We start from the raw sequence: 57,671 nt of genomic DNA, 5'->3' as shown, positions 1-57,671 counted from the left end.
GCACCAAGCACCTAAAAGTCATAACTCAATTTCCAACATTAATGCGAATAGCATGCAAGAATTAAGCGTTAACGAAATCGAAGCTATAGCAGCTGGAAATATTCCTGAATCTTCAGTTGGCGGAACGACAGGTTGGAATTAATATTCTCCAGCATGCGAAATGACTTACCGCACGCATCATTCCATATGAAAAGCAACTTCATCAGCAAGGAAACAACATGCAAGAATTAAACACACACGAAATCGAAGAAGTATCCGGTGGAAACATGCCTGAAAGCTCGGTCGGCGATTCATTGGGTTTGGGTTGATATTATCCAGTGCGAGTAATTTCCCATATACATCATTCCACATAAAAACAACGTAATCAGCGAGGCTAAAATATGCAAGAATTAGAAATCCATGAAATCGAAGTAGTATCCGGTGGGAACATGCCGGAAAGCTCAGTTGGCGGAAGCACCACCATGTAAAGTGGCTCCAGCAAGGCAGCACTTTGCTGCCGCAAGCTAGACCTCTATCCAGAGCCGCTCCGATATTTACCGGCGTGGCTCTTGTTTTATCACCTGGCAACAATGGCGATAAGCTGCATCAGCGGCTGGAAGGAAACTCTTGCACTAGCACCTGCCACAATAAATCTATGCCTTTTTTAACAATTGCTTTACGATGTTGTTGTTTCGAAAACGTAAATTTTATGACATTATTAAGGAGCAGACCATACAAGAATTAAACACGAACGAAATCGACGCAGTGGCAGGCGGCCTGCTGCCGGAAAGCTCTGTTGGCGGCGATATCAACTGGTAAGCCAGAGGCCCAAGCCATACCCTTGCAGATAACTGCGCTGGCGAACTGCAAGCCTGCCAATACCACGGCTGACGTTATTACAGCCCTCATTACCTGAAAAGTCCATCATCTTGCGTGATCAACCCAGCGTCCCTGCTGCCACCACCAGCCCCGCCCCGCCCGTCCAGCCCCTGTTCCGCCAGCAAGCCATCGAGCATCTGGGCAATAAACAATACGGCACGGTGCTGCTGGCGCGGCCCGTCAGCCATCTGTTCCTGACCTGGCTGTTCCTGGCCATCGCGCTGGCCATCGTCGCTTTCTTCATCTTCTTCAGCACCACGCGCAAGGCGCAATCGCAAGGCGTGCTGTTGCCGACCAGCGGCGTGATCCGCGTCATGCCGGGCCAAGCGGGCGTCATCGCCGGGGTGCGCGTCAAGGAGGGGCAGGCGGTACGGGCGGGCGAGGTGCTGTTTGTGCTGTCGGGCGAACGCAGCAGCACCAATGCGGGCGCACCCCAGCAGGTCGTCTCGAACCTGCTGAAAAGCCGGCGCGACAGCTATGACGCGGAATTGCAGCAGTCGCGCCTGCAATCGCGCCAGCGCATGGTGGCGGGCCAGCGCCGCGCCGGCGACCTGGCTGCGGAGATCGCCCGCATGGATGGCCAGATCGCGCTGCAGCAGCGCCGCATTACCCTGGCCGAACAATCCTACCAGCGCTACAGCGATCTGCACGCCACCAATTACATTTCATCCGCGCAACTGCAGGATAAGCAGGCCGAGCTGCTGGACCAGCACCAGCGCCTGGCGGAATTACAGCGCATCAAGTCGGCCAGCCAGCGCGACCTGGCCACTACGGAAGCCGACGTGCGCGACTTGCAGGTGCAGGCGCAGCGCGACACGGAAGGCTTGCAGCGCAATGTCTCCGCCATCGAGCAAGACCTCACTGAGAACGAGGCGCGCCGCGAAATCCTGGTGCGCGCAGCGCAGGATGGCATGGTCACGGCCATCACCACCGAACTGGGCCAGACCGTGGCGGCCAACAGCGTGCTCGCCTCCGTGCTGCCGGCAGGCGCCCAGCTGGAGGCGGAAATCTACGCGCCGTCGCGCTCGGTCGGCTTCATCAAGCCGGGCATGACGGTACTGCTGCGCTACCAGGCGTACCCCTACCAGAAATTTGGCCAGTATCCGGCGCTGGTGCGCGAAGTGGCCAGCACCTCATTGCGGCCCGAAGAACTGGCGGTGCCGGGCGCCGTCAGCGGTACGAATGGCGAACCCTTGTATCGCATCCGCCTGAGCTTGCAGCGCCAGAGCGTGCAGGCGTATGGCGAAACCCTGCCCCTGAAGTCGGGCATGCTGGTCGACGCCAGCGTGCTGCTGGAGCAGCGGCGCTTGTATGAATGGGTGCTCGAACCCCTGTTCAGCATTTCCGGGCGCTTGTAAGCCAACCCGCTCTCTTTTCACTTTTTACGTCTGCGCCGCATGCACCTCCCTGATCTCGCCCACCTGTCTTTCTGGCGCAGCCAGCGCCTGCCCGTCCTGCTGCAAACGGAAGCGGCCGAATGCGGCCTGGCATGCCTGTCGATGGTGGCCAGCTATTGGGGCCACCAGACCGACATTTCCAGCATGCGCCGGCGCTTTTCCGTCTCCCTCAAGGGCGTCACTTTAAAAGGGTTGATGGCGATGGCGCAGGGGCTGGCCCTGCATACGCGGCCCTTGAAACTCGACATGCAGCATTTGCCCGAGCTGAAGCTGCCCGCCATCCTGCATTGGGACTTGAACCATTTTGTCGTCCTCAAGTCCGTCTCCGGCAGCCATGCCGTGATCCACGATCCGGCCGTGGGCGAGCGCCGCCTGCCGCTGGCCGAAGTGGCGAAACATTTTACTGGCGTGGCGCTGGAGCTGACGCCCACCGCCGAGTTCAAGAAGGCTGAGGAAAAGCAGCAGTTTTCCCTGCTCTCGCTGATGGGGCGCGTGGTGGGCCTGAAACGCGGCCTGCTGCAATTGCTGGTGCTGGGCCTGGCCTTGCAGGTGTGCGCGCTGGTAGCGCCGTTCTACATGCAGTGGCTGGTCGACGAGGCGCTGCTGGCCGCCGACCGCGACCTGATCACCGTGCTTGGCTGCGGCTTCTTGCTGCTGGTGCTGATACAGACGGCGATTGGCGCCGTGCGCTCGTGGATCACCACGGTGCTGGCCACTAATTTGAATTTGCAATGGCTGGGCAATGCCTTCGCTCACCTTTTAAAGTTGCCGCTGCCGTATTTCGAGAAGCGCCATACCGGCGACATCGTCTCGCGCTTCAATTCCATCCAGACCATGCAGCGCAGCCTGACGACGCAATTCGTCGAAGGCGCCATCGATGGCGTGCTGGTGCTGGCCACCCTGGGCATGATGCTGGTCTACAGCCCGTTGCTGGCGGGCGTGGCCTGCATCGCGGTGCTGCTGTATGTGTTGCTGCGCTGGGCCCTGTTCAATGCCATGCGCGAAGCGACGGCCGAACAGATCATTCATGCCGCCAAGCAGCAGACGCATTTTCTCGAATCGGTGCGCGGCATCCAGAGCATCCGACTGTTCGGCCGCGCCGCAGAGCGCCGCGCCAGCTGGACCAACGCGCTGGCCGACCAGTTCAATGCCGACCTGCGCATCGCCAAATTATCTGTGTCCTACCAGACGGCCAATACCCTGCTGTTCAGCGCCGAACGGGTGATCGTCATCTGGATGGCGGCGCTGGCCGTGCTGGACAACCGCTTTTCGGTGGGCATGCTGTTCGCCTTCATCAGCTACAAGGACCAGTTCAGCCAGCGCATGGCCAGCCTGGTCGACAAACTGTTCGAGCTGCGCATGCTGCGCCTGCATGGCGAGCGCGTGGCCGACATCGTCCTGACGGATGCGGAAGAAGACGGCAGCGACGTCGAGGTCGACATGGACGATATCTCGCCATCGATCGAAATCCGCAACCTCACCTTCCGCTATGCCGCCAGCGAACCAAATGTGCTCAATGGCCTCAATCTGAGCATTCCTGCCGGTCAATGCATCGCCGTCACCGGCCCTTCCGGCTGTGGCAAGACGACTCTCATGAAATTGCTGCTGGGCTTGCTGGAACCGACGGAAGGCGAAATCCTCATCGGCGGCATCAAGCTGGGCAGCCTGGGCTTGACGAACTACCGGCAATTGCTGGGCACGGTCATGCAGGAAGATACGCTGTTTGCAGGCTCCATCGCCGACAACATAAGCTTCTTTGCCCCCTCCCCCAATTATCAGCAAGTGCAAGCCTGCGCGCATCTGGCGGCCGTGCATGCGGAAATCGCCGCCATGCCGATGGCTTTCAATACCCTGGTGGGCGACATCGGCAGCGGCCTGTCCGGCGGCCAGAAACAGCGCATCCTGCTGGCGCGCGCCTTGTATAAAAACCCGAAACTTCTGGTGCTCGACGAAGCGACCAGCCACCTCGATACGCGCAACGAGCAAGCCGTGAACGCGGCGATCCGGAAAATCCAGCTCACGCGCGTGATCGTCGCGCACCGCCCGGAAACCATCGCCATGGCGCAAAGGGTGGTGGTACTGCAGCAGGGGAAAATCGTGGAGGATGTGATGCAGGAAACGCAGGCAGCCGCTTAAGGCTTGGCATGCGGCAAGAATTGTTTTACGATGGATTAGATTTGCAATTTCGCAAGTCTTAATTGTGAGGTGACAGCGATGCAAGAATTAAACGGCAGTGAAATCGAGGAAGTATCGGGCGGCTTGCTGCCGGAAGCGTCGGTGGGCGGCAAGGTCGATACCTGATCCGTACAGCTACCGACGGGCGCCGCATTGCACGCCATGCAGCCACGTTGGACACCGTGCCCCTATAGCTACAACTTGTGCATCTTAATACTGAAAATTGAGGTAAATACCATGCAAGAATTAAACGTTAACGAAATCGATGTAGTCTCTGGCGGACTGCTGCCGGAAGGCTCGGTCGGCGGCGCCACCGACCTGGGTGCGATGTAATCCAAAGGCAGCAACGCCGTCAGCCCAGCATTACTGTTTCACCAACGAGCAATATCCAGGCCGCGCCACCTCCACCGGCGCGGCTTTTTCACATCCGCACGCAATACGCCGCCCCGCCTGCCGAAAGCGGTAAAATGACGGCCTTGGACTCACGCATCGCCTAACAGCGCGGCCTTGAACGCACACAGCACCACACACAGCCCGGCAGGCACGCATTTTCCTGCCGCCGGACCAACGACAAAGAACACATGACCACCGTCCCAAAAGAAATCAACGCCGCTGCGGCAAAGAAGAATTCCGCTGAAAAGCTTACGCCGATGATGCAACAATATCTTGGCATTAAGGAAAATCACCCAACGATGCTGGTCTTCTACCGCATGGGCGATTTCTACGAGCTGTTTTTCGAGGACGCGGAAAAAGCCTCGCGCCTGCTGGGCATTACCCTGACGGCGCGCGGCGTGGCCAGTGGCAACCCGATTAAAATGTGCGGCGTGCCGTTTCATTCGCTCGATGGCTATCTGGCCAAGCTGGTCAAGCTGGGCGAGTCGGTGGCCATTTGCGAACAGATCGGCGACCCGGCCACCAGCAAGGGTCCTGTCGAGCGCAAGGTCATGCGCGTGGTCACGCCGGGCACCCTGACGGATGCAGACTTGCTGCCCGAGAAGGCAGAGCGCCCGCTGCTGGCCATGTGCAGCATCACGCAGCGCAAGACGGTCACCACGGGCCTGGCCTGGCTGTCGCTGGCCAGCGGTGCACTGAAACTGATGGAGTTTTCCGGCGACAGCAGCACCGTGGCCGCGCGCTTGCAGCAGGAGCTGGAGCGCATCGTGCCGGCCGAAATCTTGAGCGGTGACAATGGCAACCTGTTCGACGACTACGCGGGCACGCACATCAACCGCGTGCCGGACTGGCATTTTGACGTGGTGGGCGGCCACAAGGCCCTGCTCGACCAGCTGGGCGTGGCGACCTTGACCGGTTTTGGCGCCGATGGTCTCGGCGCCGCGTTCGGCGCGGCCGGCGCACTGCTGCGCTATGCGCAATCGACGCAGGGTCGCGGCTTGCAGCACGTGCGCTCCCTGACGACGGAAACGGAAAGCGAATTCATCGGCCTGGACGCGGCCACGCGGCGCAACCTGGAGCTGACGGAAACCATCCGCGGCCAGGAATCGCCTACGTTGTTCTCTTTGCTGGATCATTGCCGCACCGCCATGGGTTCGCGCATGCTGCGCCACTGGCTGCACCATGCGCGGCGCGACCAGAACGTGGCGCGCGCGCGCCATGAAGCGATTGCCGCGCTGGCGCAAAGCGAAGCGGCGGGGCCATTGGCCGCCACCCTGGCGCAAGTGCCCGATATCGAACGCATCACCACGCGCATCGCCTTGCTGTCGGCGCGTCCACGCGACCTGGCCGCCCTGCGCGACGGTTTATTACAACTGCCGGCCCTGCGCGGCGACGTGGTCCGTTGTTATGGTCCCGGCCAGGGCGGCGAAACCGGTTTGCTGGCCGCCATCCACACGGCACTGGCGACACCGGCCGCCTGCCTGGACTTGCTGGTGCGCGCCGTGGCGCAAGAACCAGCTGCCATGGTGCGCGACGGCGGCGTCTTCGCCACGGGTTTTGACGCGGAACTGGACGAACTGCGCGCGCTGTCGGAAAACGCGGGCCAGTTCCTGCTCGACCTGGAAACGCGCGAACGCGCACGCACGGGCATCGCCAATCTGCGCGTCGAATACAACAAGGTGCACGGCTTCTATATTGAAGTCACGCACGGCCAGACGGACAAGGTGCCGGACGACTACCGCCGCCGCCAGACCCTGAAAAACGCCGAGCGCTACATCACGCCGGAACTCAAGGTGTTCGAAGACAAGGCCCTGTCGGCGCAAGACAAGGCCCTGGTGCGCGAAAAACTGCTGTACGACTTGCTGCTGGCCGAGCTGGCGCCGCACATCGGCACCTTGCAGACGATTTCGCAGGGCCTGGCCCAGCTCGACACCCTGAATGCGCTGACGGAACACGCGCAGCAGCACAACTGGGCCGCGCCGCAACTGGTCGACGAGCCGTGCATCAACATCGTCGAGGGCCGCCACCCGGTGGTGGAAAAGCAGATCGAACGCTTCATCGCCAACGATTGCCGCCTCGTCAACGAGCGCCGCCTGCTGCTGATTACCGGCCCGAACATGGGCGGTAAATCGACCTTCATGCGCCAGGTGGCACTCATCACCCTGCTGGCCTACGTGGGCAGCTATGTGCCGGCCGCGTCCGCCACCATCGGCCCCATCGACCGCATCTTCACGCGCATCGGCGCCACCGACGACCTGGCGGGCGGACGCTCGACCTTCATGGTGGAAATGACGGAATCGGCCGCCATCCTGAACGGCGCCACAGAACACTCGCTGGTGCTGATGGATGAAGTCGGCCGCGGCACCTCGACCTTCGACGGCCTGGCCCTGGCGTGGGCCATCGCGCGCCATCTGATCGACAGCAGCCGCAGCTTCACCCTGTTTGCCACACACTACTTTGAGCTGACGCAACTGCCGGACAGCCACCCGAGCGCCGCCAACGTGCATCTGTCCGCCGTCGAACACAAGGACAGCATCGTCTTCCTGCACGCCGTGCAAGCCGGTCCCGCCTCGCAAAGCTATGGCTTGCAGGTGGCGCAACTGGCGGGCGTGCCGCAACCCGTGATCAAGGCCGCGCGCAAGCACCTGGCGCGCCTGGAAGCGCAAGCGCTGGACGCCACGCCGCAGCGCGACCTGTTCGCCGCGCCGGCAGCCGATCCGTATGCGCAAGCGGAAGAAGAGGAAGCGGCGCCGCTGGCCGCGCTGAATGCGGCGCAGCAAGCCTTGCTCGACGCCATCGCCGACCTCGATCCTGACGCGCTCACGCCGCGCGACGCACTGGAACAGTTGTACCAGTTGAAACGGCTGGCCGCCGCATGACCATACGGCGCAGCATCGCTGGCTTACGCCTGCTGGCTGCCGGCTTGCTGGTCGCCAGCCTGCCATGGCAAGTGGCGCTGGCCGCGCCAAGCGACCAGGCCGGCTTCGAGTTTGCCGTGCTGGGCCATTCCTTCAATGCCGGACCGGACGATGGCCCGTTAAAAAAAGCCATCGCGGAAACGAGCGCCTTCAATGCCTCCTTCGTAGTGGCTACCGGCATCAAGGCCGCCAGCGAGTCCTGCAGCGACAAGCTGTACAGCCAGCGCAAGGAGGTGCTGGACGCCAGCGGGCCGCCGCTGATCGTCTCGCTGTCGGCCAGCGACTGGGCCAACTGCCGCAATTCGCGCGGCAGGGTCAACGCCATCGAACGCCTGAACCGCTTGCGCGACGTGTATTTTGCCGACGACCAGAGCCTGGGCCAGCGCAAGCTGACCCTGTCGCGGCTGTCATCGACGGCGAAGTTCCGCAGCTATGCGGAAAACGCCCACTGGGAATACGGTGGCGTGCTGTTTGCCACCGTCAACCTGCCCGCGAATAACAACCATTTCCTGCCAGAAGCGGGACGCAACAGCGAATTCGAAGACCGCCTGGTGGCCAACCGCTCCTGGCTGCAGCGCCTGTTCGCCATGGCACAGCGCAAGAAACTCGACGGCATCGTGCTGTTTTCCGATGGGGATGTGGGCGTACTGGACGAAGACGACAATTCGCTGCTGCCCAGCTTCAGTTCGAAACAGGATGGCTTTGCCGGACCGCGCAAGCAGATCCGCACCCTGGCGAAGAAGTTCAGCGGCAAGGTGTTATTGGTCGATACGCAGCGCGATGGCGACGCGGACGGCAAGGATGGCAAGAGTAAAAAGGCCGCGGCCAGGGCTGGCGGGCCGAAAATCAGCTGGAAAGGCAACCTGGGCCACGTCAGCATCGACAACGACTGGTCCGCCATCGCCGTACGGCCAGGCAAGACACCATTCTTTGAGGTGCGTCAACGGGCCGTCAGGCCAACGGCGCAGGCAAGAGCCAAGGCGTCGACTGTGCGCCGCTAGCGCATAAGCAAACAGGCCGGCATGTAGCCGGCCTGGAACAAGCGATATTAATGGATAGGATGAGTGCGGAAGTGATCGCCCTCGTCGCCTTCATCATCGCCATCTTCATCGCCATGGTCATGGCCGTGTGCGCCATGCACGTGGCCATGGGCGATTTCTTCGTCGGTGGCTTCGCGCACGTCAGCGACGGTCAGCGAGAAGCGCAGCGCGATGCCGGCCAGTGGATGGTTGCCGTCCAGCACGACTTTGTCGTCGGCGATATCGGTCACCGTGAAAATCATCGCTTCTTCGTCCGGCGAATCGCTTTCCGGCATGCCTTCGAACTGCATGCCCACTTCCAGCGGCTCAGGCAGGCGATTGCGCGGCTCGACCTTCACCAGGGCTGGATCGTATTCACCGAAAGCATCATCCGGTTCGATCTGGATCGTGTTGGAATAGCCAACTTCCTTGCCGTCGAGCTCTTCTTCGATCTTCGGCAGGGTGTTTTCATAATCACCGTGCAGGTAGACCATCGGCTGACGGCCGTCTTCGATCAGATTGTCTTGCGCGTCTGACAGTTTGTAGTTGACAGTCACGACCGTATTTTTGGCAATCTTCATTATGCTTCCTTTCATTGTATAAGCTGGCAAATTATACCTTCACGCCGCCAACGGCAGGCGCATTCCTGCATTTCCGGTTGTTATAATGGGCGCATGAAAAAATTAACTCTCCTCGGCGATATCACGCCGGCGCAATTCCTGCGCGACTACTGGCATAAAAAGCCCTTGTTGATCCGTCAAGCCGTGCCTGGCTTCAAGGCCCTGTTCGATTTCAAGGCCCTGGCCGAGCTGGCTACCCTCGACCACGTCGAATCGCGCCTGGTCAGCCATGCGGATGGCCACTGGAACATGCAGCAAGGTCCGTTGGCCAGCCTGCCCTCGCTGAAACAGAAGGAATGGACCTTGCTGGTGCAGGGCGCCAATCTGCACAGCGCCAAGGCTGACGCCCTGCTGCGCCAGTTCCGCTTCCTGCCGGACGCGCGCCTGGACGACCTGATGGTCAGCTTCGCCACCGATGGCGGCGGCGTGGGCCCGCATTTCGATTCCTACGACGTGTTCCTGCTGCAAGGCCAGGGCAAGCGCCACTGGCGCATCGGCGCGCAGAAGGATCTGAGCCTGATCGACGGCTTGCCGCTGAAAATCCTCAGCAACTTCACGCCCAACGAAGAATTCACGCTGGAACCGGGCGACATGCTGTACCTGCCACCCCACTACGCCCACGACGGCGTGGCCATCGGCGACTGCCAGACGTATTCGATCGGCTTCCGCTCACCCACGTTCCAGGAACTGGGCGAAGCTTTCCTGCAATTCATGGCCGACTCGATCGACTTGCCGGGCATCTACAGCGATCCCGACTTGAAAGCGTCTGGCAAGCCGGCGGAAATCCCCCGTGAAATGCTCAGCACCATCACGGAAGAAATCAACAAGGTGCGCTTCACGGAAGAAGACGTGACCATCTTCCTGGGCGAACACCTGTCGGAACCGAAACACAATGTGTTTTTCACGCCGCTGTCCAAGCCGCTGACGGTGGGCCGTTTCGCGGATGCCGCACAGAAAAAGGGCGTCGTGTTGTCGCGCAAGACGCTGATGCTGTATCGTGGCAAGAATGTCTTCATCAATGGCGAATCGTTTGCCATTGGCAAGGCCGATAAAACGGCCCTGGAAACCCTGGCCAACGAACGCGCGCTCGATGGCGCCGCCGTGGCCCAGGCTTCCGATGACGTGATGGATGCCTTATATACCTGGTACCAGGATGGCTGGATCGAACTGGCCTGAATGATCGTGGCGTAGCAAAGTGGTATGACAGCAGGTAAAAAGACAACATCTGCGCCAGCACAATGAAACATATTATTTTTATATCGTTTTGTCGTGCTTTCGCAAATCGCTTACACTTGCTTGCAATTTGCTTCGGCAAATATTGCGATATCACAAAATAGTTGCGAATTTGCCTCTTGCTCCTATTGCGACGCACCAAAAATCGCTATAATATTCGGTTAGGAAGTTTCCGTTGTCTGGCAGGCACCACCTGGTACGAAAAGCCTTCGAAGACGACCTAACGAGCGATAATTACCGGTAATTATTCATCGCAACAATATTGATTTATTTTTTGAAATAATTAAGGAAAACAAATGAAAAAATCCCTGCTGATCGCCTCCCTGATGGTTGTTGCTCTGGCTGCTTGCAGCAAAAAAGAAGAAGCTCCTGCACCAGCACCAGTAGTTGAAACCCCAGCAGCCGCACCAGTAGTTGAAGCTGCTCCAGCTGCTGCTGCTGACGCTGCTGCTTCGGCCGCTACCGACGCTGCTGCTGCTGCTTCGGCTGCCGCTTCGGCCGCTACCGACGCTGCTTCGGCTGCTTCGGCTGCTGCATCGGCTGCTAAGTAATTTAGCACCCAGCACTAGGAAAAGCCGGCCCTCGGGTCGGCTTTTTTGCGTCCGCAGTTTTATCCGCAGGATAAAACGCTGACTATCGGCAATAAAAAAGGCTGCCCCGGTTTCCCGGGCCAGCCTTTTTAATGCGCGGCAGGTTTTCAAACCTGCCGCTGCCACACCATTTATTTCAACTGCTCGTTCAACAAACCCAGGATCTTCTCGGCCACTGGCGAGGTATCGGGCTGGCCTTCGTTGCTGAGGATGCTGACCAGGCTGTTCGAGCCATTGCCGGCCTTGACCAGGACGCGGTAACGCTGCGCTTCCTTGTCCTTGTCGGACGACGAGCCCCAGCTGAACAGTTTCGAGAAGAAACCATCTTTCTTGACGACATCAGGATCGACGTAACGCACGAAATACGTGCCTTGCGTGCGGTCGCGGTCTTCCACCGTAAAGCCGACACGGTCCAGCGCCAGGCCGACACGGCGCCAGGCGCGGTCGAAGCCTTCATCGACTTCGATGGCGCGCGCCGGCGTGGCGGCTTGGCCCACCAGCTTGGCGTGCTGCGGCTGCACGATGGCGGCGTCGACAGCCGTCTTCGCCTGCGCATCGTCGCTGGCCGCGCCCAGGCGCGTCATCAGCTTGGCCAGGAATTGCGCTTCCAGGCCCGGATCGTTCGGACGCGCGGTCCAGGTGGTGGTTTCCTTGTCGCGGCCCGTAACGACCTCTTCCACGCCACGGTGACTGATGTAGATTTCGGTCGAGCCGTCGGCCAGACGCTCCACGCGAGTACGGTATTTGTCTTTTTCGCCGCTCGAATACAGGCCGTCGAAAGCCTTGCCGATCGTGCTGCGAATGATATCTTGCGGGATCTTGGCGCGGTTTTCGTTCCACTCGGTTTCCATGATGCCAGCCGTCGGCTGATCGAGGGCGACGGTAAAGCCGGAATCTTCCCAGAACTGCTTGAGCTGCGGCCACAGTACTTCAGGCGACTGCTTGACGACCAGCCAGCGCTGGTTGCCCGCGCGCTCGACCTTCACACCACCGGCAGTGACAGGCACGACGCCCACCACGCCGTCGGCGCCCACGACGACGGGCGTACCGGCCGTGGCGCTGCGCTGCGCGTTGTAGCCGGAAGCCGTGGCCACGCCGTTTTTCGCATCCGGCAGGGAGTAGCGGTTGTCCTGCTGCAATTGCGTCAGGTCAGGCGGCACGTCCAGGGTGCTGGCTTTCTTGACCGACTTGTAGTCGACCTTGTCGCCACCGACTACCGAACTGATCATGCCACAGCCCGCAAGGCTGGCTGCGACGGCGCCGATGATAATGCCGCGGACGGCGATGGTGGCAGGCGCCGGTATGGTTTTCTTGCAATTAGTCATGTCGTAACTGGATAAGAAGCTAAGTAGCAGCTGGAATCAGGGAAGGTCCGGACTGGTCAAGCCCGGGCTTGAAGTTCGGCTTAAGACAGGATGCCAGCGTCGCGCAAGGCCTCGCGCACGGTGGCATGGCAATTTTCAGCCAGCGGCACCAGTGGCAAGCGTATGCCGGCTGGCATCATGCCCATTTCGGCCAGCGCCCATTTGACGGGCACCGGATTGGGCTCGACAAACAATTTCTGGTGCAGGGGAAAAACTTTGTTATTGATGGCGATCGCCGTGGCGCGCTCACCGGCCATGGCTGCGACGCACAGTTCGTGCATGGCGCGCGGCGCCACGTTGGCCGTCACGGAGATGTTGCCGTGGCCGCCGCAGAACATCAGCGCCATGGCCGTCGGATCATCGCCCGAGTACACGGCGAAGCCCGCGGGGACCAAACGCAGCAGGTCGATGCCACGGCCGATATTGCCGGTCGCATCTTTCACGCCGACAATATTCGGGATGGCGGACAGGCGCACGATGGTTTCGTTGCTCATGTCGGCAACGGTGCGGCCAGGTACGTTGTACAGGATGACGGGAATGTCGACGGCTTCGGCGATGGCCTTGAAGTGCTGGTACATGCCTTCCTGCGTAGGACGGTTGTAGTACGGCACCACTTGCAAGACAGCATCGGCGCCCGCTTCTTTGGCATAGCGCGTCAGTTTGATGGCCTCGGCCGTGGAGTTGCCACCGGCGCCGGCGATGATAGGAATGCGTCCCTTGGCATGTTCGACGGTCAACTTGATCAGTTCGCAGTGTTCTTCCACGCTCACTGTTGCCGATTCGCCCGTGGTGCCAACGATGACGATGCTGTCCGTACCCTCGGCGATATGCCAGTCGATCAGCTTGCGCAGACCTGGAAAGTCCAGACTGCCGTCAGCGTGCATCGGGGTGACGATTGCTACAATGCTGCCCTTGATCATAGTAAGTTTATAGCGCCGATAAATAAAACAACGATTGTAGCGGATAGCCCGCGCCTGTGGTGCATTCTGACATAGTATGGCCGCTCAAAACGTCGGCAGCAAGGCTGCCAACCGTGGAAAATCCGGCCGGACGGCACAAATTCGTTGCACCAGAGCAGCTTTTGGCTGTTCCACGCGCCCATCCTCGTACGCTACCACACGCAAGCCGTGCTGCACCGCCCAGGTCAGCATTTCGCCTTCGTTCAGCAAAAATTTCGGATTCGACGGCTTGCCGAACTGCTCGTTACCCTCGGCGAAGGTTTCGTACAGCAGCACGCCATCGGGCGCCAGGCTGGTCACCATCGCTTCGAGCAAAGGCCGGTGCAGATAATTGGTGACGACGATGCCGGCAAAGCGGCCAGGCGCGAACGGCCATACGGCGCCCGGTGCCTCCAGGTCCACCAGCGAGGTGGTGATGCCCGTGCCGGCCGCCTTTTCCAGCATTTCCGGATCATGGTCGAGCGCGATCACGGGGTGGCCCAGGCTGACCAGGTGGCGCGCATGGCGGCCGGCGCCACAGGCCAGGTCCAGCACTTCGCCGCCCGGAATCAGGGGTGCCCAGCGGCGCACCCAGCCCGAAATCGCTTCAGTTTCTATTGTTGGTTCAGTTACTTGCATCGGTACTTCCATCAATTATTTACGACCATCCAGTTGCTTGTTTCAAGTCAATATGGCCGTCAGGGGTGTGACCAGGGTGACAAAAATGCCAATCACAAATTCGATCGCCGCCAGCAGGGCGCGGTTCAAGATGCCCGTGTACATCAGCAGCACCAGGGCGCCGAAGACATACAGGCTGTAGCGCTCGATGCTGGCGTAAGGACGCGCCAGCTGCATCGGCAGCAAGCCCGTCATGATGCGCCCGCCATCGAGCGGTGGCACGGGAATCAGGTTAAAGACAAACATGGCCGCATTCACGCTGACGCCGGCGCCGGCCATCTTGCGGAAAAACATGCCCATTTCCGTCGGCGGCAGGACACTCAGGACAACAAAAGTGATCATCCAGCCGAAGCCCATGACGAAATTGGCGCCAGGACCGGCAAACGCCACCCACGCCATCTGCTTCTTCGGATTGCGCAGGCGGCTGAAATCGACGGGCACCGGCTTGGCATAGCCGAACGGTACCTGGATCGTGAAATACAGTATCAAGGGCAGCAAGATCGTGCCGAAAGGATCGATATGCCGGATGGGATTGAGGCTCAGCCTGCCCTCGTTCGAGGCCGTGGGGTCGCCGAAGTATTTGGCGGCATAGCCGTGCGCCGCCTCGTGCAGGGAAATGGCAAACAGCACCGGCACCAGGTACACCGCAACGGTCTGGACTATCGTATTGAAATCGCTCATGACCGCGATTCTACCAGAGGCGTCCCAGGCACTTTCTTATGTTGCCATTAAAGATAGGTAAATCCCGCGCCCTGCGCCAGCGACTACAAGCCCAGCACGGCCGGGTCGCCCCGTCCCACGCGCACCACTTCCGGCTCCGCTCCCGTCAGGTCGATCACGGTGCTGGGGCCATGCGCGCAGACGCCGCCATCGATGATCAGGTCGACCAGCTTTTCCAGCCGTTCGCGGATGGTGTCGGCATCCGTCAGGCTGTCTTCGTCGCCAGGCAGGGTCAGGGTCGCACCCAGCAGGGGCTGGCCCAGTTCTTCCAGCAGGCTTTGCACGATGCGGTGCTGCGGCACGCGCAGGCCGATGGTCTTGCGCGAAGGATGGCTGAGGCGGCGCGGCACTTCCTTGGTCGCCTCCAGGATGAAGGTATAGGCGCCCGGCGTGCCCGCCTTGAGCAGGCGGAACTGGCGGTTGTCCACGCGGGCATACAAGCCCAGCTCGCTCAAGTCGCGGCACAGCAGGGTCAGATGATGCTTTTCATCCACGCCACGGATGCGGCGCAGGCGCTCAACGGCGCCCTTGTCGTCGAGCTGGCACACCAGCGCGTAGCAGGAATCCGTGGGCAAGGCCACGACGCCGCCGGACTGGATGATCTGCGCCGCCTGTTTGATCAGGCGCAATTGCGGATTCTCGGGGTGAATCTGGAAAAATTGACTCATGGTCTACGTAGTCTTAGTTATTGGCATTAATTATCATTATTGCACGCCGCGCAGGGCGGCGATGCGTTGCTCGATCGGTGGATGGGTGGCGAACAGCGCGCCCCAGCCGCCATTGCCGCCGCTGATGCCCAGCGCCTGCATCGATTGCGGCAGTTCGCCCGGCGGCACGCCGCCCAGGCGGGCCAGCGCATGCATCATCGGCGTGGGGCTGCCCAGCAGCTTGGCGGAACCGGCGTCGGCGCGAAATTCGCGCTGGCGCGAGAACCAGGCCACGATGATGGAAGCGAGCAAGCCGAAGATGACTTCGCACACCATCACGGTAACAAAGTAACCGATGCCGCGTCCGCCGCCTTCGCGGTTGTTATTTTTCAGCAGCACATTGTCGACAAAGAAACCCACCACGCGGGCCATGAAGACGACGAAGGTATTCACCACGCCCTGGATCAGGGTGAGCGTCACCATGTCGCCATTGGCGACGTGGGCGATTTCGTGGCCCAGCACGGCTTCGACCTCATCGCGGTTCATGCTTTGCAGCAAGCCTGTGGAAACGGCCACCAGCGCCGAGTTTTTGAAGGCGCCCGTGGCAAACGCATTCGCGTCGCCTTCGTACACGGCTACCTCCGGCATGCCGATACCGGCCCGCTCGGACAGTGCGCGCACGGTATTGACCAGCCACAACTCGGTCGACGAGGTGGGGTTGTCGATGACGCGCGCGCCCGTGCTCCACTTGGCCATCGGTTTGCTGATCAACAGGGAAAAGATCGACCCTGTAAAACCCACCACCAGCGAAAACACCAGCAGGCTGCCCAGGTTCAAGGTGCTGCCGCGCGCCGGATTGCCCACGCCCAACAAGCTGAGGACGAGCGACAGCACCAGCATCACGGCCAGGTTGGTTGCAATAAAAAGGACAATACGTTTCATGGGCGATGGCTCCAGAATGAGAGTAATAGCTAAAAGATAAGCATGCAGTGGCGAATTTCAAGCCTGCGCGGCAGGCGCAGGCCAGCCGCGCCCTAGAACCAGTCGTGCCAGATGGGCGTGACGTTGGTGGGCAGCGGCGGCAGCTTGGCAAAATCCACGCGCGATTCGCCCGGCGCATGGAAATCCGTGCCGCGCGAGGCGAGGAAGCCGTAGGCGTTGGCCAGCTGCGCGTATTCCGGATACTGGTCCGGACTGTGACTGCCCGTGACGACTTCGATGGCCACGCCGCCGAGTTGCTTGAATTCATCGAACAGCACGCCTTGCGCCATGTCGCTGAAACGGTAGCGGCCCGGATGGGCGATGACGGCCACGCCGCCCGCGCCACGTATCCAGCCCACCGCCTCGGCCAGGGTGGCCCAGCGGTGCTCGACATAGCCCGGCTTGCCTTCCGACAGGTATTTCTTGAACACGTCAGGGATGTTCGCGCATTTCCCCGTTTCCACGATGTAGCGGGCAAAGTGCGTGCGCGACATCAGATCCGGGTTGCCGACAAATTTCAAGGCCCCTTCATAGGCGTCGGGGATGCCGGCCAGGTCCAGCTGGCGGGCGATTTCGCGGCCGCGCGCGTCGCGCCCCGAACGTGTCTGGTGCAAGCCCTGTACCAGGCCCGGATTGTTTTCATCGACTTGCAAGCCCACGATGTGCACGGTCTGGCCGGCCCAGGTGATGGAAATTTCCACGCCGGCCACGAAACGCATGCCCAGGTCCAGCGCGGCCGTGCGCGCGGCGGCAACGCCGGACACTTCATCGTGGTCCGTCAGTGCCCATACATCGACGCCAGCCTTGCGCGCGTACGCAGCCACGGCAGCGGGCGCGAGCACGCCGTCGGAAATATTCGAATGACAATGCAGGTCGACTTTAAGCATGTGAAAACAATACCCTGCACGGGCTCAGCATGGAAGAAGTTTTCATTGTACGCTGCTTGCCCGATAAGGAAGTCGCGTTAGCGACACAGTTGTGCCAGCGCATTACTGCGCCAGGAAAGTTTCCACCAGACGCGCCAGTTCCGCCGGCTGGTCATGGTGCAGCATGTGGCCGGCGTCCGCCAACATCTCGCAGCGCACATCCTTGATGCAGGCCAAACGCCGGTCGATTTCAATGCGCGCCTCTTCCTTCGGCCCCATCCATTGCCACATATTCGTATCATCGGCTTCCACCCACAGCACGGGCGCCGTGATGCGGCGCCAGCACGCCATTACTTCTTCCACCTGGTACAGGATGGGATTGACCCGCTTGTGCTGCGGGTCGCCCAGGATGTCCCACTCGCCCGCCTCGTTCTGCGCCGACCAGTGCTCGGCCAGGAAGGCGGCGCGCGCGTCCGGCAGGCGCGGATTGGTCTTTTGCAGGCGCTCGGCCACGGCCTGTTGGCTCGGATAGCTGCGCATGGCGGGCGGCTCGCGCAATTCATCGAGCCACTTGGCGTAGCGGCCCGGCGCCTGCTCCGGCTTGGTTGCCATCATGCCGAAGCCTTCCAGATTGATGAAACGGCTGATGCGCTCGGGCCGCACGCCCGCGTACAGGCCGGCCACGTTGGCGCCCATGCTGTGGCCGAGCAGCTTGACGGGTGCATCCGGCGAATAGTGCAGCAGCATGGCGTCCAGGTCGGCCAGGTAGTCGGGGAACCAGTAGGTGTCCGATTGCGTGTAATCGCTCAGGCCAAAGCCGCGCCAGTCGGGCGCGATCACGTGCCAGTCACCTTGCAATTCGTCGACGACGAACTGGAACGAGGCGGCCACGTCCATCCAGCCGTGCACCATGAACAGGATGGGCGCGCCTTCGCGACCCCAGTGGCGCACATGCGTGCGGGCGCCGCGGATGTTGATGAATTCGGAACGGGAAAGTTTCATGGGTTTCATCTGATTGCCTGCCTTGAAAGTGGCGCGGATGGCGCCACATGCTGTGTCTGTAGATAGGGTACGCATAAAAGTACGACCGTTCGATTATTATACCGGATTAGCGCCGGGCGCCAGGACTTGTCCTGCAACAGCGTAAAATAGCGTACGCAGCACAGTAAAACTTCAGCGTCCGGCCATGCCCGTCGCTTCCACCACCGCCACAGGCTAATGATGACACTCTACCAATTGGGCGCCGATGCGCCACAGATTGACGCTTCCGCTTTTGTTGCCGACACGGCCAACGTGATCGGCAAGGTGACCCTGGAAGCGAACACCTCCGTATGGTTCGGCGCGACGCTTCGCGGCGACAATGAACGCATCACCGTGGGCGCCAACAGCAATGTGCAGGAAGGCGCCGTGCTGCACACGGACCCGGGCTACCCGCTCGACATCGGCCAGAACGTGACCATCGGCCACCAGGCCATGTTGCATGGGTGCACGATTGGCGATGGCGCCCTGATCGGCATCCAGGCCGTGATCCTGAATGGCGCGAAGATCGGCAAAGGGTGTCTGGTCGGCGCAGGCGCGCTGGTCACGGAAGGCAAGGAATTTCCCGACAATATGCTGATCATCGGCTCGCCGGCAAAAGCCGTGCGGCCCCTGACGGCAGACGATATCACCAGGCTACAAGGCAACGCCGTGAACTATGTGCAACGCGGCCAGCTATTTAATACGCAACTCAAGAAGATTGGATAAAAGAATGACGACTGAAACCACCGGCGCAGTCAGCGCAGCCGTTAGCGGCCAGGATACCCTGCAAAAATTTATTTTCGACAACGCCGCCGTGCGCGGCCAGTTCATCGACGTTTCCCACACCTGGCAGGAAGTGGTGGCGCGCCACGCCTATCCGACGGCCGTGAAAAAAGTGCTGGGCGAAATGGTGGCTGCCGCCGCCCTGCTGTCGGCCAACCTGAAATTCAACGGCTCCATCATCATGCAGATCCACGGTGACGGTCCCGTGCGCCTGATGGTCGTCGAGTGCGACTCCGACCTGCGCCTGCGCGCCACGGCCAAGCTGGACCCGGACGCCACCATCCCCGACGTCGCCACCGTGCCGCAATTGCTCAACGCCACGGGCAAGGGCCGCTTCATCATCACCCTGGACCCAGCCGACAAGGTGCCGGGCCAGCAACCGTACCAGGGCATCGTGCCGCTGGACGGCGACGACATGGCGACCGTGATCGAAAACTACATGTTGCGTTCGGAACAGCTCGATACGCGTCTGTGGCTGGCCACGGACGACAGCGTCTCGCGCGGCCTGCTGCTGCAAAAGCTGCCCCACCATGGCGGCAAGGCCGAAGCGACGCCTGTCTCGGAAGAAGTTGCGCTGGACACATGGCACCGCGCCGTGATGCTGGCGTCGACCCTGAAAGAGGAAGAAATCCTCGCCACCGACATCGAGACCCTGATGCAGCGCTTGTTCTGGGAAGAAACGATCCGCGTCTTCGACCCGCTGCACCCGAGCTTCCATTGCAGCTGCACGCGCGAAAAAGTGGGCAATATGCTCAAGATGCTGGGAGAAGAAGAAGTCAACGGCACCCTCGACGAAGTAGGAAAAGTGGGCGTGAACTGCGATTTCTGCGGCCAGCACTACGAATTCGACAAGGTCGATTGCGCGCAGCTGTTCATCACGGATGCGCCAGCGGAAGTTTTAATACCTCCAGCCGCCAGCATCAACTAAGCTCAAGCAAGCATTACAGTTTCGCCATCATCCTTCCGCGCCGCCCCTCAGGCGGCGCCATTGTTTCCACTGTCATCGTTCCGTCATCAGTTCGTCATCAGCCCGTCACGCGCCGCCGTTACGCTGCGCAGCTTGTATTACTTCCCACTTTCCACAGGCTGATGATGACCACCCACTTGACGCTGGCGCTGCGCCGCCATTCCTTCCATGTTTTGCTGGGCGCTTGCGCCGCGGGCCTCTCCCTGCCGGCGTTGGCCCAAACGGCTGTGGCCGCCGCCGTGGCGTCCGCCGCCACCGACATGGCCGCTGCCCCGGCTGCCGCTGACGAGAATGCCCCGATGACCACCGTGGAGATTTCCTCGCGCAAGACGCGTTCTTCGGTCGCCCTGAGCAAGAATGAAATCCAGAAAATCCTGCCCGGCACGAATCCCCTGAAAGCCTTGCAAACCTTGCCTGGCGTCAGCTTCCAGACGGCCGATCCATGGGGCAACAACGAACAAAACCTGTCGCTGTTCGTGCATGGCTTTTCCGGCCAGCAACTCGGCTACACCATGGATGGCGTGCCGCTCGGTGACCAGCAGTACGGCAACTACAACGGCCTGTCGCCGCAGCGCGCCGTGATCAGCGAAAACGTGCGCAGCGTCGTGCTGTCCTCCGGCGCGGGCGACCTGGCGACGGCCTCGACCAGCAACCTGGGCGGCACCATCGAAACCTATTCCAGCGACCCGCTGGCCACGCAAGGCGCCAGCGTGCAGCAAACGGTGGGCAGCCACCGCACCTCGCGCACGTTTGCCCGCTATGACACGGGCGCCTTCGGCGACGGCAGCAGCGCCTATTTTTCCATCCTGCACCACGAAGCGCGCGCCTGGGACTTCGATGCGCGCCAGGGCGGCGACCAGTTCAACGCCAAATACGTCAACCGCAGCGAGGCGGGCAAACTGACCCTGTTCTTCAATTACTCGGACAAGATCGAGCCGAACGAAGACAGCACCGTGCACGTGAAGGGCGAGACGAGCGCGCCGTACACGCGCCCCTTCCTGTACCCGGACTTCAAGGCGGCCCTCAATTACCTGTCGCCGACGGGCGCCACGCCGCCTGCCGACGGCAACAATTACCGCAATTACTACAGCGATGCGCAGCGCACCGATTACCTGGCCTACGCCAAGTTCGACGCCAACTTGTCCGAAGGCATGACGTGGTCGAACCAGGTGTATTACCACAAGGATGACGGCGCGGGCGTGGTAGCCGGTCCCATCGGCGTGGCCGGCTTGCCTGGCCTGTTCAGCGTGTACTACCCGAAACAGAACCTGAAACAGGTGTTCGGCAACTCGGGCTACGCCGTGCGCACGACGGAATACGACATCAAGCGCGGCGGCTTCATTTCCACCCTGCGCAAGGAAATCGGCAATCACCAGCTGGAAGCGGGCCTGTGGCTGGAACAGAACCGCTCGTCCGCCTACCGCCGCTGGTATGCGCTGGACGTCAATAACCCGACTTCGCCCTACGACCGCCCCAGCAATCCTCTGATCACGCAGTACGGCAGCGAGATCGACAACAAGGTGGTGCAGCTGCACTTGCAGGATGAATGGCGCATCCGTCCCGATATCGCCCTGCAGGCGGGCTTCAAGTCCAGCCTGCAGTTTGCCGATGGCCAATTCCCCGTGCAACCGGCCCTGGGCGCCATTTCCGGTGGTTCGACGGCCTTGCCGGTCGGCACCATCAACACGAAAAAATGGTTCTTGCCACAAGTGGGCGCGCGCTGGGACTTCACACCGCAAGACCAGCTGTACTTCAATATCCAGAAAAACATGCGCCAGTTCGTCACTTACGGCGGCGGCGGCGCCTCGCCATGGAGCTTGTCGAGCCAGGCCGCGTTCGACCTGTTCAAGCGCGATGCCAAGCCGGAAACGGCCCTCACCTATGAAGTGGGCGTGCGCGGCAGCCATGCCCTGAACCTGGGCGCCATCACGGCCATCGATGGCCAGGTCAATGTCTACCACGTCGATTTCAGCAACCGTTTGCTGCAGATCAGCCCGACGCCCGTGATTTCCTCCATCATCGGTGGCAACCCCGTGCTGGCCAACGTGGGCAGCGTGCGCACGGACGGCATCGATATCGCCGGTACCGTGCACTTCGGCAACAACTTCTCGTTCTACAATGCCCTGTCGTACAACCGCTCGCAATACGCGGACAACTACAACAACGGCGCCGCGCTGGTATTGACGGCCGGCAAGAACGTGCCGGGCTCGCCGGAGTGGCTGAACAAGTTCGTGGCTTCGGCTACGTTTGGCGATATTGAAGTGCAACTGACGGGTGACTATGTGGGCAAGCGCTACGCGACGTACACCAACGATTTGTCCGTGCCCAGCTATTTCCTGATGGGCCTGGGCGTGTCGGGCAAGCTGCCGGCCATGGCCAGCTGGCTGAAAAACCCGCGCTGGCGCCTGAACGTCAGCAACCTGGCCAACCGCGAAGGCTCGCTGAACGTGGTGGTGGGGGCGGCCGACAAGACGTACAACACCTTCCCCATCGCCCCGCGCCAGGGCTTCCTGACCTTGACGGCGGATTTCTGATGCGCACGCCCGCTCTGCCCCAGCGTCACTTTTCGCGCCGCAGCTTCGTCCAGGCGGCCGTGGGCGGCCTGGCGCTGGCCGCCGCCCCCGGCTTTGCCGCCGGCTTGCTGGAGACAAAACCGGCGCGTCCGCTGGTGTTCGCCCACCGGGGCGCCAGCGCCCTGCGCCCCGAGCATACGCTGGCGTCGTATGCCAAGGCCATCCTCGACGGCGCCGACTACGTCGAGCCCGACCTGGTCGCCACGCGCGACGGCATTCTCGTGGCGCGCCATGAAAGCAACCTGATCGACACCACCGACGTGGCCCGTCGTCCCGAGTTCGCCAGCCGGCGCGGCAAGAAGCTGGTCGACGGCGAATGGCACGAAGGCTGGTTCGTCGACGACTTCACGCTGGCCGAGCTGAAAACCCTGCGCGCCATCGAACGGCTGCCGAAAGTACGCACCGGCAACACCTTGTACGATGGTCAATTCCAGATCCCCACATGGGAAGAAATCATCGATTTTGTTGCAGCGCAATCTGCCGCCAGCGGGCGCGTCATCGGCCTCGTACCGGAGCTGAAAAGTTCGACGTATTTCCGCGATGCGGGCCTGGCGCTGGAAGACCGTTTCCTGTCGACCATGCTGGCGCACGAATACACGCGCCGCGCGCCGATCGAAATCCAGTCCTTCGAAGTGGCCAATTTGAAGTACCTGCGCGAGAAGCTGGGACGGCGCGCCAACGTGCGCCTGATGCAGCTGGTGGTGGGCGGCGAAGTGCGCCCCATGGATGTCGTCAAGGCCGGTGGCAAGCTGACCTTCGGGCAAATGATCACGCCGGCCGGCTTGCGCGACATCGCCGCCTATGCAGACGTGGTGGCGCCGCCCACGCGAGGCGTCATCCCGCTGGGCGCGGATCAGCGCCTGGCTGCGCCCACGACCATCGTCGACGATGCGCACCAGGCAGGCTTGCTGTTGCACACGTGGACCTTCCGCCCGGAAAACCGTTTCCTGGCGGCCGACTTCCGCGATGGCAATGGCGAGAACGCGCGCAACGAAGCGGGATCCGTGGCGGAAATGCGGCGCTATATCGAAACAGGACTGGACGGCTTTTTCAGCGACGATCCGGGCCTGGGACGCATCGCCGCCGGATAAACATTTCGTAACAATTTTAATTTCAGGGCGTGGCCAGCGGCTACGCCCTTATTATTCGTTTCTTGAATTTCTGAAATTGGAATTTGAAATTGGACGCATATCGCAAACTCCATTATTGTGCAATGCAACAACAGACCATTCATGGAGGGCATATGTCCACTTTTACCAACACCTACAGCAACGACAACGACAACTACTTCAGCAACCTGGGCCGCGCCACGCGCGCCTTCCTGGGCGCCCTGCTCGCTTCCAAGCCGTACAGCGAACTGGCGCAGAAGGAAGTCATCGCCACGAACACCAGCACCACCAGCGCAGAAGAACAGCGCTATGTGCGCCCAAGCAAGCGCGACATCGCCCTGCTGAACTCGGAAGCGGCCCGTTACGAGCACCTGATGCCGAATCTGGCCTCGGAACTGCGTTTCCTGGCGTCGCGCGGTTAACTCAATACACGAAAGGATTTTTATATGATGATTCTCGAAACCGCACTAATCGCCGTAGCCGTCGTCGTTACCGGCATCCATTTTTATCTGATCTCGACCGGCAAAGCCCGTTTCTGATCAGCAAGCAGCAAGGTAGTAGCAGTCATAAAGTGATATGTCAGCCTGGCAATCGGTCCAGGCTGGCAAGCGGGAAGTCGTACTATCTTAATGTGGCGCAGCAGCGTCCACCGGCGTTTCCAGCAGTGGCGGGGTTTGTCCCTTGCGCACGATCTGCACGAAAATCTCATTCTGTTTGACCATGCCCAGCTCATAGCGGGCACGCTCCTCGACGGCGCCCGTACCATCTTTCAGGTCGCGCACTTCGGATTCGAGCTTGGCGTTTCTCGCCTTCAATTCCACATTCTTCTTGTTGGCCAGCGCCACTTGGGCTTCCATGTCGGCAACACGCAGCCAGCCGCCTTTACCCAGCCAGAGGGGAAATTGGATCAGCAGCAGCAGGGCTGCCAGGGCGAGCGTAATCAGGCGCATGGGGCATTCAGTTAAAAAACCGGCCGGATATCTCCGGCCGGCCAGTGGGTTTTACATCAGCTTACTTCAGATTATAGAACGCATCGCGGCCAGGGTAGCTGGCGATGTCGCCCAGGTCTTCCTCGATACGCAGCAGCTGGTTGTACTTGGCCATGCGGTCCGAACGCGACATCGAGCCGGTCTTGATCTGCAGGGCGTTGGTGGCAACGGCGATATCGGCGATGGTCGAGTCTTCCGTTTCGCCCGAGCGGTGCGAAATGACGGCCGTGTAGCCGGCGCGCTTGGCCATTTCGATGGCGGCGAAGGTTTCCGTCAGGGTGCCGATCTGGTTGATCTTGATCAGGATCGAATTGGCGATGCCCTTCTGGATGCCTTCTTTCAGGATCTTGGTGTTGGTGACATACAGATCGTCGCCGACCAGTTGCACTTTCTTGCCCAGTTCAGCCGTCAGGATCGCCCAGCCGTCCCAGTCGCCTTCATGCATCGCGTCTTCGATCGAGATGATCGGGTACTTGTCGCACCAGGTCGCCAGCAGGTTGGTGAACTCGGTGGCCGTCAGGCTCAGGCCTTCGCCTTCCATTTCGTACTTGCCGTTCTTGTAGAACTCGGACGCGGCGCAATCGAGGCCGATGGCGATCTGCGTGCCTGGCTCGTAACCCGCTTCTTCGATGGCCTGGATGATCAGCTTGATGGCTTCTTCATGGTTGGCCAGCGATGGCGCGAAACCGCCTTCGTCGCCCACGTTGGTGTTCAGGCCCTTCTTGTGCAGGATCTTTTTCAGCGTGTGGAACACTTCCGCGCCGTAGCGGACGGCTTCCTTGAACGACGGGGCGCCCACGGGAATGATCATGAATTCCTGGATGTCCAGGTTGTTGTCGGCGTGTGCGCCGCCGTTGATGACGTTCATCATCGGCACTGGCATCTGCATGGCGCCCGAACCGCCGAAATAGCGGTACAGCGGCAAGCCCGCTTCTTCGGCGGCAGCCTTGGCGACGGCCATGGAGACGGCCAGGATGGCGTTGGCGCCCAGGCGCGATTTGTTTTCCGTGCCGTCCAGGTCGATCAGGGTACGGTCCAGGAAAGCCTGTTCATTGGCGTCCAGGCCCATGATGGCTTCGGAGATTTCGGTGTTGATGTTTTCGCATGCTTGCAGCACGCCCTTGCCGAAGTAGCGCTTGGCGTCGCCATCGCGCAATTCCACGGCTTCGCGCGAACCGGTCGAGGCACCCGACGGTACGGCCGCACGGCCCATCACGCCCGATTCCAGCAACACATCGCATTCGACGGTCGGATTGCCGCGCGAGTCCAGGATTTCGCGACCGATAATATCAACAATAGCACTCATGTCATTCTCCAAAGTTAAGCGTAACAGGGGCTGCACACTGCGTTCTGATGCGCAATTGCACAAAGGGGGCAAAGAAACTCCCGGCGGGAACCATCTGGCCGGGAGCTGTCTTACGGGTAATACTGTCGCAATCGACCCGCGTTATTCCGCAGCGGCGTTGGCTTCTTTGTGCGCCAGCGCTGCCTTGATGAACGAGGTAAACAACGGATGGCCAGTGCGTGGCGTCGACTTGAACTCGGGATGATATTGCACGCCCATATACCATGGGTGGGAATTTTCACCCGTGCGTGGCAATTCCATGATTTCGCACAAATCTTCGCTCGGCGTGCGGGCCGAGACGATCATGCCAGCCGCTTCGACACGGGCCAGGTAATGATTGTTGGCTTCGTAGCGATGGCGGTGACGCTCGGTCACCACGCTGCCGTAGATCTCGGCAGCCAGGGTGCCCGGATTGACGGCGCAGGTCTGCGCGCCCAGGCGCATGGTACCGCCCAGGTCCGAGTTTTCATCGCGCAACTCGACTTTACCATCGTGGTTTTGCCACTCATTGATCAGTGCAACGACAGGTTGATCCGTATCAAGGTCGAACTCGGTCGAATTCGCGTTCGGCATGCCTGCCTTGTTGCGCGCGTATTCGATCAGGGCCACTTGCATGCCCAGGCAGATGCCCAGGTAAGGGATCTTGTGTTCACGGGCGAACTGGGCCGCCTTGATCTTGCCTTCCACGCCGCGCTTGCCGAAGCCGCCCGGTACCAGGATGGCATCGTACTTGGCCAGGTTCTCGCAACCCGTCGTTTCGATTTCTTCCGAATCGATGTACTCGATGTTGACGCGGCTTTCCGTGTGGATGCCGGCGTGGCGCAACGCTTCGATCAGCGACTTGTACGACTCGGTCAGCTCGACATACTTGCCGACCATGCCGACGGTCACTTCTGCCTTCGGGTGCTCCATCGTGTAGATCAGCTTGCTCCAGATCGACAGGTCGGCCGGTGCCGGATCGAGGTCCAGCGCTTCGCAGATGATCTTGTCGAGGCCCTGGTCGTGCAGCATTTGCGGCACTTTGTAGATGGTGTCGACGTCCCATACGGAAATGACGGCATGCTCTTCGATATTCGAGAACAGCGAGATTTTCGCGCGCTCGTCTTCCGGGATGGCACGGTCGGCGCGGCACAGCAGCGCGTTCGGCATGATGCCGATTTCGCGCAGCTTTTGCACCGAGTGCTGCGTCGGTTTGGTCTTCAGTTCACCGGCCGAGGCGATGTAAGGCACCAGGGTCAGGTGGACGAAAGCCGTGTTCTTGCGGCCGGCGCGCAGGCTCAACTGGCGTGCCGCTTCCAGGAAGGGCAACGATTCGATATCGCCGACAGTGCCGCCGATTTCGCACAGGGCCACGTCGTAGCCTTCGGCGCCACGGCGGATGTAATCCTGGATTTCATTGGTGATATGCGGAATCACCTGCACGGTCTTGCCCAGATACTCGCCCCGGCGTTCCTTGCGGATCACCGATTCATAGATCTGGCCAGTGGTGAAGTTATTCACCTTTTTCATGCGGGTGGAAATGAAGCGCTCGTAGTGACCGAGGTCGAGGTCGGTTTCGGCCCCGTCGTCGGTGACGAATACTTCACCGTGCTGCATAGGGCTCATCGTGCCAGGATCGACGTTGATATACGGGTCGAGCTTGAGCATGGTGACTTTAAGGCCGCGCGATTCGAGGATCGCGGCGAGGGAGGCGGCGGCAATCCCTTTTCCAAGGGAAGACACAACGCCACCAGTGACGAAGACAAATTTGGTCATTGCAGATGGTGCCGAACGGCACGTGCGGGAAATTGAAATTATACACTAAAGCCCGCCTGCGGCGCTCTCCACGCGCGGAAATTTGCGCCAAATGTCGACGATCGCCCCCGCTCCTGCGGTCTACACACAACAAAATTACTCAATAGCAATAATTAAAATATTTTCAATTCCTTAATTTGTGTGGGCGAGCGAACAGACCCTGCCGCGCCCTGTCGGCAGACTGGGATTTTTCAACGGAGGTACATCATGAGCTACGAAGAACGCGACGCCTACGGCATGTATGTCAACCGCGGCCACAAAGGTCCCGGTCCTGAACTGATGGGTGCCGACACCCTGATCGGCGACCATGTGCACAACGCCAAGGATGAACACCTGGGCGAAATCAAGGAAATCATGATCGACATGCGCAGCGGCAAGATCGCCTACGCCGTCATGTCGCATGGCGGTGTCTTCACCATCGGCGAAAAGCTGTTCGCCGTACCCTGGGAAGCGCTGCTGCTCGACACTGTCAACAAGCGCTTCACGCTCAACGTCGACAAGGAACGCATCGAAAACGCGCCCGGCTTCGACACGGATAACTGGCCGAACATGGCCGATACCACGTGGGCCCAGTCCATCCACAGCTACTACGGCACCACGCCACGTTGATAACACCTGACAAAACTTACTGCGCGGTGCGCTTTGCGGCCACAAATCACATCCGCTCGCTACAGTTTTGTCAGGCGTCGCAGCTTTAGTAAAAAAACTAGAACCGGTACTCCAGCCCCGCCACATACGTCCTGCCCCGCGCCGTGCTCAGCGGCGTGTTGTCCTGCGACTGCGACGGCATCGAGTTCAGCCGGTTCAGCGCTTCCGAGAAGTCCTTGTTCATGGCGTTCTGCACCGACAGGCGCAAGAACAGGTTTTTCGACACCTGATAACTCGCATACAAGTCGATCACGGCCGGGATCTTCGGATTCTCGGCCTTGAGCACTTCGCCCGTCGCTTCGTCGGCTTCATTGTCCGGCGACAGGCGGCGGTTCGAGCCCGTGTGCTTGAGGATGGCGCCCACTTCCAGCTTGTTGTCCAGCAGGCGCGTGCCCACGTCGAGGTTGTAGTACACGCTGGGCAGCTCGCTGATGTCGGCCGCGCCGAACCAGGCGCTGGCGATCGAGGTGGGCTGGCGCGTCGTTTCGCGCGTGTACGACAGGCGCGCATAGGCCGGCCCCAGCTGATATTGCGCTTCCAGCTCCCATCCGCGCGAGTACACGGGCGTGGCCGAGTTGATGTAGATATACATGTTGGTCATGTAGTCATCCACATTGCGCCAGTCATTGGCGAGCACTTCCGCGATATTGCACTTGCGGCCGCTGTCGCACACGAGGAAGGACTGGCTGGTGATATAGCCGTCGATCTTGCTCTTGAAATACAGGGCCTTGAAATTCAGCACGTCATTCTTGCTCAGCAAACCATGCAGGCTGGAATTGAAGCCCAACTGGTAAGTCGTCGCCTTCTCCCCTTTCAGGAAGGGATTCATCGAGGCCCCGCCGTCATTCGAGAAAAACACTTCCTGCGGATTCGGGCCGCGCATGGTGCGCTCGGCGCTGGCAAACGGCTGGAACCACGGCGCGACCTGGGCCGACAGCATCAGCGAAGGATTCACGCCGTGTTCTTTCAGCGCGATGTGCGACGCGCCTTGCGGGAAGCACTGCACGCGCAGATCGCAGGCTGGCTTGTAACCCGTCAGCTCGAAGCTCGTATAGTTGAGGCCTGCATTGACTTGAACAATGCCACGGTTGTATTGCAGGCCGGCATACAGGCTATCGATCTTTTGCCGTCCTTCCGGCCCGAAAGTATTGTTTTCAATCGATTGCTGGTTCGCCTCGGGGTTGTCGGGATCGTCAACCAGGCTTTCCACGTGCTTGCTGTACTTGTTGCGCATCAGCTTGCCACCCACTGTCACCAGGGCGTCGCCACCGGCCAGCTTGAAGCTGCTGGTGTTGTTGATATCGAAGGCATCGGCGCGGTTGGCCACATTCGTGTTGATGAAATTGGTCAGCGCTTCGGGCATGTATTTCTGGTTGCCACGGCTGCTGCTGGCCACCACATTGAGGTCGATCAATTCCGAAAACGGCGTGTAGTGATATTTGACGTAGTAGTCATCACTCTGGATATCGCGACGCGTAAAGGTGCTGCGGTAATCGCGCGCCGACAGTTCCAGCGCGTGGAAGTCGCTCAATTTGAGGTCCAGCTTGAGCAGTTGCGACTTGGGCTTTTGCTTGTAATAGCGGTTGTAGCCGAACCCGAATTCCTCGCTGTTGACGCCCTTGGCATTCTTGTAGTTATTGCCGATCACACTCGCGCTGGTGGCAGCCATGAAGCCCACGCTGCCGCCATCGAAGGCCGGGTTTTTCATGGCTACGGCCAGCATGGCGCTGCGTCCCACACCATTATTTCCGGTCGACATCTTCGTGCGCGCCCCGGCTTTTTCACCGGCGAAGACGACATCATCGACACCGATGGTGCGGAAATTGGCGCTGCCGGCCAGCGCATTGACGCCATCGCCACCGACGACATTGCCACGCGACACGTCCACGCCGATGATGAAATTCGGGTCGATCAGGGCGCCGAATTGGCTGCTGGGCACGCCGCCGTGCGACACGGACGAGGGCGCGCTGCCATAATAATTCTGGCTCACGCCATCGACCATCATGTTGACGCGCCCCAGACCCGACAAGCCGCGAATATTGACGCTGACGGCGCCCTGTACCGGATCGATCTGGGTAAACGTGCCAGGCATGCTGCGTACGATCTGGTCGACCGGTTGCAAGCGCGTGTCAGGCCCGCGCGCACTGACGGCGCCCGGCTTTTCCAGCGCCTGCTGCTCCGCAGGGACCGCCTCGCCCGATACATTCAGCGGCGAAAGCTCGACCTTGCCGCCGGTATTTTCTTGCGCCCACGCCTGTTGCGCGAGCACGGCCATGCATACGCCCACGGCATGCGCCATTATCTTGATATTCATACACCCTCGATTTGTTATGTGATTGGAAAAACTGCTAAAGCGATTCAGGTGGCGCCGTGGCTGCCATCCGTTTCCAGCTTGAACGACACGGGCAAGGTGACCGTCACCGTGCCCTGGCGCAGCAAGGTGACTGGCGGCGCCGGCAACGGTTGCGCGCGCTCAAGCACTTGCAGCGCTTCGCGGTCGAGCAGCACCGTGCCCGATGACGTGATCAATTCGCTGGCCAGCAGCTTGCCGTCGCGGTCCACCTGGAAGCGCACCCAGGCGGCGCCGGCCCGCTTGCGCTGGCGCGCATCACCGGGATAGCGCTTGAAGTGGGCCAGGTGGCTGAGCACACGGCTTTGCCAGCTGGCCGGCGCCGCGCTGGCAGGCGGCGTATCGCTGTCGAACGGCGCCGCCTGCGGACCGCGTACGGGGCTTGGCGCCGGTGTGGCGCTGCTGCTGGCCTGCGCGGGCAAGGACGCTTCCTTGGCGGCATCCTTGCCGGGATCTGGCGACGGACCGGTTTCTGCCTTCGCCTCTTTTTCTGCGGCGATGATCTGCGGCGCGACGGCACGCGCCAGCACGGGCAGCGCTTCCTGCCTGATGGCACTCTTTGGCGGCCGGGCGGCACTGGCGGCGACCGACTGGCGCGCCCCGGCTGCTGCCGCCTGTTGTGTCTCCGGCGACATCGCTTGCGCGACAAACACCAGCATCACGCTGGCGGCCGGATTGGCGGGCGCGACGCTGACGGGCTGCCAGGCCGCCCACAACAGCAGCGCCAGCGCCGTCGCCACCACCAACGACGTGGCGATGCCCCAGTTCAATACCGGACGCGGACTCACCCGCCCTCCCGGCCCACCAGGCCCACTTTCAGATAGCCGGCCTGGCGCAGGGCATCCATCACGCCCAGCACGTCTTCATACGCGGCTTGCTTGTCGGCCTGGAAAAACAGCGTGCGCTGGCGGTCGCCGCCCGTTTCGGCATCGAGCAGGCGGCCCAGTTGCTCGCGCGCCACGGGCGATTCCTCCAGATACAGGCTGTGATCGGCTTTCAGGGAAACGAACAGGGGCTTGTCGGGACGCGGCTCGGGCTTGGCCGTGGCGGCCGGCAAGTCGATTTTCAGGTCGACGGTGGCCAGCGGCGAGACCACCATGAAGATGATCAGCAGCACCAGCATCACGTCGATGAAGGGTGTGACATTGATCTCGCAGAGCTCCGGCATGTCGGCCGTGTCGTCGTCCGGTGACGGAAACAGGGACGCCATGGCTCAGGCCTGCTTGCGCGTGTCGAGGTCGCGGCTCAGCATCAGCAGCACTTGCGCGGAAGCGGCGCGCAGCTGCGCCTTGTACTGGTTGATGCCACGGCTGAGCACGTTATAGATGACGACGGCGGGAATCGCCGCCACCAGGCCCAGGGCCGTCGCCAGCAAGGCTTCCGCGATGCCCGGCGCCACTGTCGCCAGGTTCGTGCTCTGGCTGACGGCGATGCCGATAAAACTGTTCATGATGCCCCACACGGTACCGAACAGGCCGACGAAGGGCGCCACGGCGCCGATGCTGGCGAGCAGGCCGATGCCTTGCGTCATGGCGCGCACCTGGTGGGCGATCCACTGTTCCTGGCGAAAGCCGGCCCGCTCTTTCAGGGCTGCCGCCGGTGCATTCGCGTGCGACAAGCTCAGTTCCTGCTGCACCTCGGCCAGCAACTGCTGCGCCAGCGAAGTGCTGCCTGCGCCCTCCACTTTGACGGCCGCGTCGGATAGCGAGGTCGCCGTCTTCAGCATGGCGACGGCTTGCGCCGCCGCGCGCCGGGCCGTCAGCAAGCTGGCGCCCTTCACCAGCATGACCACCCAGGTGGCCAGCGCAGCGACCAGCAAGCCGATGAGCACGCTTTTCACGACCTGGTCGGCGGCGAAAAACATGCCCAGCGGCGACATGTCGTGCGGCAAGGCGGACGCTTGCGCGCCGGAATGAAAGATGAAAAGAAACACGCCGCCGGCAGCGGCTTTGATACAGGAAATACGCATGGAAGCTTCAACAGGTAAGAAAAAATCGGACGGACTACCTGGCTGCTGCTAAGAAGCTTGCTGGGGAAGAGTGCCGAGCAGAACGCCCGGCGGAGATGCAATGAATTATTTGGCGCTGGCAACGGCAGGCATTGCCGGCGTGAACCAGACAAAGTCCGCCTGCGGCGCCAGCACCGTGGCGCCGCGCTGCGCCAGCACCAGCACCAGCGGCGCCGGTCCGCCCGTCAAGTCCTGCACGTGCAGCGGCACCCCCAGGTCCTTGTGCGCATGGTAGGCGCCGGCGATCAGCATGGCCGGCGCGGGCGCGGCCAGCAGACGCTCGGCCATGCGGCGGTCGCGCTGCTGCTGCACCGACAGCATGGCGGCCAGGCGCGGTGCGTCAATCTGGTTGTCGTGCATGACGCGGATGATGTCTTTCAGTTTGTCATGCACCTTGCCATCGTTGGCCAGGTTCGAATGCTTGCCCTGCACGGCTGGCTGGTCGACGAACAGTTGCTTGATCTCGCTGCGGTCCAGGTTGGCCGACCAGACGGGATACGGCGCGCGCATCACGGTCATGACCAGGTCGCCATATTGCGCCCACTTCCAGCTCGGTTGCCAGGCCAGCAGTTCGGCCACGTGTTCGGGACGTACGACGGGGTCCGTCTGCAGCCACGGCTTGACCTTGTCCACCTTGGCTTGCTGGTCCGGATTCAGCATTTCCAGCAGCACGCTGCCTTGCGGACGCTGGCCCTGCAATTGCTGCAGCAGCCATTGCTCGATCCGGTGATGGCTGAGCTGGTCATGCTGTTCGCCGACGATCACGCGCGGCGCGGCGGCCAGCTGGGCCAGCAATTGATCGGCGCTCAGGCGCTGGCCGCTGCGCAGGTCGACGATCTCGCCCAGCTGGCGCACGTCTTGCGCAGAAGCGGGCGCGGCGGTCGTGGTGGCCGCCGTGCCAGTGGCGGGTGCGACACTGCTGCAGGCGCTCAGCGCCAGCACGCAGGCGGGCAGGACGGCGGCGAGGAACAGGGGGAATTTCATGGGCATGGCCTTTCGGGTAAAGCGCGCATTGCAAAATAACTACTGGCGGGCATTTTAATAGAAATGATTCTCATTTACAACCAGTGCAAGACAAACCCTGCGGATTTTTTTACAACTGGCAAAAAATCAATATGCTGCTTCGGTGAAATCCCCGGGCGCGGAGTAGAATAAAAAAAACGGAGGACTCGCGTGAATCAAACTGACCAGTTGGCGGTACTGAAAAAACCGCTGCCAGAATCTCTTGCTGCCGTACTTTCCCTGATCTTTGCCGACCGCTTTTCCATGACGCAAGCCATGCGCGCACACCATGGCCGCGACGAGTCGAGCTATCCCCCCATGCTGCCCGATGCCGTCATCTTCGCCCATTCCACCGAGGAAGTGGCGGCCGCCGTGAAGCTGTGCAGCGCACACGACGTGCCCGTCATCGCCTATGGCAGCGGCACCTCGCTCGAAGGCCATGTGCTGGCCCTGCATGGCGGCGTGACGATTGATCTGTCGCAAATGAACCAGATGGTAGCAGTGCATGCTGAAGACTTGACGGCCACCGTGCAGGCGGGCGTGACGCGCAAGCAACTGAACGAGGAAATCCGCGACACGGGCCTGTTCTTCCCCATCGACCCGGGCGCCAATGCGTCGCTGGGTGGCATGGCGGCCACGCGCGCCTCGGGCACGAACGCCGTGCGCTACGGCACCATGCGCGAAAACGTGCTGGCCCTGACGGTGGTGACGGCCGATGGCCGCATCATCAAGACGGGAACCAGGGCGAAAAAATCGTCGGCCGGCTACGACCTGACGCGCTTGTTTGTTGGCAGCGAAGGAACCTTGGGCATCATCACGGAAGTGACGGTGAAACTGTACCCGCTGCCGGAAGCGATCTCGGCCGCCGTGTGCTCGTTCCCCGGCACGGGCGAAGCCGTCAGCGCCGTGATCCAGACCATCCAGATGGGTATTCCTGTGGCGCGGGTCGAGTTTCTCGATGAAAACGGCGTGAAAGCCATCAACGCCTACGACAAGATGGCGCTGCCGCAAAAGCCGCTGTTGCTGTTTGAATTCCACGGCACGCCGGCCAGCGTGGCCGAGCAGGCGCAGTTGGTGCAAGCCATCACGGCGGAACACGGCGCCAGCGATTTCGAATGGGCCAGCCGCCCCGAAGACCGCTCGCGCCTGTGGGCCGCGCGCCATAACGCGTATTTCGCCCTGCTGCAAATGCGTCCTGGCAGCCGCGCCATTTCCACCGACTGCTGCGTGCCCATTTCGCGCCTGGCCGAATGCATCCTCGCCACCAAGGCCGATTGCGAAGCGCAGGGTCTGGTCTACGCCATCATCGGCCATGTGGGCGACGGCAATTTCCACGTGCTGATGCTGGTCGATCCCGATGACCCGGCCGACATCGCCCGCGCGGAAAAGGTCAACAGCGACATGGTCACGCGCGCCATCGGCATGGACGGCACCTGCACGGGAGAACATGGCGTGGGCATGCACAAGATGGTTTTCCTGGTGGAAGAACATGGTGTCGGCGCCATCGACACCATGCGCGCCGTGAAACACGCGCTGGATCCGAAGAACCTCATGAATCCAGGGAAGATTGTCAGATGGTAGGTCGGTCCCTTCGGGATCGGCATTTTCCCCACTGGGAAAAATGCCCCCTCAGGGTACGACCCCAGTCCTTGCCGTTGGGTTATTTTTACAACGCCATGCGCATCGGCACAAACGCGATGCCGCCCGTCTCCACCTTCGGTCCCGTGGCGACAAAGCCCAGGCTTTCATACAGGGGCAAGGCGTAGGCCGAGGAGTTGACGGTAAATGCCGTCACGCCGCCCCTGGCCAGCGACGCATCGCGGGCAGCCTGCCACAAACGGCGCGCCATGCCGCGCCGGTGCAGGGCACGCGGCACGAACATGTGGAACAGATGCGTATTGTCACGCATGGCCACCACGCCGGCCAGTTCGCCGTCGATATGCGCGAGCTGGTAGGCGTAATTGGGCAGCGACAGATAGTTTTCGATGGCGGGCTGGCGGCAATGTTCGATGAACTTTTCCGCCCCCGCGCCATCGGGGTGCAGGGTCAGAAAAGGCATGAGGTCGTCGATCAGCGCAACGATGGCGGGCGCGTCGGCGACCAGGGCGGGACGCAATGTCGGTTCGGGTAAAGTAGGCATGATGATAATCATGCCATCGTCTGGACGATGTTGACAAGCCTCAACAAAAATCCCGGCTGCTGGTCCGCAAGCGCCCCAGCAAATGCGACATGTCGACCAGGCGCTTGGCCACCAGATTGCGCACGATGCCCTCCCTTTGCCACACGCCATACACGCCCAGCAGCGGCGCGCTCAGCACTTCGCGCCGCTGACTTTCCACCAGGTCCGGCCAGACGATGACGTTGACCGTGCCCGTCTCGTCTTCCAGTGTCATGAAGATCACGCCCTTGGCCGTGCCCGGCCGCTGGCGCACGGTGACGATGCCGCAGGCGCGCGCCAGCTGGCCATGCGTGTAGCTGGCCAGCGTCGCGGCGGGCAGAAAACGTTCCTCCAGCAACTGTGCGCGCAGCAGCGCCAGCGGGTGGCGGCCCAGGGTCAGGCCTTGCGAACGGTAATCGCTGACGATGCCCTCGCCTTCCGTCGGCGCGGCCAGCATGGGCAAGTCTTCCTCCGGCGTGGTGGAACGCAATAAATCCCTGTCGGGCACGGCGCCGGCCGCCTGCCATAGCGCTGCGCGCCGGTGGCCAGCCAGCGCGTGCAGCGCATTGCCGGCAGCGAGCACCTGCAAATCATGACGGTCCAGGCCGCCACGCCGGGCCAGGTCGGCCACGTCAAGAAAAGCGGCGATGGCGCGCGCATCCTCGATGCGCCGGGCCGCCTCGGCGCGCATGCCGAACAGGCTGTTCAAGCCCAGGCGCACGGCGGGCGCGGCACCCATCTCTTCTTCCAATGCCGCTTCCCAGCCGCTGACGGCCACGTCGACGGGCAGCACTTGCACGCCATGCCGACGGGCATCCTGCACCAGTTGCGAAGGGCTGTAAAAACCCATGGGCTGGCTGTTGAGCAAGGCGCACAGGAAGGCGGCCGGTTCGTGGCATTTCAGCCAGGAACTGGCGTACGTCAGCAGGGCAAAACTGGCCGCGTGCGACTCGGGAAAACCGTATTCGCCAAAGCCCTCGATCTGGCTGAAGATGGCCTCGGCAAAACCTTTCTCGTAGCCATTGTCGACCATGGCATCGACGATGCGGTCATGGTAATTGTTCATGCCGCCCTTGCGTTTCCAGGCAGCCATGGCACGCCGCAACTGATCCGCTTCGCCGGGCGTGAAATCGGCGGCGATGATGGCCACCTGCATCACTTGCTCCTGGAAGATCGGGATGCCCAAGGTGCGTCCCAGCGCCTTTTCCAGGCCCTTCGGATACACCACAGCTTCCTTCTGCTGGCGCCGCTGCAGATACGGATGCACCATGCCGCCCTGGATGGGGCCGGGACGCACCAGCGCCACCTCGATGACGAGGTCATAGAATTCACGCGGACGCAGGCGCGGCAACATGCTCATCTGCGCGCGCGACTCGATCTGGAACACGCCGATGGTGTCCGCCTGGCACATCATGTCGTAGGTGGCGGGATCTTCGGCGGGAATATCCTGCAAACGAAATTCCTCGCCGCGCCGCGCACTCACCAGTTCCAGGGCGCGGCGCAAGGCCGACAGCATGCCCAGCGCCAGCACGTCGACCTTCATCAAGCCCAGCTCCTCGAGGTCGTTCTTGTCCCACTCGATGACGCTACGCTCGGCCATGCTGGCGTTTTCAATCGGCACCAGGCGCGACAATTTCCCCTGAGCGATGACAAAGCCGCCCGGATGCTGCGACAGGTGGCGGGGGAAACCCAGCAACTGCTGCGCCAAGCCGGCCCACTGCTGCGACAATGCCGCTTCCGGGTCGAGCCCGCATTCGGCCAGGCGCTCCAGCAGATCGTGCTTGCCGTCGAACCAGCGATGCGCCTTGGCCACCTTTTCCACGATGGCCAGGTCGATCCCCAGCGCCCGGCCGCTGTCGCGCAAAGCGCTCTTGGGCCGGTAGCTGATCACCACGGCCGCCAGCGCGGCCCGCTCGCGGCCATATTTGCTATAGATATATTGAATGACCTCTTCGCGCCGCTGGTGCTCGAAATCGACGTCGATGTCGGGCGGCTCGTTGCGCTCGCGCGACATGAAGCGCCCGACCAGCGAATTGCCGCGCGCCGGGTCCACTGCTGTAATTTGCAGGCAATAGCAGACGGCCGAATTGGCGGCCGAGCCCCGCCCCTGGCACAGGATGTTTTGCGACCGCGCAAAGCGCACGATGTCATACACGGTCAAAAAGTACGCTTCATACGACAGCTCGGCGATCAGTTCCAGTTCCTGCTCGATCTGCTGCTGCACGTTGGCGGGAATACCCAATGGAAAGCGGATGCGCGCGCCCGCATAGGTTTCCTCGCGCAAATAGGTCGCCGGCGTGTGACCGTGCGGCACCAGCTCGTCGGGATAGTCATAACGCAAGCTGTCGAGGGAGAACGTGCACAGCCCCGCGATGCGCACGGTTTCCGCCAGCGCTTGCGGCGGATACACATTGGCCAGGCGCAAGCGCGCACGCAGATGCTGCTCCGCATTTTGCGCCAGCGCATAGCCGCACTCGCCCACGGGTTTACCCACGCGGATGGCACACAGGGTGTCGAGCAACGGTTTACGCGAGCGCACGTGCATGCACACATGGCCGACGGCCACCACGGGCAAGCCCAGCGCCTGCGCTACCTCTTGCACGGCACTGCGGTGCGCGTCGTCCTGCGCCCGCTGCAGCAAATTCAGGCCGATCCAGCTGCGCTCGCTGCCAAAGGTGGACGCCATCCACGCACCCTGCGCGCGCACGCTTTCCGGCTGGGCCGGATAGCTGGGCAGCAAGATCATCAGGCAGCCGGGCAGCCCCCGCAAATGGGCAAACTGCGCCGATGGCGCGCTGAAATCATCGGGCGTCAGCAGATAGCGCCCCTTGGCCGCCCGCGTGCGCGCCATGGTGATCAGTTCCGACAAGTTGCCGTAACCATCGATATCGCGCACCAGCGCCAGCAGGGACAGGGCCGCGCCGCCGTCGGCCCGCGTCAAATGAAAATGCGCGCCGATGATCAGGGGAAAGCCGGCCCGCTTGGCTACCGCATGGGCGCGCACGACGCCGGCCAGCGAACACTCGTCGGTGATGGCCAGCCCCTTATAGCCGAGCTGGACTGCGCGCGCCACCAGCTCTTCCGCATGCGAGGCCCCATGCAGGAAGCTGAAGTTACTCAGGCAGTACAACTCAGCATACTCGGGTAAGACTGCGCCCCACATGATCCACCTCAATACTGTATATAAACACAGTCTATTATACTTATCTGGAATCGGGCTTATCGTTTATGCTGGTGTTTTACCTTTCGCATCGACCGCCATGATCGTCCACTTATTAAAATGTTTCGGCGCCGCACCCGGTGGCGGCAATGCGGCGCTGGTCGTGGAAAACGACCACGGCAGCGAAACGGCGCGCCAGCAATTCGCCCGCGAGCGGCAAGTGAGCGCCTGCGTCTTCATCGACCGGCAAGCGGACGGCGGCATCGTGCTTGACTATTTTTATCCGCACACGCGCAGCCCCCTGTGCCTGCACGCCACCCTGGCGGCCGCGCATGTGCTGCTCACGGAACCCTGCGACCCGGCAGGCTTGACGGTGACGACGGCCATGCGCGGGCAAGCCTTGCAGCTGGTGCGCCGCGCAGCCGATCTATTCATCGGCCTGGCGCCGCAGCCGGCGCCTGCCGTCATGCTGGAAAAATATGTGCCGTCCGAACTCATGGGCCAGCACATGCACTTGCTGTCGCCGCCCGTCATCGCCTCCGTCGGCAGCCCGAAACTGCTGCTGGAAGTGGCCGACAGCACCACCCTGCGCGCGCTGCGGCCGAACCTGGAGCTGATCGCCGACTGGAGTGCCTTGCATCAGGTCAATGGCTGCTATGCGTATTGCCGCACGGGCGAGAGCGAATACGAGGGGCGCAACTTCAACCACCTCGACCCGGCACTGGAAGACAGCGCCACGGGCGTGGCGGCGGGCGCGCTGTCAGCGCACCGACAACAGTCGCTGCGCCTGCATCAGGGCCACGTGACGCAGCAACCGTGTCTGATCGAGGTGCAATACAGCGCGCAGGCAATCTGGGTGGGCGGCATGGTGCAACGCAGCACCTGAATGGGGCATGCTGCACCAGTACAGGGCAAGCCGGGCAGCAACCAAAAGATAATCAACCAGGAAACAACAGTTACAACCAATTTGTAATAACAAAACAAAGTATCGCTGGTGAATGCTGAAATGATGGCACTAGAATCAAGTCACAATACCACTTGGAGATACTGCGTGCCGACCCTCACCACCTTGCGTAAAGCCGTCCTCATCAGCCTGTACGGCAGCGCCGCCCTGGCCGCCTTCACTCCCGCCGCCATGGCCCAGTCCACGGAAGCGGGAGCCACGGACGGTCCCGTGCAAACGGTCAGCGTGGTCGGCTCGCGCCGGGTCGCCAGCTCCGCCACCGACACCATGGTGCCGGTCGATATCATTCCGATGTCCAGGGTCGCCGAGCAAGGCGGTCAGTTTGACCTGGCGCAATCGCTGCAATACATCTCGCCCTCGTTCAACTCCACGCGCCAGACGGGCGCCGACGGGGCCGACCTGGTCGATTCAGCCGCCCTGCGCGGCCTCGGCTCCGACCAGACCCTGGTGCTGGTGAACGGCAAACGGCGCCACACGACGGCCCTGGTCAACCTGTTCGGCGCGCGCAACCGCGGCAATACGGGCACGGACATGAATGCGATTCCCTTGTTGGCGATCAAGAACGTGCAAGTGCTGCGCGATGGCGCCGCCGCCCAGTACGGCTCGGACGCCATTGCCGGCGTGATCGACATCGAACTGAAGAAAAGCCTGGGTTGCGAAGCGGTGGCCGGCTACAGCCAGTATTCCGAAGGCGACGGCAAGAATTACATGACCTCCGCCTACTGCGGCATCGCGCTGGGCGACAAGGGCGTCATCGCCATCACGGGCGAATACCTGGACCGGGGCCGTTCGAACCGGGCCGACGCGGACAGCATGCGCATCATCGGCGACACCAAGTCGCAAAACAAGACGCTGTACCTGAATGGCGACTACGCCACCAGCAGCACGGGCAAACTGTACTTCACGGCCGGCGCGCAGACGCGTGACGCGTCCAGCGCCGCATTCGGCCGGGGTGGCATCGGCAGCGACGACATTCCGTCGCGCAATTCGGCCGCCATGTATCCAAATGGTTTCGTACCGTTCATTAACGGCAAGATCGATGACCAGTACGCCACCGTCGGCCACCGCAGCCAGATCGGCGAATGGCATGCTGACTTTTCGCAAACCTATGGCTACAACAAGATGCGCTATGACATCAGCCACACCTTGAACGCCTCGATCGCCAATCTTGACCTGATGAACGGTGGCAAGGGCATCAGCGCCAGCAGCTACGACGCGGGCGGCTTCTCGTTCCAGCAACTGACCAGCAACGCCGATTTCAGCCGCTATTACGACACGGTGATGAGCGGCATGAACGTGGCCTTCGGCGCCGAATACCGCAGCGAGGAATACAAGATCATGGCCGGCGAACCGGGCTCCTACAGCGACGCCGACGGCGTGGGCGTGGGCGGCAATGCGGGCAGCCAGGGCTTTCCCGGCTTCCAGCCAGGCGACGTGACCAAGGCCAAACGCCACAGCATCGCCGCATATGGCGACGTGGAACTGGACTGGACGGATCGCCTGAAAACCCAGGCGGCTTTGCGCTATGAAAAATTCAGCGACTTCGGCTCCACCGTGACGGGCAAGCTGGCCGCCAGCTATAAAGTGGCACCGAATGTGCTGCTGCGCGGCTCGGCCAGTACGGGCTTCCGCGCGCCGTCATTGCAGCAAGTGTATTTCTCGTCCACCTTCACCGACTTCATCGGCGGCGTGCCCACGGACGTGGTACTGGCCCCCAATGGCGGCGCCGTCGCCAACGCAGCAGGCATTCCCAAGTTGAAAGAGGAAAAATCCACCAGCTTTACATTCGGCACCACCTGGACGCCGACGCAAGCCATTTCCGTCACGGCCGACTTATACAATATCAAGATCAAGGACCGCATCGTGCTGTCGGGCCGCTTCAATGCCGACAACTATCCCGACCTGGCGGCGCGCCTGGCCCTGTTGGGCGTGGGCGAGGCGCAATTCTTCGTCAACTCCATCGACACGCGCACGCGGGGACTGGACCTGACGGCCTCGCATAAGGGTGAACTGGCCGGCAACCGCCTGAACACCTTCCTGGCCTTGAACTTGAGCAAAACGGAAGTGACGAAAGTCAAGACGCCCGCCTCGCTGACGGGCTTCGAGGATGTCTTGCTGTCCGAGCGCGAACGCCTGTTCATCGAACAGGGCGGCCCCCGCGCGAAAGCCACCCTGGGCTTCGACTACATCACGGGCAAGCTGGAATCGGACCTGCGCATCATCTACTTTGGCCCGCAAACCCTGGGCACCTTCAGCGGCACGGCTGAAGGCGTACCGAACGCCCGCTACGCGGCCAAGACGTCCGCCGACCTGAGCTTCACCTACAGCATCAATAAAAATACCAAACTGACCTTTGGCGGCAACAACATCTTCAACGTCAAGCCCACCACGCAGAACGCGGACGAAACGGATAACGGCTTCAAATACGACAGCGTACAGTTCGGCCTGAACGGCGCATCCTACTTTGGCCGCTTGTGGGTGAAGTTCTGATCTGAACGGACTCTTCGCATAAACACAGCGGCTGCGCCAGCATGGGCAGCCGCTGTGTTTTATGTCGGCATCACCATTCAGTGCTCATCGCCTGCATAGATCCACATGGGCTCTGTTTTCCCTGCGCGCACGAAGCCCATGGATTCGTAGAACGCGATGGCCTTGCCGTCCGCTGTCAGCATTTGCTGGTGAAACCCCGTGTATTTTTCCAGCATGGCAGCCATCATCCTCCTGCCCACGCCTTGTCCTTGCGCCAGTGGATCGACAAGCATATGCGGGAAGTAAACAACCAGATGGCCATCGGAAATGGCATTGCCGATGCCAATCAATTTGCCATCTGCGCGGGCCGTCACAAGGCTGTGGGAATTGCGCAGCGCGGCCATCAGTTCTTTGGGTTTTTCTGCGGACGACCAGTGATTGGCCTTGTAGATGGCTATCACTTCTTGCTCAGTGATCACATCATTCATGGAGATTTGCATCGGCACGGCCTTCTTTATTGATGACGCTGACCTTCGCAATGGGAAGGTCCAAGCGTTTCGACAACATCAACATCTATTGTATCGATCCACGCCCCCATCAGTTTCACAGCTCATACACGCCCATGCTCCAGTACCGGCTGCCTTGCCTGTTGCGGGCAAGCCAACCCAATGCCTGCAACTCCTTGCCGATCAGGCGATTCATGATGCCATGTCCGACCAGCAGCACAGGCCCGCTGGCGGCCAGCGCAACAAGCCGCTCGGCGGCAATCCTGGCGCGCCGCCGGCTTAGCGTCAGCGAATCGGCTCCGCGCGCATAACCGAACAACCAGAGCAGGCGAAAAATCGCCGCCCAGGCTGCAGGCGGCAGCCAAGGTGCTCTCCAGAGCGCAAAAGGCAGCCCGGCCTCGGTGAAAATCGCCTCTTGCATGAACGGCAAGTCACCCAGTGCCCTGGCCGACGAGCATGCCCTCGGTGCCGTGCTGGCCACGATAGTCGACGCCGATAGTGCTGCCATGGCGCACTCGGCAGGTATGCCATTGTCCTTGATGAGCGATTGGTTGTAGCGATCAATCCACTCGTCCATTTGCATGGGCGCTATCCAGCCCCCCTTGGCGAGTCTGGGCTCGCCGTGACGCATCAGTGTTATTCGCATGTAGTCAGATCACCTCGTACATTTATCAGTCTGTTTCATTACCCCGGCCAGCACAGCCGCAGTGAACAATGTTTGCCCTGCGGCAGAAAGCACGGATAATAGCGCCTAACTCATAAGCACAGTATTGGATTACCTCATGGAAATTAAAGTCAACTTTCTCGACAAGCTGCGTCTCGAAGCCAAGTTCGACGATTTTACCGTCATCGCCGACCAGCCCATCCGCTATAAAGGCGATGGTTCGGCGCCTGGCCCGTTCGATTACTTTTTGGCATCATCGGCACTCTGCGCGGCATACTTCGTGAAGTTGTATTGCGATACGCGCAATATTTCCACTGAAAATATCCGCCTGTCGCAAAACAATATCGTCGATCCGGAAAACCGTTACCAGCAGATTTTCAAGATCCAGGTCGAGTTGCCGGCCGATATCTCGGCCAAGGACCGCCAGGGCATCCTGCGCTCGATCGACCGTTGCACGGTGAAAAAAGTAGTGCAAGCGGGGCCAGAATTCGTCATTGAAGAAGTCGCGAACCTGGACGCCGATGCGCAATCCTTGCTGATGCTCAATCCGACCGGCGAAGCCAGCACCTATATCGTGGGCAAGGATTTGCCGCTGGAACAGACCATCGCCAATATGTCGGGCCTGCTGGCGGGCCTGGGCATCAAGATTGAAATCGCCTCGTGGCGCAACATCATTCCCAACGTGTGGTCGCTGCATATCCGCGATGCGCACTCGCCGATGTGCTTTACCAACGGCAAGGGCGCGACCAAGGAAAGCGCGCTGGCGTCGGCCCTGGGCGAGTATATCGAGCGCCTCAGCAACAACCATTTCTACGCCGGATCGTTCTGGGGTGAAGACATCGCCAACGCGGACTTTGTTCATTACCCGAACGAGCGCTGGTTCAAGCCGGGCCGCAAGGATGCGCTGCCGAAGGAAATCCTCGATGCGTACAGCCTGGAGATCTACAACCCCGATGGCGAGCTGCGCGGCTCGCACCTGGTCGACACCAACTCCGGCAATGCGGAGCGCGGCATCTGCTCGCTGCCGTATGTGCGCCATTCCGATGGCGAGGTCGTGTATTTCCCCTCGAACCTGATCGAAAACCTGTACGTCAGCAATGGCATGAGCGCCGGCAATACCCTGGTCGAAGCGCAGGTGCAATGTCTGTCGGAAATTTTTGAGCGGGCCGTGAAGCGCGAAATCCTCGAAGGCGAGATCGCCCTGCCCGACGTGCCGCAGGACGTGCTGGCGAAGTATCCCGGCATCCTGGCCGGCATCCGGGGCCTGGAAGAGCAAGGCTTTCCCGTACTGGTCAAAGATGCGTCGCTGGGCGGCGTGTACCCGGTGATGTGCGTCACCCTGATGAACCCGCGCACGGGCGGCGTGTTCGCCTCGTTCGGCGCGCACCCTAGCCTGGAAGTGGCGCTCGAGCGCAGCCTGACGGAATTGCTGCAGGGCCGCAGCTTTGAGGGCCTCAACGACTTGCCGCAGCCGACGTTTGCCAGCGAAGCCGTCACCGAACCGAACAACTTCGTCGAACACTTCATCGATTCCAGCGGCATCGTCTCGTGGCGCTTCTTCAGCGCCAGGGCCGATTACGATTTTGTCGAGTGGGATTTTTCCGGCCACGGAGAGAACTCGAATGCCGAGGAAGCGGCAACCCTGTTCGGCATCCTCGCCGGCATGGGCAAGGAAGTCTACACGGCCGAGTACGACCAGCTGGGCGCCACCGCCTGCCGCATCCTCGTGCCCGGTTATTCGGAAGTGTATCCCGTTGAGGATTTAATCTGGGACAACACCAACAAGGCGCTGCTGTTCCGCGCCGACATCCTGAACCTGCATACGCTGGACGATGCCAGCCTGGAAGATCTGCTCGAGCGTCTGGAAAACAGCGAGCTCGACGAGTACGGCGACATCGCCACCCTGATCGGCATCGAGTTTGACGAAAACACGGTGTGGGGCCAGCTGACGACCTTGGAATTGAAGCTGCTGATTCATCTCGCCTTGCAGCAATTCGAGGAAGCAAAAGAGCTGGTGGAAACCTTCCTGCAGTACAACGACAACACGCTCGAGCGCAAACTGTTCTATCAAGCCTTGAACGTGGTGCTGGAAGTGGAACTCGATGACGAGCTGGAGCTGGACGATTACGTCGTCAATTTCCGCCGCATGTTTGGCGACGAACGTATGGACGCGGTGCTGGGCTCGGTGGACGGCAGCGTGCGCTTCTTCGGCCTGACCCCGACCAGCATGCAACTGGAAGGCCTGGACCGGCACCAGCGCCTGATCGACAGCTTCAAGAAGCTGCACGCGGCGCGCGCCAAGGTGGCGACCACAGCCCGCTAGAGTGACGGGTCAGGGCAGGCGTTGCAGTCATGCCGTCGAGCCCTGGCGCAAGATGAAAGCAGCATCACCACATGGAATGAGACACCATGGCCACACTGGAATTCTGGTTCGATTTCGGCAGCAACTACAGCTACCTGAGCGCCATGCGCATCGAAGCGCTGGCGCGTGAAAAAAAGGTGCAGGTCATCTGGAAACCCTTCCTGCTGGGCGTCGTCTTCAAGGCGCTGGGATGGGAGACCTCGCCGTTCGTCTTGCAAAAACTCAAGGGTGACTACACGTGGCGCGACATGGCGCGCCAGTGCGAAAAGTACGCATTGCCATGGCAGCAACCGAGCTCCTTCCCCCGCACGGCCCTGCTGCCCATGCGCGTGGCGCTGGTCGGCGCGGACCAGGGCTGGATTGCGCCGTTTGCGCGCCGCATGATGACGATGAATTTTGCCACAGACCGCGATATCGACAACCTCGAGGCCGTCAGCGAGGTGTTGGAGGAGCTGGGCCTCGATGCACGCGCCATCCTGGCGCTGGCTTTGACACAGGACAACAAGCAGCGCCTGCGCCGCCAGACTGAACAGGCGCAAGCGTTAAACCTGTTCGGCGCGCCCAGCTTCATCAGTGACGGTGAACTATTCTGGGGCAACGACCGGCTGGACGATGCGCTGGCGCATGCCGCCGCCAGCGCCTGACGGCCATCAACCGGCCAGCGCCGCGATCTCCTTCTGCATGTTTTCAATCGCCCGCGCGTTGTACTGATCGGCGAAATACGCATCGCCAAACAGCTGGCCCGCCTGCGCCTTGCTGCATAAATGCTGCAGTGCCAGGCTTCGCTGCTGGTTGAAGCGCACGGGGTCCACATGCGCGTATTCAAGGCCGATGGCTTGCGTGTAGGCGTGATATACCTCTTCATCCTGCCCCAGGATGGCCAGGTCGGCGCTGAGCATGGCGTCCTTCAGCGCGTGGCTGATGCCGGGCCCCTGGAAATGGTCGGTGGCGCGTATCAATTGCGCCACATCGAGGTTATCCCCCGCATCGAGGCCGCTGGCCAGCCACAGCTGGGCGCTCGCCTCTTCGCTGGAATACAGGGCCTCGTCGTCATGGCTGTAGACGGCGTCGTGGAACCAGAAGGCCTTCTTGACCAGCGCGCTGTCGCGTTTGGGTGCATAGGTATTGTCGGCCCACACGCGGATTTCGGACAGGCCGTGCACCAGGTGATCGAGGTTGTGATAGTGGCGGTCCGTGCCGCCATATGCCTGCGGTCCCGTCAGGTAGGCGAACCAGTGATCCGCCAGCGCGATGTCGGCTTGCGAAGCGGTGGCGTAATGCCACAGCGCTTCCCACTCCTTGCGCAGGCAGTCGAGTATCCACGCCTGGTAGGCCGGGCCGGGGACGAATTTTTTCATGGTCCAGTTCCAGCCCACCGGGCCTTCCAGCGCCTTGACGAAGCTGGAGCTGACGGAGCCGAGGTCGCGCGGCGGCATGACGAAAATCGTCTTGGCGCCCTGCAGCACGTCCACATTGGTTTGCTGGATCAGGTTTTCATAGTCGAAATCGGCCGTCGTGCGGATGCCGCGGATCAGGTAGTCGCAGCCATGCTTTTTCGCCGCGCGCGCCGTGTAGTCGCCCTTGACGATGACCACTTGCACATTCTCCCAGCCGCACTCGCGCGCGCTCTGCTCGATGATGCGCTTGCGGTCTTCGGCCGGGAACTGCGGCTTCTTGGCGGGGTTTTGCGACAGGAAGACGATCACCTCGTCGGCGAGCGAACGCGCTTCGCCGATCACCCACATGTGGCCATTGGTGATGGGGTCGAGGGTTCCTGAAAATCCGATTCTCTGCATGTGCGCTCCGTGGTCTGGTTCTGCTTGTTTCGCAGACAATATAGGGCCACGGCGCGCGCGTCAATGCAACATGCCAAAGATCATGATCAAAACGCTCTTTTCTCCGCTTGCGGGAATTCCACGCGCACGCACAGGCCGCCCAGGCGCTCGGATTTGTCCAGCACCAGGCGCGCGCCATGGCGTTCGGCGATGGCCTTGATGATGGCCAGCCCCAGGCCGCTGCCGTTGGCGTCCGTGCCGGGCACGCGGTAGAAGCGGCTGAAGACACGTTCGCGCTCCTCGGGCGGGATGCCGGGGCCGTTGTCTTCCACGGACAAGGTCACGCCGACGGGGCTGGCGCGCAGGTCGATATCGACCGTGCCGCCCTGCGGCGTGTACTTGATGGCGTTGTCAACCAGATTGCGCAGCATGATGTTGAGCGCATCGGCCTGCCCCGCCACCTTGGCCGGGTCCATGTGATGCAGGCCCAGGTCGATCTTGCGCGCCTGCGCGATGCCGGCCATGTCGCCCAGCGCCCGCTTGACGACGTCGTTCAAGTCCACCGCCTGCAGCTGGTCGCCGCTGGCGGCGCTCGCTTCCTGACGGGCCAGCACCAGCAACTGCTCGACCAGGCGCGTGGCCCGCTCGATGCCGGCGCTCACGCGGGAAATGGCCAGGCTGCGTTTTTCTTCCGATTCGGCCCGCTCCAGGCTGAGTACCTGCAGCTTCAGGGCCGCCAGCGGCGTGCGCAATTCATGCGCGGCGTCGGCAACAAAGTGCTGCTGCGCGTCGAACGCCGTTTTGACGCGCCCGAACAGCAGGTTCAATTCATGCACCAGGGGGCGCACTTCGTCGGGCAAGCCCGCTTCCGAGACGGGAGATAAATCGTCCGCCTGGCGCGCCGCCACCTGCTTGCGCACGCGCGAGACGGGCGCCAGCGAACCGCTGACGACCCACCACACCACCAGCATCAGGATAGGCGCCATCAGCGCGATGGGACCGACCGTGCGCAGCGCCAGGCTGCCGGCCATGCGCTTGCGCACGGCCATGTCCTGCGCGATCTGCACGGTCTGGGAACTGGTTTGCACGGAGAAGATGCGGTAAGTCGTGCCGTTCGCCTTCACATTCGAAAAGCCCAGAACGGCGCGCTGCGGCAGTTCCGCGCGCGTGATCGAGCGGAACACCTGCACGCCGTCGGGCGTCCACACCTGCACCACCATGTCGTTGTTGACGGGGTCGGCCGGCAAGGCTTGCGCATGGTTGGCCAGCGGCGCGCCGGAGCGCAGCGACAGGGCCATCTGCTGCATGTGATAATCGAAGATCTGGTCGGCGTCGTACAGGGCGCTGCGGTAGGCGATCGATGCCTGCGCCAGGGCAGCCATGATGATGGCCGCCAACAAAAACCACAGCAGGCGGCCGCGCAGCGAGTGCGTCACCGTGACCTTCATCCTCATGCCTTGGGCACCATGTAGCCGAGGCCGCGCACATTCTGGATCAAGTCGCTGCCCAGCTTCTTGCGCAAGCCGTGGATATACACTTCCACGGCATTGCTGTTGACTTCATCCTTCCAGCTGTACAGCTTTTCTTCCAGCTGCGCGCGCGACAGCACGATGCCGGGGCGCGCGATCAAGGCTTCCAGCACGGCCCATTCGCGCGCCGACAGGTTGACGGGATGGCCCTCGGCGATCACTTCGCGCGTCAGCGGATTGATGGAGACGCCCTGGTGTTCGAAGATCGGTTCCGGACGGCCCGAGGCGCGCCGCAGCAGGGCACGGATGCGCGCCAGCAGTTCGTCGAGATCATACGGCTTCAAGACGTAATCGTCGGCGCCCGCGTCGAGGCCCGCGATGCGCTGCTCGACGGCGTCGCGCGCCGTGGCCACCAGCACCGGGGTATCGAGCTTGCGCAAACGCATCGAGCGCAGCACGTCGAGGCCATCCTTGCGCGGCAAGCCCAGGTCCAGCAGCACCAGGTCATAGGTTTGCGTCTGCAGGGCCGTATCGGCCATGTCGCCGTCCTTGACCCAGTCCACCGCATAGTGCTCGGCGCGCAGCAAATCGAGCACCACCTCGCCGATCATCGTGTCGTCTTCTACCAGCAATAAGCGCATGGCTTGCCTCTCTATCTTGTTATGCTTGCTTTCACCCAAAAAGATGAAAAGCTGGGGTCGGACCCTCAGGGTCCGACCCCGGTATTTGCCCTTGGGTTTGTTTCTTCATTAACCCAAACGCACGGGAATAAAAATCTTGTCGGGGCCGCGCTGTATCAGCAAGGCCACCGACTTGGCGGATTTTTCCACCACGTCGCGCACCTGCTCGACCGTGTTGACGGGACGGCCATTCACCGACAATAGCACGTCGCCCGGCAGCACACCGGCATTTGCGGCAGCACCGCCGGCGTCTTCCACCAGCAGGCCGGCACTGATGCCCGCCTCGCGTTTTTCATCCGATTGTAACGGACGCAGGGCCAGGCCCAGTTGTACCTTGCCGGCCGCGCCGTCGCTCTTCGCCACTTCGGCCACCTTGTCGGCCGCATTGCCCAGCGTCGCCGTCAGGCTGACGATCTTGCCGTCACGCCAGACGTCGAGGCTGATCTTGTCGCCTGGCAAGGACGTACCCACCAGGGCCGGCAAGTCGGCCGAAGCGATGATGCGCTGGCCATTCACCTTGCGCACCACATCGCCCGACTTCAGGCCCGCCTTGTCGGCCGGGCTGCCACGCTCCACGTTGGCCACCAGCGCGCCTTCCGGCGTGGCCAGCTTGAACGAGTCGGCAAAGCCCTGGTTGACTTCCTGCACCGTCACGCCCAGCTTGGCATGGCTGGCCTTGCCCGTGGCGACGATCTGGTCCTTGATGCGGCCGGCCAGGTCGATCGGGATGGCGAACGACAGGCCCTGGAAGCCGCCCGTCTGACTGTAGATCTGCGAATTGATGCCGACCACTTCGCCGCGCGTATTGAATAGCGGGCCACCCGAGTTGCCGGGGTTCACCGCCACGTCCGTCTGGATGAACGGCACATTGCTGTCGTCGGGCAGGGAACGGCCCTTGGCGCTGACCACGCCGGCCGTCACCGTGCTGTCGAAGCCGTACGGCGATCCGATGGCCAGCACCCACTCGCCCACTTTCAGGTCACTCGAATGGCCGAGCGGCACGATGGGCAGGTTGTTGGCGTCGATCTTCAGCACGGCAATATCGGTCTTCGGATCGGTGCCCAGCACCTTGGCGCGGAATTCGCGGCGGTCGTTCAACTTGACGGTCACTTCGCGCGCATCGCGCACCACATGGGCATTCGTCATGATGATGCCATCCGGGCTGACGATGAAGCCGGAACCGAGGCCGTGCGTGGGCACGTCGCGGCCACCGCGCTGCCCGCCTTGCGGCCCCTGGAATCGGCGGAAGAATTCGAAGAAGGGGTCGTTACCGAAGTCGTCGTTGCCGGCCTGGGCCGATGGGTCGTAAGCCACCTTGGTGCTGCCCGTGACGCTGATGTTGACGACGGCCGGGCTGTTGCGCGCGGCGATCTGGCTAAAGTCGGGCAAGGCCACCAGCGGCGCGCTGGCGGCAGGCGCGACAGCGGCAGCCACGGGGGCGGCGGGAGTGCCGGCGGCGGCATTCGCACCGGCATTGTTCTGATGCATGACCATGGCGCCACCGGCGCCCAGCACACCGATCGCGGCCAGCGCGGCTACGGTGCGTTTGATTTTCAGCGATGCGGTATTCGTTTGCTGTTCCATGAATTGCTCCTCATTCAATGAGATTTTGATGTATGCAATAGTGGGCCACGAGTCTTAGGCGGTGCTTAACATTTTTCCATTTGGAAACAGGCGTTGGCGCCTTTAAGTATCGCTTAATCCAGCGTTCCGCATGGCGGGCTATGGAGGGGCATACAGGGCCTGGACGTGACACTGGCCGGATCAACCGGCCAGTATTTTACTGCATGGGAGGGTACCCTCCTGGCTGCCCGGGCGCCAGAGGGGCGCCGCGATCAGCTCAGCTCAGCTCAGCTCAGGCTGCCTGGCGCTGCTCCAGCGCATTCACGTTGGCGGCGGTAGCGATAGTGTCGCTGCCGGTGCCGATCTCGATCTTGCGCGGTTTCAGCGCTTCCGGCACTTCACGCACCAGATCGATGGTCAGCATGCCGTTTTCAAACGTGGCGCCCGTGACCTTCACATGGTTGGCCAGCTGGAAGCGTTGTTCGAAATCGCGGGCAGCGATGCCGCGGTGCAAGAACGTGCGCTCGACGCCATCTTTCTGCTTGCGGCCCGTGACATGCAGCGAGTCGCGTTCGGTGATGATGTCAATCTCTTCGCGCGAGAAGCCGGCCAATGCCATCACGATGCGGTATTTATCTTCCGATACCAGTTCGATGTTGTAGGGCGGATAGCTGGGCTGTGCATCGGCGCGCTGTTCGTTGAGCAGCTGTGCCAGGCGGTCAAAGCCAATGGCGGAACGGTACAGGGGAGCAAGGTCAAAAGTACGCATGATAAATATCCTTTTCAAATGAAGCGATAAGAGGGGCGGACCTCACCGTGAGCATCCGCTTGCTACCAATCTAAGGACGATCAAGCGGCCTTCAAGGCCTTGAAATTGGCAAAAAGCACCCCAGACGACGCTAAATTTGTAAGAAATTTTTACACGGCCAGCCCAAAGCGATTTTGCATGGCGTCCCCTATGCGGGGCCGGCTTTTGGTGTATGCTGGCGGCATGAACAATGACACCGACATCCAGCTCAGCGGCCCCTTCAAGGCCATCGACGGCTCCGGCCGTGCCCATGACATCAAGGCCATCCGCATCTTCGACGAAGGCTACGGCATCATCGACGTCTACGTCGATTTCGCCGCGCCGCTCGAAGCGGGCGCCTACAAGGACAAGACCCTGGTCGGCCACATCCTGGCCCGCTTGCGCAGCCTCGGCTATGTAGGCCCCGACTTCGGCCACGGCGACCTGGGCTTGCAAGACAAGAAACTGATCGTCCTGGAAGCACCGGAAGAGTTTTCCGCCTTTGCAATCAGTAAAGGCTGGAAGGATCTTTCGGCCGAGTTTGACGAAGACTGATCCGTTTCCTCCCCCCCGATCTGCGCCGCGCCAGCTTCTGCTGCCGCGGCGTTTTTCATGGGCGACCGCTTAGTTCAGCTTAGTTGATATAGCGCACGCTCCATGCGGCGATGACGTTGGCAACATAGGCAGCATCATCGCGCCCCGTCAACAGATGGTCGGCATCGTCGAGCGAGACAAAACTTTTCGAGTGCTTGGCGGCCGTAAAGATATCCATCGCGTTCGACAGGCTCACCGTCGTGTCGTTGGGCGCGTGCATCACCAGCAGGGCGCGGCGCAGGCCGGCGATGTGAGCTTTCAGGCTGTGGCTGCCCGCGTCGTCGACGAATTGCTGGCGGATGCGAAATGGCCGCCCTTCCAGCTGCACCAGCGCCTCGCCCTCGGCGGCAATCTGCTCCAGGTGCGCGCTGAACATGCGCGTCACATACGCGGGCGTGCTGGGAGCGGCCAAGGTCACCACGGCGGTCGCTTCCGGCACTTGCGCGGCAGCGGCCAGCACGGCGGCGCCGCCCAGGCTGTGGCCGATCAGCAATTGCGGCGCAGCATGTTTTGCCCGCAGGAAATCGGCGGCGGCCAGCAGGTCGTCCACATTCGACGAAAAATTGGTGGCGGCAAACTCACCCTCGCTGGCGCCCAGTCCCGTGAAGTCGAAGCGCAGCACGGCGATGCCGTGCTGCGTCAAACCTTGCGCGATGCGCCGCGCGGCCAGCACGTCCTTGCCGCAGGTAAAACAGTGGGCGAACAGCGCGTAGGCGCGGATGGCGCCGTCGGGCGCGTCGAGGCGCGCCGCCAGCACATGGCCGTGCGCGCCGGGAAAATCTTGCCGTGTGGATTTCATTGTCTCAGATCAAAGCTGCCGCGCAGCGCGGCCGATGGCGCATTGTAGCGCCGTCAGGCCACAGCTGTTTTAGCCACGCGATGGGATGTCGACGCCCTTGATGACGGCAGGCCGGGCCAGGAAAGCGTCCAGCGCGCGCTGCACGTTCGGGAAATTGCCAAAGCCGACGAGCTCGCCGGCGCCATAGAAACCCACCAGGCAGCGCACCCACGGGAAGATGGCGATGTCGGCAATCGTGTACTGGCTACCCATGATCCAGTCGCGGCCCTGCAGGCGCTGCTCGAGCACGCCCAGCAGGCGCCTGGCCTCGCCGAGGTAGCGTTCCAGCGGACGCTTGTCTTCGTAGTCCTTGCCGGCGAATTTATGGAAGAAGCCCACCTGGCCAAACATGGGGCCGATACCGCCCATCTGGAACATCAGCCACTGTATCGTTTCATAGCGCAGGCCCGCGTCCTGCGGCAGGAACTTGCCCGTCTTTTCCGCCAGGTACAGCAGGATGGAGCCCGACTCGAACAGGGCCAGCGGCTTGCCGTCGGGACCGTCCGGGTCGAGGATGGCGGGAATCTTGTTGTTCGGATTGAGCGACAAGAAGGCGGGCGACAACTGGTCGTTCTGCTCGAAACTGACCAGGTGCGGCTCGTACGCCAGGCCCAGCTCTTCCAGCAGGATCGAGACCTTGATGCCGTTCGGCGTGGGCAGCGAATACAACTGCAGGCGCTCGGGATGCAGTGCAGGCCATTTTTGGGTGATGGGGAAGTCGGAAAGTTGGGACATGGAAATCCTTATTCAAGTGGTTGACGCAGCGCAAGCAAGAAAGCAAGTATAGCCAAGCATGGCAGTTTCAGCAGGACAGCACATTCAGCCAAACAAACCATGCAAAAACCAGCGCGGCGCGGCGTCCTCTCCGCTGCCGGCGATGCGTTCGCGGTAGACCCAGTAGTGGGCGTGGTCGCGTCCTTCGGCAATAAAATAATCGCGCGCCTGCGACTGACCCCACCAGCCCGCCTCGATGCGCTCGGCGACAGACACCATTTTCAAAGGCGAGCCATAAAAGGGCCGGTGTTCGCGCATCAACAGGGCGATGGGCTGGGCCAGCAGCCAGCCGGGACGGGGCATGCCGGGCAAACCGGGTGGCAAGTCGGGTAGCGCGCTTCTTGAAACGGGCTTGGCCGGCAGCGGCAGCCACTGGTTGGCCGCTTCGGGCCGGTAATCGGCGCGCGGGGATGCCTGCAAGACATTCTCGGCGCCCAGGCGCGCCACCAGCAATTCCATCAGGCGCTGGCGCTCCTGCGGCGTGCCGCCCGGCTCGGGAAACAGGCTCTCGCTGGGCGGCGCCATCGGCTGCACCTGCAGCGCTTCCAGGGTCAGGCCGATCACGGGAGAGTCCAGCACCAGCTGCGCCAGGCGCTCCTTGAGCAAACGCACCAGGTGCTCGTCGCGCCAGACGGCCTCGCCCAGCGCCAGGTCGATGACGGTGGGCGGGCGCGCCACCCTGCCCCGCTCGTGCGCCAGCAGCAGCTGTATGCGCTCGACGGCAAATTGCCGCGCACACAGCCAGCCCGTCATTTGCTGCAGCAGGCGGCGCGCACCGAACAGCAACGCGTCCGCGTGCTCGACGCGGTCGAACAATTCCAGGCTGGCGCGAAACGTGGGCGGCGCTTCCATCCAGACGAACAATTCCGTGCTGTGACCATGCGCGTCGTCGAGCATGTCCAGCACGGCGGCGCCGCAACGGCGCTGCAAGCCGGGCCGGGGCAACTGGCGCAACTGCCCCAGGGTGCGGCAGCCGATGCCCTCCAGCCAGTCGAGCCAGGGGCGCGCGGGCGGCAGCAGGGAGCACGGCAGGCGGTCGAGGCGGCGCACCAGACTGGCCATGCTCAAGGTCCGGCCCCGGCGCGTACCGGCGCGCGCCAGCAGCCAGGCGCCGCGCGCCGTGGGGGCGCACGACAGCTGGGCCGTGTAGCCCAGCGCGCGCAAGCTGGCCGCAATCTGCCGGCACAGGGCGCGCACGCCGCCGAACAGGCGCAGGCTGGCGCCCGCGTCGACCAGCAGGGTCGCTTCTTCGCCCTGCGCCACCAGCGGCGAGTATTGCAGCAGCGCCAGCGCCACCGCTTGCAGGGCTTGCGCTTCCAGCTCAGGCGAGCGCCCGTGCAGGCGCGCCTGCGGCGCCAGCATCAGCGCACCCGCGCGGCGCATGCCCGGCCGGATGCCGGCCGCACGCGCCAGCGGCGACAGGGCCATCACTTGCTCCTGCTCCAGCACCACGCCCAGCTGGTCAGCCGACCAGCGCGGGCAAAATACTTCGAGCGGGAGCCGGGGCAGGCACAGGCCGATCCAGAGTCGCATGACGTAGCAATAATGAAGGAGGTTGCAGGGGCAGGAACAGGGGCGCGTCGCGCTGCGGTCCCCGGCGCTTGATGAAGCCGATCTCGATGCCGCCGTCGGCCGGGCGCACGGACAGGCGCAGCGGCGCCGGCGACGCATCCTGCGCGCCGTGCAAGGGGCGCAGCATGCAAAACAGGGTGTTGCCGCCTTGCGCGGCCAAGTGCAGCCGGCGCAGGCTGTCGGCGCGCACGTGCGATTGCCAGAACAGCAAGGCGCCGCAACTGCCGCTGCGCAAGATGTTTTCCGCCGCCCACAAGGCATCCTTGCTGCCGGCGCTTTTGAGCCACAGCAGTTGCGACGGCGCCAGCCCCTGCGCGGCCAGGGCCAGCGCCTGCGGCGGATGCGGTGGCTGCAGCAGCACGATGGGCAAGCCCGGCAGCTGCGCCAGCGCGGGCGCCAGCAGCCGCAATTCGCCGCTGCCCGCCTGCTGCACCAGCAGATCGATGAGGCTGCCGCTGGGCCAGCCGCCGCCGGGTAACTGCGCGGACAGGGCGGCAAAACCCGTGTCCAGGCAGCGCGTGGCGCCCTGCCCCAGCTGCGATGCGCGCCATAAAGACGGGTGCAAGGCTTCCGGCGAGGCCATCAATTCGGAATGTTGCATAATTGAATATGAAGATGAATACTGTATGTATATACAGTACTATCCAACCCGGCTTTTGGCAAGGCTTATCTGCCAGATAGCGTGCCCGGGGCCGCTCCGCCATGTCCGAAAAACCCCGTTTCTGGCATCGATTGCTGTACCATAAGCACTCTCCTTACCGCCTGGCAAAGTACCAGTCGGCTCCCTCCGTCCATAAGGAAACGCATTTGACCACCATCCAAATCATCAGCGCCATCGTCTTCGGCCTTGCGCTCATCCACACCTTCGCCGCCAAGTCATTTGAAACCCTGGCACAGCGCCATCCCCGCCATGGGGGCCTGCTGCACCTGCTGGGCGAAGTGGAAGTCGTGTTCGGCTTCTGGGCTTTCATTTTAATCATCATCATGGCCTTTGTCTCGGGCGGCGAGGCGGCCATCGAGTATGCCGAATCGCGCCAGTACACGGAACCGCTGTTCGTCTTTGTCGTCATGGTGGTAGCCGCCTCGCGCCCCGTGCTCGACGCCGTGCAGCGCCTGCTCAAGGGCGTGGCGCGCGTGATGCCGCTGCGCACGGAACTGGCCCTCGTCTGGCTGGGACTGGCGCTCGTGCCCCTGACGGGCTCGATGATCACGGAACCGGCCGCCATGACCCTGGCCGCGCTGATGCTGGCGCCACAAATCTTCCGTCCGGGCATCCCCGAATGGCTGAAATATGGCGCGCTGGGCGTGCTGTTCGTCAACGTTTCCATCGGCGGCACCCTCACTTCGTACG

The 57,671-nt window shown here is 61.8% G+C and carries 50 protein-coding genes (1 of these 50 only partly in view); 19 read left to right on the top strand and 31 right to left on the bottom strand.

Going from position 1 to position 57,671, the window contains the following annotated elements; genetic code table 11:
- The first annotated feature begins 908 nt into the window (after positions 1-908).
- Both ACP7EG_RS01325 and ACP7EG_RS01320 read left to right on the top strand, forming a co-directional pair.
- A complete protein-coding gene (locus ACP7EG_RS01325) occupies positions 909-2,216 on the top strand; it encodes an HlyD family secretion protein (protein ID WP_426086106.1) in 1,308 nt (435 codons plus the stop codon).
- A gap of 39 nt (positions 2,217-2,255) precedes the next feature.
- The gene (locus ACP7EG_RS01320) at positions 2,256-4,391 is read left to right on the top strand and encodes a peptidase domain-containing ABC transporter (protein ID WP_426086105.1); all 2,136 of its coding nucleotides are present in this window, start codon (positions 2,256-2,258) and stop codon (positions 4,389-4,391) included.
- Between the two features lie 521 nt (positions 4,392-4,912).
- Here the strand turns inward: ACP7EG_RS01320 and ACP7EG_RS01315 are convergent.
- Positions 4,913-5,116 carry a hypothetical protein gene (locus ACP7EG_RS01315; protein ID WP_426087150.1) on the bottom strand — a complete coding sequence of 68 codons (204 nt, stop codon included), beginning with the start codon at positions 5,114-5,116 and terminating at the stop codon, positions 4,913-4,915.
- Between ACP7EG_RS01315 and mutS the strand changes: the two genes are divergently transcribed.
- On the top strand, positions 5,081-7,702 hold the full coding sequence (mutS, locus tag ACP7EG_RS01310) for a DNA mismatch repair protein MutS (RefSeq protein WP_426087117.1): 2,622 nt from the start codon (positions 5,081-5,083) through the stop codon (positions 7,700-7,702). The two genes, ACP7EG_RS01315 and mutS, sit on opposite strands and share 36 nt — an antisense overlap.
- Positions 7,699-8,742: a hypothetical protein gene (locus ACP7EG_RS01305; protein ID WP_426086104.1), complete on the top strand. Its 1,044-nt coding sequence runs from the start codon at positions 7,699-7,701 to the stop codon at positions 8,740-8,742. Before mutS ends, ACP7EG_RS01305 begins: the two co-directional genes overlap by 4 nt.
- A gap of 47 nt (positions 8,743-8,789) precedes the next feature.
- Here ACP7EG_RS01305 and ACP7EG_RS01300 read toward each other — a convergent pair whose 3' ends face one another.
- On the bottom strand, positions 8,790-9,341 hold the full coding sequence (locus ACP7EG_RS01300; RefSeq protein WP_100874027.1) for an FKBP-type peptidyl-prolyl cis-trans isomerase: 552 nt from the start codon (positions 9,339-9,341) through the stop codon (positions 8,790-8,792).
- Positions 9,342-9,434: 93 nt separating this feature from the next.
- Between ACP7EG_RS01300 and ACP7EG_RS01295 the strand changes: the two genes are divergently transcribed.
- Positions 9,435-10,556, top strand: a complete 1,122-nt coding sequence (locus tag ACP7EG_RS01295; RefSeq protein WP_071075953.1) for a cupin domain-containing protein — start codon at positions 9,435-9,437, stop codon at positions 10,554-10,556.
- A 353-nt stretch (positions 10,557-10,909) separates the two neighbouring features.
- Positions 10,910-11,164, top strand: a complete 255-nt coding sequence (locus ACP7EG_RS01290) for a hypothetical protein (RefSeq protein ID WP_096237298.1) — start codon at positions 10,910-10,912, stop codon at positions 11,162-11,164.
- 170 nt (positions 11,165-11,334) lie between these two features.
- Here ACP7EG_RS01290 and bamC read toward each other — a convergent pair whose 3' ends face one another.
- From bamC to ACP7EG_RS01250, 8 genes are all read right to left on the bottom strand, one after another.
- Positions 11,335-12,528 carry an outer membrane protein assembly factor BamC gene (bamC, locus tag ACP7EG_RS01285; protein ID WP_426086103.1) on the bottom strand — a complete coding sequence of 398 codons (1,194 nt, stop codon included), beginning with the start codon at positions 12,526-12,528 and terminating at the stop codon, positions 11,335-11,337.
- 80 nt (positions 12,529-12,608) lie between these two features.
- A complete protein-coding gene (gene dapA, locus ACP7EG_RS01280; protein WP_071075951.1) occupies positions 12,609-13,487 on the bottom strand; it encodes a 4-hydroxy-tetrahydrodipicolinate synthase in 879 nt (292 codons plus the stop codon).
- Positions 13,488-13,571: 84 nt separating this feature from the next.
- Complete coding sequence (locus ACP7EG_RS01275; RefSeq protein ID WP_426086101.1) at positions 13,572-14,144, bottom strand: class I SAM-dependent methyltransferase; 573 nt, start codon at positions 14,142-14,144, stop codon at positions 13,572-13,574.
- A gap of 42 nt (positions 14,145-14,186) precedes the next feature.
- On the bottom strand, positions 14,187-14,864 hold the full coding sequence (locus ACP7EG_RS01270; protein ID WP_426086100.1) for a site-2 protease family protein: 678 nt from the start codon (positions 14,862-14,864) through the stop codon (positions 14,187-14,189).
- Between the two features lie 83 nt (positions 14,865-14,947).
- Positions 14,948-15,571 (bottom strand): L-threonylcarbamoyladenylate synthase, encoded by a 624-nt coding sequence (locus tag ACP7EG_RS01265; protein WP_096237305.1) that lies wholly within the window; start codon positions 15,569-15,571, stop codon positions 14,948-14,950.
- 36 nt (positions 15,572-15,607) lie between these two features.
- Entirely contained in the window at positions 15,608-16,492 is an 885-nt protein-coding gene (gene htpX / locus ACP7EG_RS01260; protein ID WP_070303511.1) for a protease HtpX, read from the bottom strand.
- A gap of 92 nt (positions 16,493-16,584) precedes the next feature.
- Positions 16,585-17,418 (bottom strand): 3',5'-nucleoside bisphosphate phosphatase, encoded by an 834-nt coding sequence (locus ACP7EG_RS01255; protein ID WP_426086098.1) that lies wholly within the window; start codon positions 17,416-17,418, stop codon positions 16,585-16,587.
- A gap of 102 nt (positions 17,419-17,520) precedes the next feature.
- On the bottom strand, positions 17,521-18,399 hold the full coding sequence (locus tag ACP7EG_RS01250; RefSeq protein ID WP_426086097.1) for an alpha/beta fold hydrolase: 879 nt from the start codon (positions 18,397-18,399) through the stop codon (positions 17,521-17,523).
- A 219-nt stretch (positions 18,400-18,618) separates the two neighbouring features.
- Between ACP7EG_RS01250 and ACP7EG_RS01245 the strand changes: the two genes are divergently transcribed.
- The 5 genes from ACP7EG_RS01245 to ACP7EG_RS01225 all read left to right on the top strand — a co-directional run bounded on the left by ACP7EG_RS01245 (position 18,619) and on the right by ACP7EG_RS01225 (position 24,271).
- Positions 18,619-19,143 carry a gamma carbonic anhydrase family protein gene (locus ACP7EG_RS01245; RefSeq protein WP_289945203.1) on the top strand — a complete coding sequence of 175 codons (525 nt, stop codon included), beginning with the start codon at positions 18,619-18,621 and terminating at the stop codon, positions 19,141-19,143.
- Between the two features lie 4 nt (positions 19,144-19,147).
- The gene (hslO, locus tag ACP7EG_RS01240; RefSeq protein WP_426086096.1) at positions 19,148-20,128 is read left to right on the top strand and encodes an Hsp33 family molecular chaperone HslO; all 981 of its coding nucleotides are present in this window, start codon (positions 19,148-19,150) and stop codon (positions 20,126-20,128) included.
- Between the two features lie 161 nt (positions 20,129-20,289).
- On the top strand, positions 20,290-22,701 hold the full coding sequence (locus ACP7EG_RS01235) for a TonB-dependent receptor (protein ID WP_426086094.1): 2,412 nt from the start codon (positions 20,290-20,292) through the stop codon (positions 22,699-22,701).
- Complete coding sequence (locus ACP7EG_RS01230) at positions 22,701-23,831, top strand: glycerophosphodiester phosphodiesterase (RefSeq protein ID WP_426086093.1); 1,131 nt, start codon at positions 22,701-22,703, stop codon at positions 23,829-23,831. Before ACP7EG_RS01235 ends, ACP7EG_RS01230 begins: the two co-directional genes overlap by 1 nt.
- A 152-nt stretch (positions 23,832-23,983) precedes the next feature.
- Positions 23,984-24,271 carry a hypothetical protein gene (locus ACP7EG_RS01225; RefSeq protein WP_426086092.1) on the top strand — a complete coding sequence of 96 codons (288 nt, stop codon included), beginning with the start codon at positions 23,984-23,986 and terminating at the stop codon, positions 24,269-24,271.
- A 204-nt stretch (positions 24,272-24,475) separates the two neighbouring features.
- Here the strand turns inward: ACP7EG_RS01225 and ftsB are convergent, their stop codons facing one another.
- The 3 genes from ftsB to ACP7EG_RS01210 form a co-directional block, all read right to left on the bottom strand.
- Positions 24,476-24,799 (bottom strand): cell division protein FtsB, encoded by a 324-nt coding sequence (gene ftsB / locus ACP7EG_RS01220; protein WP_071075941.1) that lies wholly within the window; start codon positions 24,797-24,799, stop codon positions 24,476-24,478.
- 61 nt (positions 24,800-24,860) lie between these two features.
- Positions 24,861-26,144, bottom strand: coding sequence for a phosphopyruvate hydratase (eno, locus tag ACP7EG_RS01215; protein WP_102123247.1), 1,284 nt, complete (start codon positions 26,142-26,144; stop codon positions 24,861-24,863).
- 141 nt (positions 26,145-26,285) lie between these two features.
- On the bottom strand, positions 26,286-27,938 hold the full coding sequence (locus ACP7EG_RS01210) for a CTP synthase (protein WP_071075940.1): 1,653 nt from the start codon (positions 27,936-27,938) through the stop codon (positions 26,286-26,288).
- Positions 27,939-28,184: 246 nt separating this feature from the next.
- Here ACP7EG_RS01210 and ACP7EG_RS01205 point away from each other — a divergent pair, with 246 nt between their 5' ends.
- Positions 28,185-28,586 carry a PRC-barrel domain-containing protein gene (locus tag ACP7EG_RS01205; RefSeq protein ID WP_298408903.1) on the top strand — a complete coding sequence of 134 codons (402 nt, stop codon included), beginning with the start codon at positions 28,185-28,187 and terminating at the stop codon, positions 28,584-28,586.
- A gap of 97 nt (positions 28,587-28,683) precedes the next feature.
- Here the strand turns inward: ACP7EG_RS01205 and ACP7EG_RS01200 are convergent, their stop codons facing one another.
- The 5 genes from ACP7EG_RS01200 to ACP7EG_RS01180 form a co-directional block, all read right to left on the bottom strand.
- Positions 28,684-30,939 carry a TonB-dependent receptor domain-containing protein gene (locus ACP7EG_RS01200; RefSeq protein WP_426086091.1) on the bottom strand — a complete coding sequence of 752 codons (2,256 nt, stop codon included), beginning with the start codon at positions 30,937-30,939 and terminating at the stop codon, positions 28,684-28,686.
- A 44-nt stretch (positions 30,940-30,983) separates the two neighbouring features.
- A complete protein-coding gene (locus ACP7EG_RS01195; RefSeq protein WP_426086090.1) occupies positions 30,984-31,763 on the bottom strand; it encodes a TonB family protein in 780 nt (259 codons plus the stop codon).
- A complete protein-coding gene (exbD, locus tag ACP7EG_RS01190; protein WP_426086089.1) occupies positions 31,760-32,185 on the bottom strand; it encodes a TonB system transport protein ExbD in 426 nt (141 codons plus the stop codon). Before exbD ends, ACP7EG_RS01195 begins: the two co-directional genes overlap by 4 nt.
- 3 nt (positions 32,186-32,188) lie before the next feature.
- Positions 32,189-32,944: a tonB-system energizer ExbB gene (gene exbB, locus ACP7EG_RS01185; RefSeq protein WP_426086088.1), complete on the bottom strand. Its 756-nt coding sequence runs from the start codon at positions 32,942-32,944 to the stop codon at positions 32,189-32,191.
- Positions 32,945-33,049: 105 nt separating this feature from the next.
- Positions 33,050-33,967, bottom strand: a complete 918-nt coding sequence (locus ACP7EG_RS01180; RefSeq protein WP_426086087.1) for a ChaN family lipoprotein — start codon at positions 33,965-33,967, stop codon at positions 33,050-33,052.
- Between the two features lie 189 nt (positions 33,968-34,156).
- Between ACP7EG_RS01180 and ACP7EG_RS01175 the strand changes: the two genes are divergently transcribed.
- Entirely contained in the window at positions 34,157-35,566 is a 1,410-nt protein-coding gene (locus ACP7EG_RS01175; protein WP_426086086.1) for an FAD-binding oxidoreductase, read from the top strand.
- Between the two features lie 85 nt (positions 35,567-35,651).
- On the opposite strand, the gene ACP7EG_RS01170 is transcribed toward ACP7EG_RS01175, so the two are convergent.
- Together ACP7EG_RS01170 and ACP7EG_RS01165 are read right to left on the bottom strand one after the other, a co-directional pair.
- The gene (locus ACP7EG_RS01170; protein WP_426086085.1) at positions 35,652-36,125 is read right to left on the bottom strand and encodes a GNAT family N-acetyltransferase; all 474 of its coding nucleotides are present in this window, start codon (positions 36,123-36,125) and stop codon (positions 35,652-35,654) included.
- 40 nt (positions 36,126-36,165) lie between these two features.
- On the bottom strand, positions 36,166-39,306 hold the full coding sequence (locus tag ACP7EG_RS01165; RefSeq protein WP_426086084.1) for an error-prone DNA polymerase: 3,141 nt from the start codon (positions 39,304-39,306) through the stop codon (positions 36,166-36,168).
- 97 nt (positions 39,307-39,403) lie between these two features.
- Here ACP7EG_RS01165 and ACP7EG_RS01160 point away from each other — a divergent pair, with 97 nt between their 5' ends.
- Both ACP7EG_RS01160 and ACP7EG_RS01155 read left to right on the top strand, forming a co-directional pair.
- Complete coding sequence (locus ACP7EG_RS01160) at positions 39,404-40,189, top strand: PhzF family phenazine biosynthesis protein (protein ID WP_426086083.1); 786 nt, start codon at positions 39,404-39,406, stop codon at positions 40,187-40,189.
- Positions 40,190-40,354: 165 nt separating this feature from the next.
- Entirely contained in the window at positions 40,355-42,757 is a 2,403-nt protein-coding gene (locus tag ACP7EG_RS01155) for a TonB-dependent receptor plug domain-containing protein (protein WP_426086082.1), read from the top strand.
- A 77-nt stretch (positions 42,758-42,834) separates the two neighbouring features.
- Here the strand turns inward: ACP7EG_RS01155 and ACP7EG_RS01150 are convergent, their stop codons facing one another.
- Positions 42,835-43,224: a GNAT family N-acetyltransferase gene (locus ACP7EG_RS01150; protein ID WP_426086081.1), complete on the bottom strand. Its 390-nt coding sequence runs from the start codon at positions 43,222-43,224 to the stop codon at positions 42,835-42,837.
- Between the two features lie 115 nt (positions 43,225-43,339).
- Positions 43,340-43,825, bottom strand: coding sequence for a hypothetical protein (locus tag ACP7EG_RS01145; protein WP_426086080.1), 486 nt, complete (start codon positions 43,823-43,825; stop codon positions 43,340-43,342).
- Positions 43,826-44,024: 199 nt separating this feature from the next.
- Between ACP7EG_RS01145 and ACP7EG_RS01140 the strand changes: the two genes are divergently transcribed.
- Positions 44,025-46,229: an OsmC domain/YcaO domain-containing protein gene (locus ACP7EG_RS01140; RefSeq protein WP_426086079.1), complete on the top strand. Its 2,205-nt coding sequence runs from the start codon at positions 44,025-44,027 to the stop codon at positions 46,227-46,229.
- An 86-nt stretch (positions 46,230-46,315) separates the two neighbouring features.
- Positions 46,316-46,912: a 2-hydroxychromene-2-carboxylate isomerase gene (locus ACP7EG_RS01135; protein WP_426086078.1), complete on the top strand. Its 597-nt coding sequence runs from the start codon at positions 46,316-46,318 to the stop codon at positions 46,910-46,912.
- A 6-nt stretch (positions 46,913-46,918) separates the two neighbouring features.
- Here ACP7EG_RS01135 and coaD read toward each other — a convergent pair whose 3' ends face one another.
- From coaD to ACP7EG_RS01110, 5 genes are all read right to left on the bottom strand, one after another.
- Positions 46,919-48,064, bottom strand: a complete 1,146-nt coding sequence (gene coaD / locus ACP7EG_RS01130) for a pantetheine-phosphate adenylyltransferase (RefSeq protein ID WP_426086077.1) — start codon at positions 48,062-48,064, stop codon at positions 46,919-46,921.
- Between the two features lie 86 nt (positions 48,065-48,150).
- Positions 48,151-49,491, bottom strand: coding sequence for an ATP-binding protein (locus ACP7EG_RS01125; RefSeq protein WP_071075926.1), 1,341 nt, complete (start codon positions 49,489-49,491; stop codon positions 48,151-48,153).
- Between the two features lie 2 nt (positions 49,492-49,493).
- Positions 49,494-50,153 (bottom strand): response regulator, encoded by a 660-nt coding sequence (locus ACP7EG_RS01120; protein WP_010400558.1) that lies wholly within the window; start codon positions 50,151-50,153, stop codon positions 49,494-49,496.
- A gap of 108 nt (positions 50,154-50,261) precedes the next feature.
- On the bottom strand, positions 50,262-51,776 hold the full coding sequence (locus tag ACP7EG_RS01115; RefSeq protein WP_096237343.1) for a Do family serine endopeptidase: 1,515 nt from the start codon (positions 51,774-51,776) through the stop codon (positions 50,262-50,264).
- A gap of 271 nt (positions 51,777-52,047) precedes the next feature.
- Entirely contained in the window at positions 52,048-52,524 is a 477-nt protein-coding gene (locus tag ACP7EG_RS01110; protein WP_282406839.1) for an Hsp20 family protein, read from the bottom strand.
- 222 nt (positions 52,525-52,746) lie between these two features.
- Between ACP7EG_RS01110 and ACP7EG_RS01105 the strand changes: the two genes are divergently transcribed.
- Complete coding sequence (locus tag ACP7EG_RS01105) at positions 52,747-53,097, top strand: hypothetical protein (protein WP_100876674.1); 351 nt, start codon at positions 52,747-52,749, stop codon at positions 53,095-53,097.
- 79 nt (positions 53,098-53,176) lie between these two features.
- On the opposite strand, the gene ACP7EG_RS01100 is transcribed toward ACP7EG_RS01105, so the two are convergent.
- The 4 genes from ACP7EG_RS01100 to imuA all read right to left on the bottom strand — a co-directional run bounded on the left by ACP7EG_RS01100 (position 53,177) and on the right by imuA (position 56,921).
- Positions 53,177-53,935: an alpha/beta hydrolase family protein gene (locus ACP7EG_RS01100; RefSeq protein WP_426086076.1), complete on the bottom strand. Its 759-nt coding sequence runs from the start codon at positions 53,933-53,935 to the stop codon at positions 53,177-53,179.
- 69 nt (positions 53,936-54,004) lie between these two features.
- Complete coding sequence (locus ACP7EG_RS01095) at positions 54,005-54,709, bottom strand: glutathione S-transferase N-terminal domain-containing protein (protein ID WP_426086075.1); 705 nt, start codon at positions 54,707-54,709, stop codon at positions 54,005-54,007.
- An 84-nt stretch (positions 54,710-54,793) separates the two neighbouring features.
- Positions 54,794-56,281, bottom strand: coding sequence for a Y-family DNA polymerase (locus ACP7EG_RS01090; RefSeq protein WP_426086074.1), 1,488 nt, complete (start codon positions 56,279-56,281; stop codon positions 54,794-54,796).
- Positions 56,211-56,921, bottom strand: coding sequence for a translesion DNA synthesis-associated protein ImuA (imuA, locus tag ACP7EG_RS01085; protein WP_426086073.1), 711 nt, complete (start codon positions 56,919-56,921; stop codon positions 56,211-56,213). Before imuA ends, ACP7EG_RS01090 begins: the two co-directional genes overlap by 71 nt.
- Before the next feature lie 206 nt (positions 56,922-57,127).
- Here imuA and ACP7EG_RS01080 point away from each other — a divergent pair, with 206 nt between their 5' ends.
- Positions 57,128-57,671, top strand: partial view of a putative Na+/H+ antiporter gene (locus tag ACP7EG_RS01080; protein ID WP_426086072.1) — the 5' end (the start) only. Its footprint extends 722 nt past the window's final position; 544 of the gene's 1,266 nt are visible here — the first part of the coding sequence; the start codon lies at positions 57,128-57,130; its stop codon lies off the right edge, out of view.

This window comes from Janthinobacterium sp. PSPC1-1 (assembly GCF_049897625.1).
Taxonomy (GTDB): Bacteria; Pseudomonadota; Gammaproteobacteria; order Burkholderiales; family Burkholderiaceae_D; genus Janthinobacterium; species Janthinobacterium tructae.
The sequence above is the reverse complement of the archived record's forward strand: the minus strand, read 5'-3'. Positions and strand labels throughout refer to the sequence as shown.

Coding starts and splice junctions, on each gene's coding strand:
- ACP7EG_RS01320 (WP_426086105.1), top strand. CDS start 2,256: ATGCACCTCCCTGATCTCGCCCACCTGTCTTTCTGGCGCAGCCAGCGC.
- mutS (WP_426087117.1), top strand. CDS start 5,081: ATGATGCAACAATATCTTGGCATTAAGGAAAATCACCCAACGATGCTG.
- ACP7EG_RS01305 (WP_426086104.1), top strand. CDS start 7,699: ATGACCATACGGCGCAGCATCGCTGGCTTACGCCTGCTGGCTGCCGGC.
- ACP7EG_RS01300 (WP_100874027.1), bottom strand. CDS start 9,341: ATGAAGATTGCCAAAAATACGGTCGTGACTGTCAACTACAAACTGTCA.
- ACP7EG_RS01295 (WP_071075953.1), top strand. CDS start 9,435: ATGAAAAAATTAACTCTCCTCGGCGATATCACGCCGGCGCAATTCCTG.
- ACP7EG_RS01290 (WP_096237298.1), top strand. CDS start 10,910: ATGAAAAAATCCCTGCTGATCGCCTCCCTGATGGTTGTTGCTCTGGCT.
- bamC (WP_426086103.1), bottom strand. CDS start 12,528: ATGACTAATTGCAAGAAAACCATACCGGCGCCTGCCACCATCGCCGTC.
- dapA (WP_071075951.1), bottom strand. CDS start 13,487: ATGATCAAGGGCAGCATTGTAGCAATCGTCACCCCGATGCACGCTGAC.
- ACP7EG_RS01275 (WP_426086101.1), bottom strand. CDS start 14,144: ATGCAAGTAACTGAACCAACAATAGAAACTGAAGCGATTTCGGGCTGG.
- ACP7EG_RS01270 (WP_426086100.1), bottom strand. CDS start 14,864: ATGAGCGATTTCAATACGATAGTCCAGACCGTTGCGGTGTACCTGGTG.
- ACP7EG_RS01265 (WP_096237305.1), bottom strand. CDS start 15,571: ATGAGTCAATTTTTCCAGATTCACCCCGAGAATCCGCAATTGCGCCTG.
- htpX (WP_070303511.1), bottom strand. CDS start 16,492: ATGAAACGTATTGTCCTTTTTATTGCAACCAACCTGGCCGTGATGCTG.
- ACP7EG_RS01255 (WP_426086098.1), bottom strand. CDS start 17,418: ATGCTTAAAGTCGACCTGCATTGTCATTCGAATATTTCCGACGGCGTG.
- ACP7EG_RS01250 (WP_426086097.1), bottom strand. CDS start 18,399: ATGAAACTTTCCCGTTCCGAATTCATCAACATCCGCGGCGCCCGCACG.
- ACP7EG_RS01245 (WP_289945203.1), top strand. CDS start 18,619: ATGACACTCTACCAATTGGGCGCCGATGCGCCACAGATTGACGCTTCC.
- hslO (WP_426086096.1), top strand. CDS start 19,148: ATGACGACTGAAACCACCGGCGCAGTCAGCGCAGCCGTTAGCGGCCAG.
- ACP7EG_RS01235 (WP_426086094.1), top strand. CDS start 20,290: ATGATGACCACCCACTTGACGCTGGCGCTGCGCCGCCATTCCTTCCAT.
- ACP7EG_RS01230 (WP_426086093.1), top strand. CDS start 22,701: ATGCGCACGCCCGCTCTGCCCCAGCGTCACTTTTCGCGCCGCAGCTTC.
- ACP7EG_RS01225 (WP_426086092.1), top strand. CDS start 23,984: ATGTCCACTTTTACCAACACCTACAGCAACGACAACGACAACTACTTC.
- ftsB (WP_071075941.1), bottom strand. CDS start 24,799: ATGCGCCTGATTACGCTCGCCCTGGCAGCCCTGCTGCTGCTGATCCAA.
- eno (WP_102123247.1), bottom strand. CDS start 26,144: ATGAGTGCTATTGTTGATATTATCGGTCGCGAAATCCTGGACTCGCGC.
- ACP7EG_RS01210 (WP_071075940.1), bottom strand. CDS start 27,938: ATGACCAAATTTGTCTTCGTCACTGGTGGCGTTGTGTCTTCCCTTGGA.
- ACP7EG_RS01205 (WP_298408903.1), top strand. CDS start 28,185: ATGAGCTACGAAGAACGCGACGCCTACGGCATGTATGTCAACCGCGGC.
- ACP7EG_RS01200 (WP_426086091.1), bottom strand. CDS start 30,939: ATGAATATCAAGATAATGGCGCATGCCGTGGGCGTATGCATGGCCGTG.
- exbD (WP_426086089.1), bottom strand. CDS start 32,185: ATGGCGTCCCTGTTTCCGTCACCGGACGACGACACGGCCGACATGCCG.
- exbB (WP_426086088.1), bottom strand. CDS start 32,944: ATGCGTATTTCCTGTATCAAAGCCGCTGCCGGCGGCGTGTTTCTTTTC.
- ACP7EG_RS01180 (WP_426086087.1), bottom strand. CDS start 33,967: ATGAAATTCCCCCTGTTCCTCGCCGCCGTCCTGCCCGCCTGCGTGCTG.
- ACP7EG_RS01170 (WP_426086085.1), bottom strand. CDS start 36,125: ATGCCTACTTTACCCGAACCGACATTGCGTCCCGCCCTGGTCGCCGAC.
- ACP7EG_RS01165 (WP_426086084.1), bottom strand. CDS start 39,306: ATGTGGGGCGCAGTCTTACCCGAGTATGCTGAGTTGTACTGCCTGAGT.
- ACP7EG_RS01160 (WP_426086083.1), top strand. CDS start 39,404: ATGATCGTCCACTTATTAAAATGTTTCGGCGCCGCACCCGGTGGCGGC.
- ACP7EG_RS01150 (WP_426086081.1), bottom strand. CDS start 43,224: ATGAATGATGTGATCACTGAGCAAGAAGTGATAGCCATCTACAAGGCC.
- ACP7EG_RS01145 (WP_426086080.1), bottom strand. CDS start 43,825: ATGCAAATGGACGAGTGGATTGATCGCTACAACCAATCGCTCATCAAG.
- ACP7EG_RS01140 (WP_426086079.1), top strand. CDS start 44,025: ATGGAAATTAAAGTCAACTTTCTCGACAAGCTGCGTCTCGAAGCCAAG.
- ACP7EG_RS01135 (WP_426086078.1), top strand. CDS start 46,316: ATGGCCACACTGGAATTCTGGTTCGATTTCGGCAGCAACTACAGCTAC.
- coaD (WP_426086077.1), bottom strand. CDS start 48,064: ATGCAGAGAATCGGATTTTCAGGAACCCTCGACCCCATCACCAATGGC.
- ACP7EG_RS01125 (WP_071075926.1), bottom strand. CDS start 49,491: ATGAAGGTCACGGTGACGCACTCGCTGCGCGGCCGCCTGCTGTGGTTT.
- ACP7EG_RS01120 (WP_010400558.1), bottom strand. CDS start 50,153: ATGCGCTTATTGCTGGTAGAAGACGACACGATGATCGGCGAGGTGGTG.
- ACP7EG_RS01115 (WP_096237343.1), bottom strand. CDS start 51,776: ATGGAACAGCAAACGAATACCGCATCGCTGAAAATCAAACGCACCGTA.
- ACP7EG_RS01110 (WP_282406839.1), bottom strand. CDS start 52,524: ATGCGTACTTTTGACCTTGCTCCCCTGTACCGTTCCGCCATTGGCTTT.
- ACP7EG_RS01105 (WP_100876674.1), top strand. CDS start 52,747: ATGAACAATGACACCGACATCCAGCTCAGCGGCCCCTTCAAGGCCATC.
- ACP7EG_RS01100 (WP_426086076.1), bottom strand. CDS start 53,935: ATGAAATCCACACGGCAAGATTTTCCCGGCGCGCACGGCCATGTGCTG.
- ACP7EG_RS01095 (WP_426086075.1), bottom strand. CDS start 54,709: ATGTCCCAACTTTCCGACTTCCCCATCACCCAAAAATGGCCTGCACTG.
- ACP7EG_RS01090 (WP_426086074.1), bottom strand. CDS start 56,281: ATGCGACTCTGGATCGGCCTGTGCCTGCCCCGGCTCCCGCTCGAAGTA.
- imuA (WP_426086073.1), bottom strand. CDS start 56,921: ATGCAACATTCCGAATTGATGGCCTCGCCGGAAGCCTTGCACCCGTCT.